The organism is Devosia honganensis (assembly GCF_042648785.1).
Classification (GTDB): domain Bacteria; phylum Pseudomonadota; class Alphaproteobacteria; order Rhizobiales; family Devosiaceae; genus Devosia; species Devosia honganensis.
Genome location: NZ_JBHRYD010000012.1, coordinates 1 through 52,618, shown reverse-complemented (window position 1 = coordinate 52,618; position 52,618 = coordinate 1). Strand labels below are relative to the sequence as shown.

The following is a 52,618-nucleotide window of genomic DNA, read 5'->3' as shown; positions in this document are numbered from 1 at the left end:
CTCAACGCAATCGCCAAAAAAGATCCAGCGTTCCAAAGCTGATCCACGGTTGCTTGACCCGAGGGCCGGCCTGGGAGCCCCGAAACCCGGGTTTCCTGCACGTGGATAGAGGCCCTCGGGTCAAGCCCGAGGGAAGCCCGGTGTGGCAGATAAATTGAGCCAAGAGCCCCTAATGACCCCTCCCCTCAAGGGAGCGGAGCAAGAAAGCGTTGACCCGCCAACCGCCCCCGCCTCCCGCTCAGCCGAAGGTCGCCAGCACCGGGAAGGTTTCGAGGAACCAGTAGGAAATCCGGGTGAAATTGCCCGTCAGGAACAGCAGGCCGGTGAACACCAGCAGGCCGCCCATGACCTTTTCCACCGTGCCCAGATGCTTCTTGAAGCCCTGGAAGAAGGTAAGGAACGGGCCGATGGCCACGCCCGCGAGGAAGAACGGGATGCCCAGCCCCAGCGAATAGAGCCCGAGCAGCGAGGCGCCTTCCCAGGCCGTGTCGCGGCTGGCGGCGACCGAGAGGATGGCGGCCAGCACCGGCCCGATGCAGGGCGTCCACCCGATGGCGAAGGCGAGACCCAGCAGGAACCCGCCCAGCGGCCCCGAGGCGACGCCGGGACCGTGATGGCGCAATTGCCGGTCGAGAAAGCCGATGCGGTAGACGCCGAGGAAATGCAGGCCCATGGCGATGATGACGATGCCCGCGATGGGCGTCAGGATCGGCAGGAGCTGCCGGAACACCTGCCCGAAAGCGGTGGCGGTGGCGCCCAGCGTCACGAACACCACCGAGAAGCCGAGGATGAAGAACAGCGAGGTGAAGGCCACCCGCAGCGTCAGCCGCCCCGCCGATCCCGAATCCGCCTCGGCGCGCAACTGGTCGTAGCTCGCCCCGCTCATATAGGTGAGATAGGGCGGCACCAGCGGCAGCACGCAGGGGCTGAGAAAGCTCAGCACACCGGCGCCGATGACCAGAGGCAGGGAAAATTCCACGTCGGATGCTCCTTGTCGGTGTCTCGTGTGTAGCGCGGCCGGCGCGGAAGGCAATGAGCCGTGCTGCCGCATCTCGCTTATGTGAGCGGCCGCAGCCACGAACTTATCCACGCTTACCTTTTCTCGGTCACAATGGCCTTGTTCCCGCACAAGCTGCGCGGTCGCGACGAACGGTCGGTGCGGGGAGCCGGATGGAGCGCGGGTCGCCTCGCTCCCGTCGGCGCAATCGGAACGTGTCCGGCGTCTCCCCGGACTCCATGTCGGGCCGCACCGGCTGCACCGGTCGGCACCTGCCACGTCGCCAGCAGGGCGAAGACGAAGCAGGCCCTCATGGGCGGAGCAAGGATGTAAATCCGCCGTGACGTTGCGTTGGACGAGCCTCCGGCACATGAGGCAAGGTCTGCTTCACTTCTTATCGCCGGACGACCGGCACCCGAGGCGAGCCTTGCCTCATGTCGCAGCTTTTGCGGCGCCGCCTGCCCCGCCCAGCCGCGCCGCCCCCGGCGCGGGGCTTCGGCACGCCCGGACCTCCCCGGCGCTTGCCCCCGGGCGCCGCCCGCCCTATAGCACCGCTATTCCTAACCTTCGCCGAGGTGCCCCATGCCCGCCCGCCCGCTCCGCATCGCGCCTTCCATCCTCTCGGCCGACTTCGCCCGGCTCGGAAACGAGATCGAAGCCATAGTCGATGCCGGCGCCGACTATATCCATGTCGACGTGATGGACGGGCATTTCGTGCCCAATATCAGCTTCGGCGCCCCGGTGATGAAATCCGTCCGCGGCCTGACCGACGCCGTCTTCGACGTGCATCTGATGATCGCGCCGGCGGACCCCTATCTGGCCGATTTCGCCGCTGGCGGCGCCGATATCATCACCGTCCACGCCGAGGCCGGCCCGCATCTGCACCGCTCCCTCCAGGCCATCCGGGCCCTGGGCAGCAAGGCTGGCGTGGCGCTCAATCCGGCGACCCCGGTTGCCGCGATCGAGCACGTCATCGATCTGTGCGACCTGGTGCTGGTGATGAGCGTCAATCCCGGCTTCGGCGGGCAGAGCTTCATTCCCCAGAGCCTTGACAAGATCCGCCAGGCAAGGGCGCTGATCGGCGGACGCGATATCGACCTCGAGGTCGATGGCGGCATCTCGGCTGAAAATGCCGGCGCGATCGTCGCCGCCGGCGCCAATGTGCTGGTCGCCGGCTCCGCCATCTATGGCGGCAACGACCCCGCCACCTATGCCGGCCGCATCAAGGCCATCCGCGACGCGGCGGAAACAAGGGTGGTCTGACAGCCGCAACCGCCTTTGCCCCGCACCTGAATCAAATCCTCACCCGACAAGGCTAAACCCATGATCCCGCGCTATTCCCGTCCCGAAATGGTGGCCAACTGGTCGGCCGAGAACCGCTTCGCCATCTGGTTCGAGATCGAGGCCCACGCCACCTCCAGGCTGGCCGAACTGGGCGTCGTGCCACAGGAGAGCGCCGACCGGATCTGGGAGGTGATGAATGCCCGCAAGGCGGAGCTGGGCCATTACGGCTTCGACGTCGAGCGCATCGACGAGATCGAGCGCACCACCAAGCACGACGTCATCGCCTTCCTGACCCACCTGTCGGAGATCGTCGGGCCCGAGGCCCGCTTCGTCCATCAGGGCATGACCTCCTCGGACATTCTGGACACGACGCTCTCGGTCCAGTTGCGCGATGCCGCCAACATCCTGCTCGCCGATATCGACGCGCTGCTCGCCGCGCTCAAGCGCCGCGCCTATGAGCACAAGCATACCATCACCATCGGCCGCAGCCACGGCATCCATGCCGAGCCCACCACGTTCGGCGTCAAGCTGGCGCAGGCCCATGCCGAATTCGCCCGCAACCGCGCCCGGCTGGTGGCGGCGCGCGACGAGATCGCCACCGCCGCCATTTCCGGCGCCATCGGCTCCTTCGCCAATATCGATCCGTCCGTGGAAACCTATGTCGCCGAAAAGCTGGGCCTTGCCATCGAGCCGGTCTCCACCCAGGTGATCCCGCGCGACCGGCATGCCATGTTCTTCGCCACGCTGGGCGTCATCGCCTCGTCCATCGAGCGACTCGCCATCGAGATCCGCCATCTCCAGCGCACCGAGGTGCTGGAGGCCGAGGAATATTTCTCGCCCGGCCAGAAGGGCTCCTCGGCCATGCCGCACAAGCGCAACCCGGTGCTGACGGAAAATCTCACCGGTCTCGCCCGGCTGGTGCGCGGCATGGTCACCCCGGCGCTGGAAAACGTGGCGCTCTGGCACGAGCGCGACATCTCCCACTCCTCGGTGGAGCGCATGATCGGCCCCGACGCCACGGTGACCCTCGATTTCGCCCTGGCGCGCCTCACCGGCGTCATCGACAAGCTGGTGGTCTATCCCGAGAACATGCGGAAAAATCTCGACCTCTTGGGCGGCCTGCACAATTCCCAGCGCGTATTGCTGGCGCTGACCCAGGCCGGCTACAGCCGCGAGGACAGTTACGCCGCCGTGCAGCGCAACGCCATGAAGGTGTGGGAGCATCGCGGCGACCGCACCGGCCTGTTTGCGCAATATCTCAAGGACGACCCGCAAGTGACTCTGGGCGACGCACAAATCGACGCCATGTTCGACGACGCCTATCATCTCAAGCATGTCGACACGATCTTCGCCCGGGTGTTTGGGGCATGAGGATTGCCGAGGCGGATATCCTGGTCCTGCCGGGGCTGGGTGGGTGCCGTCCCGGCCACTGGCAGCATCGCTGGGCCGAGAAGATGCGCACCGCCGCCATCGTCGAACAGGCCGACTGGCGGGAGCCCGACCCCGAGGACTGGGCCGACACCATCGCCAAGGCGGCGGAATTGGCACAGCGGCAGGTGGTGATCATCGCCCATTCGCTGGGCTGCATCGCCCTGGCCCACGCCGCCCCCAAGCTGCCCCGCGGCAAGGTCAGCGGCGCCTTCCTGGTCTCGCCGCCCGATCTCGACCGCGCCGGCACGCCGCGAGCGCTCGGCGACTTCGCCCCGGCCCCGCGCGACCCCCTGCCCTTCCCCTCGCTCCTCGTCGCCTCCAGCACCGATCCCTTCTGCGGGCTGGAACAGGCCGCCGACCTCGCCAGCGCCTGGGGTTCCGACTTCCACCAGGCCGGCGATGCCGGCCACATCGATACCGCCTCCGGCCACGGCCCCTGGCCCGAAGGCCTGCTGATGTTCACCCGGCTGATGCAGCGGCTCTAGCTTTCATTGCCAGGCGGATTCGGTGCTTCTGCCCCTTCCCCTTTTTGAGGCAGGGGAAGCCGGTCCCTTCGCCTCCCTCCCCCTTGCGGGTCGAGGGTGGGGCCAGCGAACCATCCCAGCCTCCAACTATCCCCCCGCTCCTGCCGTCGCCCTATCCTGCCCCGACCACCCCGGCAGCAGGAGCGCCCCGGACATGACCGCGACAGGGTTTTTACCCCTTCTTTGCGCCCGAAAAGCAAAAAGCCCCGCCGGTTTCCCGGCAGGGCTTCGAGAACATCTCTGGCCGGCGGCTCAACCCTCGGCGGCGATCTGCTCGCTGGCGACGCCGATCAGCGTCACCATCTTTTCGCGGATGGCTTCCTCGGTAATGGCGACGCCCTTGGCCGACAGATCGCCCGAAACCTTGCGGAACACGTCCTCGTCGCCCGCTTCCTGGAAGTCGGCGGCGACCACTTCGGCGGCATAGGCCTCGGCGGCTGCGGCATCGAGGCTCATCAGCTCGGCGGCCCACAGCCCCAGGAGCTTGTTGCGGCGCGCTTCCGCCCTGAACTTCTTTTCCGCGTCGAAGGCGAACTTGGCTTCCTGGCCCCTCTTGCGTTCTTCGAACCCGCTCATGGTCTCTCCCATATGGATTTGCGTGGCGTCGCCCAACCGGCTCCGGCCTTGGACATAGGCGGTCTCACCGCGCAAATCAACGGCCGGCGCGGGTCTGCGACGCCATGCCCCCGACGGCGGGCCGAGAGGAAAGCCCTTGCTTTTCGCTGCTGTTCTGGCGCATGAAGCGGGCCAATCCTTCCCACCTTATCCATGGCAGCGGATTCGATATGAGCCGTCGACGTAAAATCTATGAGGGCAAGGCCAAGGTCCTGTTCGAGGGGCCCGAGCCCGGCACTCTGGTGCAGTATTTCAAGGACGACGCCACCGCCGGCAACGGCGCCAAGCATGAGGTGATCGACGGCAAGGGCGTGCTGAACAACCGGATTTCCGAATTCGTGTTCACCAAGCTCAACGCCATGGGCATCCCCACCCATTTCCTGCGCCGCATCAATATGCGCGAGCAGTTGATCCGCGAGGTCGAGATCATCCCGCTCGAGGTGGTGGTGCGCAATTTCGCCGCCGGCTCGCTGTGCAAGCGCCTCGGTCTCGAGCAGGGCACGCAATTGCCCCGCTCCATCATCGAGTTCTACTACAAGGACGATGCGCTGGGCGATCCCATGGTCTCCGAGGAGCACATCACCGCCTTCGGCTGGGCCAATCCGGCCGAGCTCGACGACATCATGAGCCTCGCCATCCGCGTCAACGACTTCCTCACCGGCCTGTTCATGGGGGTGGGCATCCAGCTCGTCGATTTCAAGATCGAGGTCGGCCGGCTCTATGAGGGCGATCTGATGCGCATCGTTCTGGCCGACGAGATCAGCCCCGACAATTGCCGCCTGTGGGACATCAAGACCCGCAACAAGCTCGACAAGGATCGCTTCCGCGAGGGCCTTGGCGGTCTGGTGGAAAGCTATCGGGAGGTCGCCCAGCGCCTCGGCATTCTGGTCGAGAACGACAATGCGCTGACCACCGGTCCGCGCCTGGTTCAGTGAGTTCGGGAATACGGCAATGAAGGCTCGCGTCATCGTCACGCTCAAGAACGGCGTCCTCGACCCCCAGGGCCAGGCCATCGAAGGCTCGCTGGCCGGGCTGGGCTTCGGCGGCGTCTCCGGCATCCGCCAGGGCAAGGTCTTCGATTTCGAGATTGCCGGAACAGACGTGGAAGTCGCGCGTTCCCAGATCATGGCGATGTGCGAAAAGCTGCTCGCCAACACCGTGATCGAAAATTACGCGATCGAAATCTCAAATTAACGCCTTCGGGCGATAACCCTTAATCGCGTCCAGTCCGGACGCAGGACGATATGACTATGCGTAAAACCCAGATTGCCCTCTCGGTCATGTTCTTCGCCTCGATCGGGCTGCTCTTCGCGGCCTATGCCTCGGTGCCGATGTAACGACGGGCCACAGCCGGAAACCTGCCCCACCTTCCTGCGCCCCCTCCCTTGGGAGAGAGGGCCGGAGTGAGAGGCCGTCCGGCGCATCCGATACCTCGGGGAAGACGCCCACGCCTTACCGGCCGGCAGTCCTGAAGACCGGTGGCACGATGGGCTGGATGGGGCGGTCGCCCTGCATCATCGGCGGCAGGTGGCGGTCCTTGCCGATCAGTTTGGCGGGCTTGCGCGGCAGTCGAATCTTCGGTGTCATTGTCGTTCCTTCCGATGCATCCGGATGAGCTAAACGCATCCCGGCCCGCCGAGGTTGCCTTGGGCGCCGGCGGTGCTCGAAAGGCTTGCCTTTTGCGGCAAGACTCACCACAAGGGCCTCGCACACCCCTGACAGACGAGAGGACTGACCGATGAAGGCCGCCGTCATCGTATTTCCTGGCCTTAATCGCGATCGCGACATGGTTGCCGCCCTCACCCGCATCGGGGGACGGGAGCCCGCCATCGTCTGGCACCAGGACAGCGATATTCCCGAGGTTGACCTGATCGTTATCCCCGGCGGCTTCTCCTACGGCGATTATCTGCGGTGCGGCGCCATTGCTGCCCGTTCGCCGATCATGGAGAGGCTCCGCGAGCGCGTCGAGAAGGGGGTGAGGGTGCTGGGCGTTTGCAACGGTTTTCAGATTCTGGTCGAGGCGGGCCTGCTGCCCGGCGCTCTGATGCGCAATGCCTCACTGAAATTTGTTTGCCGCGAGGTGAAGCTCGAAGTGGTCAATGCCGACACCGATTTCACCCGCGGCTACACCAAGGGCCAGATCATCCGCTGCCCCGTCGCCCATCACGACGGCAATTATTTCGCCGACGCCGAGACGCTGGCGCGGCTCGAGGGCGATGGCCGCGTGGCCTTCCGCTATGCCGAGGGCACCAATCCCAACGGCTCGCTCAACGACATCGCCGGCATCTTCAACGAACGCAAGAACGTGCTCGGCCTGATGCCGCATCCCGAAAACCTGATCGAGGCCGCCCATGGCGGCGATGACGGTCGGGCGCTGTTTGCCTCGGCGCTGAAGCAGGTGGCGTAAGTCCGCTCGCCCGCCGCCAATTCCGGATTGTCTCGATGACCCTGCGCAACGATATCGCCATTACTCCCGAACTGGTAGCCGAGCACGGCCTCAAGCCGGATGAATATCAGAAGATTCTCGACCTGATCGGTCGCGAGCCGACCTATACGGAATTGGGCATCTTCTCGGCCATGTGGAACGAGCACTGTTCCTATAAGAGCTCCAAGAAATGGCTGCGCACCCTGCCCACCGAGGGGCCGCGCGTGATCCAGGGCCCGGGCGAGAATGCCGGCGTGGTCGATATCGGCGACGGCCAGGCCGTGGTCTTCAAGATGGAATCGCACAACCATCCCAGCTTCATCGAACCCTATCAGGGGGCGGCGACCGGCGTGGGCGGCATATTGCGCGACGTCTTCACCATGGGTGCCAGGCCGGTCGCGGCCATGAACGCGCTGCGTTTCGGCGCTCCAAGCCACGAAAAGACCCGCCATCTGGTGTCCGGCGTCGTCGCTGGCGTGGGCGGCTACGGCAATGCCTTCGGCGTGCCCACCGTGGGCGGCGAGGTCGAGTTCGATGCCCGCTACAACGGCAATATCCTGGTCAACGCCTTCGCCGCGGGCCTCGCCGACACCGACAAGATCTTCTATTCAAAAGCCGAGGGCGTGGGCCTGCCCGTGGTCTATCTCGGCGCCAAGACCGGGCGCGACGGCGTGGGCGGCGCCACCATGGCCTCGGCCGAATTCGGCGACGACATCGAGGAGAAGCGCCCCACCGTTCAGGTCGGGGACCCTTTCACCGAAAAGCGCCTGCTCGAGGCGTGCCTGGAATTGATGGCCACCGGCGCGGTGATCGCCATCCAGGACATGGGCGCGGCGGGTCTTACCTGCTCGGCGGTCGAAATGGGCGCCAAGGGCGATCTGGGCATCGAGCTCGATCTCGATCAGGTGCCGGTGCGCGAGGAGCGCATGACCGCCTATGAGATGATGCTCTCCGAAAGCCAGGAGCGCATGCTCATGGTGCTGCATCCGGACAAGGAAGCGGTAGCCCGCAAGGTGTTCGAGAAATGGGAGCTCGATTTCGCCACGGTCGGCCGGACCACCGACGATCTGCGCTTCCGGGTGCTCTGGCAGGGCGACGAAGTCGCCGATCTGCCGATCAAGGATCTGGGCGACGAGGCCCCCGAATACGACCGACCCTGGACCGAGCCCGTCATTCCCGCGCCGCTGGCGCATGCCGATGTACCGCAAATGGACGTGGCCGAGGCCCTTCTGGCGCTGGTCGGCGGACATCAATGTTCCTCGCGCCGCTGGGTCTATGAGCAGTATGACACGCTGATCCAGGGCAACAGCATCCAGCGCCCCGGCGGCGATGCCGGCGTGATCCGCGTCGAGGGGCATGAGCGCAAGGGCCTCGCCTTCACCTCAGACGTCACCCCGCGCTATTGCGAGGCCAATCCCTATGAGGGCGGCAAGCAGGCCGTGGCCGAATGCTGGCGCAACCTGACCGCGACCGGCGCCGAGCCGCTGGCCGCCACCGACAATCTCAATTTCGGCAATCCCGAGCGCCCCGAGATCATGGGGCAATTGGTCAAGGCCATCGAGGGGATCGGCGAGGCCTGCCGGGCGCTCGATTTCCCCATCGTTTCGGGCAATGTCTCGCTCTATAACGAGACCAACGGCCAGGGCATCCTGCCCACGCCCACCATTGGCGGGGTCGGCCTGCTGCCCGAATGGGAAAAGAGCGTGCGCATCGGCTTCGTCGCCGAGGACCAGCCGATCCTGCTCATCGGCGGCCCCGCCGCGCGCGGCACGCATCTGGGCCAGTCCGTCTATCTGCGCGATCTGTTCGACCGCCGCGACGGCGATGCGCCCCATGTCGATCTCGCCGCCGAGCGCCGGACCGGCGATTTCGTCCGCAGGCTCATCCGCTCGGGCGTCGTCACCGCCTGCCATGACCTCTCCGATGGCGGGCTGGGCGTCGCCCTCGCCGAGATGGCCATTGCCGGCGGCATCGGCGCGGAAGTGACCGATGTGGAGGGGCACGATCCGATCCTGACCTTTTTCGGCGAGGATCAGGGCCGCTATCTGGTCACGCTCGATCTCGATCCGCAGGGCGAGGAAATCGCCGCGCTCTGGGAAGAAGCCGCAAGCCTCGGCATCCAGGCGCCCTGGATCGGCAACACCGGCGGCACATCGTTGCGGCTGGGCGCCGCGCGGCCCGTTCCGGTGGCGACCCTGGCCGCTGCCCATGAGAGCTGGTTCCCCGCCTATATGAACGGCTGAGGGCGTTTTTCCCTCGCCGCCTTATGATCGCCGTTCTTTGGGACGCTTTGCTGCCGGGCAACGGCGATATCGGGAGGAGTGGATGATGAAGCACAATCGGACGCTGGCGGCGGCAACCGGCATCGCCGTGGCGCTCGCCTCCATTCCGGCCATGGCGCAGAACATCAATGTCACCCGCTCGGTGCTGGAGGGCCTGCCTTATACGCTGGCCTATCCCGAACCGATGCAGGCCAGCGGTGGCGGCGACGATCCCATCATCGTCAACCACCCCAATGCGCCGCTGCAATGCGAGATGTCGCTGGTGCCGGTCGAGGATACCGGCTGGACCGCCGAAACCGCGCTCGCTTCGCTCAACGAGGCGGAAGTGGCGGCGGCCTGGGCCGAAACGCTGCCCGGCTTCGCTGTCACCGGCAAAGGCCTCGCCGCCTATCAGGACACCACCGCCCTGCTCTATGAGGGCGACAGCACCGGCTCGCCCATCGACCTGCCGCTGACCCTGGTGCATACCGAGACCGTATCCAACGGGCGGGGCTATGTCCTCGAATGCCTCTACGCCACGGCGGAAGCGGAGCGGGCCCGGCCGGTGGTGGATTTCATCATCGCCAATTTCTCCACTCGCGCCGATGCCGATTGCTGCGTCGGCCTTGCGGTGGAAACCGACGAGCCCGCCCCATAGGGCGCAGCCGCGCTCGGGATGGCGCGCCGCCCGGCCCCGGTTGATGCGGCCCGACCCGCATGCCATATCAGGCGGAGGCCGCCGGAACGAACCGGCTGCCGGACTTCAAGAACCACTGCGCCCGACCCGCCCCGGCGGTTCGCCCGGCGCCACCTGACATACGGGGAGACTGAACATGGCCATGGACGCCAATGAGATCGAGCGCCGCATCAAGGCCGCCCTGCCCGATGCCGTAGTGGAAATCCGCGACCTCGCGGGCGACGGCGATCACTACGCCGCCACCGTCATCTCCGAGCAATTCCGCGGCAAGTCCCGCGTGCAGCAGCACCAGCTCGTCTATGAAGCCCTGCAGGGCGACATGGGCGGCGCCTTGCACGCCCTTGCCCTGCAGACCAACGTGCCCGACTGACCATGGCCTCGCTGCGCGACTCGCTCGACCTGATCCGCATGGTGCGGCCGGAGGCCGGCACCGCCGCGCTGGAGCACGAGATCGCCGCCGAGCGCGCCTCCTCGCTCGGCGCGGCCGAAGCGCGGGTGAAAAAGGCCATCGCCGGACTATCGGGCGGCGACGATCGCGAGCACTGGCTGGGCGAAGCCCGCGAAGCCGTCTGGGCCTATTTCGTGCAGCGCGAACTGCTCGGATTTCGGCGCCATGCCGAGGTCATCGCCGATCTGTCGATACCCGCAAACGTCCTTGCCGGGCTCGGCGCCGTGCGAAAATAGCCGGGACCATAAGCAGGAGAGCGCGCAAGCGCCGCACTCGACAGCGCCACGCTCCTATCTTATTTAAGGGGCGACTTCAGCCGGCCCTTGAACCCGGACTATTTGAAAGGCTCCTCCCATGACCGATATCAACGCCTTCATCGACGACAAGGTGAAGAACAACGACGTGTTCCTGTTCATGAAGGGCACGCCGGACTTCCCGCAATGCGGCTTCTCCGGTCAGGTCGTCCAGATCCTGAACTATCTCGGCGTCGATTTCGGCAGCGCCAATGTGCTGGAAAGCGACGAATTGCGCGAGGGCATCAAGGCCTATACCAACTGGCCGACCATTCCGCAGCTCTACGTGAAGGGCGAGTTCGTCGGCGGCGCCGATATCGTGCGCGAAATGTTCCAGGCCGGCGAATTGCAGAGCCAGTTCGAAAAGGCCGGCATTACGGTCAAGCAGAGCGCCTGATCGCCTGACTGCACCGTCCGGGCCCTGCCGTGCCGGCGGGGCCTGCCGCTTCTCCATGTGCCGGCACCGGCCCAACAGCCACTTTCACTTCCGCGCCGGGGTCTGACGCATGGATTGCGCGACCTCCTCCGAGGCCGCCAATGTCCACCGTCATCGCTACCGCTCCCGCCCGTCCCGCCATCCCCCTGCCCCTCGTCATCGTCGCCGGCTGCATCATCGCCGCCATCGGCTTCGGCGCTCGCGGTTCGTTCGGCCTGTTCACCCTGCCGGTGACCGAGGATCTGGGGCTGACGCGAGAGCAATGGGGCATGGCCATGGCCGTGCAGAACCTGGTCTGGGGCATCGCCCAGCCCTTCGCCGGCGGCATTGCCGACCGCTACGGCTCGGCACGGGTGCTGGCCTTCGGTGCCTTGGTCTATGCGGCGGGCCTGGTGGGCATGGCCTTCTCCCCCGATGCGCTGACCATGACCCTCACCGCCGGCGTCGTGACCGGGACCGGTATCGCCATCGCCTCCTTCGGCGTGGTCATGGCCGCCTTCGGCCGCGTCGTGCCGGCCGAAAAGCGCAGCTTCGTGTTCGGCATCGCCACCGCCGCCTCCTCGGCGGGCCAGTTTATCTTCGCTCCCCTCGGGCAGGGCTTCATCTCGGCCTTCGGCTGGCAGATGGCGCTGGTCTGGATCGCCATGATCATGCTGCTGATGGTGCCGCTCTCGCTGGCGCTCCGGGGCCGCGCCGAGCCTGGCCCGGGCCAGGCCGACCTGCCTTTCATGCAGGCCCTGTCGCATGCCTGGGGCTTTGGCTCCTACCGTCTGCTCGTCGCCGGATTTTTCGTCTGCGGCTTCCACCTCGCCTTCATCAACGTGCACATGCCGGCCTATCTGGTGCAATGCGGCCTGTCGCCGGAGGTGGGCAGTTGGACCATCGCCGTGATCGGCCTGTTCAACATATTGGGCTCGCTGCTGTCGGGCTGGCTGGGCAACCGCCTGCCCAAGCAGATGCTGCTGGCCTCGATCTATTTTCTGCGCGCCCTGGCCATCGCCGCGTTCCTGCTTATCCCCGTGAGCGAGGTTACGGCTTATATTTTCGCCGCGGCCATGGGTCTGTTGTGGCTTTCCACCGTGCCGCTCACCGCCGGCCTGGTGACGCTGTTTTTCGGGCCGCGTTATATGGGCATGCTCTACGGCATCGCCTTTCTCAGCCATCAGGTCGGCTCCTTCGCCGGCGTGTGGCTGGGCGGCGTCGTTTACGACCAGACCGGTGCCTACGATCTGGTCTGGTATCTGGGGATATTGCTCGGCCTCGCCTCGGCCGCGGTGCACATCCCCATCAACGAGCGCAGCCATTCCGGCTTCATGCTGAAGCCGGCCTGACCTTCTATCGGCATTTACCGATAGAGGCTTGCCAAAACCGGGCGGCAGGTTCATGGTCCGGCAATTCTTTCGCCGCCATCCGGCGGCTCCGACGAGTTTCAATCATGTCCGACCATTTCACGCGGGTTCTCTCGCGCCCCGAATTCATTGCCCTCATCGCCGCGCTGATGGCGCTCAACGCCCTGGCGATCGACGTCATGCTGCCCGCCCTGCCCTATATGGGGGAGGCGCTGGGCGTGGACAACGAAAACGAACGGCAGTTCGTCATCGCCGCCTATATGATCGGCATGGGTATCGCCCAACTCGCCTTCGGGCCGCTGACCGACCGCTTCGGCCGCCGCGCACCGCTGCTGGCCGGCATGGGGGTCTATGTCGTCGCCGCCATCGCCGCCGCCTTCGCCCCCAGCTTCGCCCTTTTGCTGGCGCTGCGCTTCATTCAGGGCATGGGCGCCGCCGGCGTCCGCGTCATCACCACCGCCGTGGTGCGCGATCGCTATTCGGGCCGCGAGATGGCCGAAGTCATGTCGCTGGTCTTCATGGTCTTCATGGCCATTCCCATCGTCGCGCCGGGCATCGGCCAGATTCTGCTGCTGACCGGGCCGTGGCAATATATCTTCCTGTTCATGGGGGGCCTGGCGCTGGGCTTCACGATCTGGACCTATATGCGCCTGCCCGAGACCCTGCCGCTGGACAACCGCCGGCCGCTCAGCCTGCGCAGCGTCATGGACGGCTTCCGCATCGTGTTCACCAATCGCGTCGCCATCTCCTATGGCCTGGCGGGTATGTTCCTGTTCGCGGCCCTGTTCGGCTTCATCAGCTCGTCCCAGCAGATCTATGTCGACATCTACGAGCTCGGCGTCTATTTCCCCCTCGCCTTCGCCGGCGTCGCCGGCCTCATGGCCATTTCCTCCTTCACCAATTCGCGGGTGGTGAGGCGGCTGGGCATGCGCCGCCTGTCCCATGGCGCCATGCTGACCTTCACTGGTTTCTCGGTCGCTTGGCTGGCTTTCGCCCTCTCGGGATGGCTGCCGCTATGGCTGTTCTTCGGCCTGCTCTGCGTCATCATGTTCAGCTTCGGCTGGGCCGCCTCGAACATGAACTCGCTGTCCATGGAGCCGCTCGGCGCCGTGGCGGGCACGGCCGCTTCGGTCTTCGGCTTCATCCAGACGGTCGGCGGCGCGCTGATCGGGGGCTATATCGGCCAGATGTTCGACGGCACCACCGTGCCCGCCGCCCTCGGCTATTCCCTCATGGGCATATTGGGCCTGGTCTGCATCCTGGTCGCGGAAAAAGGCCGCCTCTTCGGCGTGGGCGAACGGGCCCCGGACGACGATGCGGTCATGGAGGCCCATTGACCGCAGGGATCGTCAGACGGTGAAAACCTCCCGGCGCAGCTCGTCCCAGCTCTGCTTGTCCGGCGCCACCAGCAGCCCGCCCTCGACGTCGGCGGGGCGATAGGCCGAGCCGTCGAGCCTGGCCACATGGGCGCCGGCCTCCGCCATGATGAGCGCGCCGCCGACATGGTCCCACGGCATCAGCTTGCCATAGGCGAGGAAGTGGACATTGCCGCCCGCCGCGAACCGGTATTCGTGACCGGCGCATCGATAGCTGGCGAACATATTGACCTTGGCCAGATTGGCCAGCACGCTGCGGCGCTGCTCGGGCGGAAAATAGGCGGTCGAAGCCAGCCCGCCCATCTCCGCCAGTGGCACCGCCTCGGCGAATTTCTGCCGTACCCGCCGCCCGTCCGAAAAAATCTGCCAGGCCCCGCAGCCGCGCTCCGCCATCAGGAAGTCGTCGCCCAGTGGATCGTAGATGACGCCGGCCACCGGCTCGCCGTTCTGGACTACCGCGGCCATGACGGCGAAAAGCGGTAGGCCACCGGCAAAATTCGCTGTCCCGTCAACGGGATCGACGTAAATGACGATTCGATCCTCCAAGGCGGTGCGCAGCAGTGCCGGACTGGCCGCGACCGCTTCCTCGCCGATGACCACCGTATCGGGCCTGTGATCGAGGATGGCGGCGGTGATCGCTCGTTCCGCCGCCTCGTCCGCCTCGGTCACGAGGTCGAAGGCGCCGCTCTTGGTGTGGATCATACCGTCGTCGAGCCGCCGGAAGCGGGGCATGATCTCCTCCTGCGCGGCCTTGCGGAGAATGGCGGCCAGGCGATCGATATTCATGTGTCTCTAGTCCTTCTGTGCAATGGAAAGGCCCGCGAAATCGAACAGGCGCGGGTCGAGCATATGGCTGGCATTGATATTGCCCAGCGCCCGTATCATCACATCCTTGCGGCCGGGCATCCGCTTCTCCATGTCGGCCAGCATGGCCTTCATGGCGTTGCGCTCCAGCCCGTCCTGCGAACCGCACAGGTCGCAGGGAATGATGGGAAACGCCATGGCGTCGGAAAACCGCTGCAGATCCTCCTCGGCGCAATAGATCATCGGCCGGAGCACTTCCAAATCGCCCTCGTCATTGACCAGCTTGGGCGGCATGGCGGCGAGCTTGCCGCCGTGGAAGAGGTTCATGAAGAAGGTTTCGAGGCTGTCGTCGCGATGGTGCCCGAGAACCAGGGCGCTGCATCCCTCCTCCCGCGCGATGCGGTAGAGATTGCCGCGTCGCAGTCGCGAGCAGAGCGAGCAATAGGTCGCCCCCTGCGGCAGCTTGTCGGTGACCACCGAATAAGTGTCGCGAAATTCGATGCGGTGCGCGATGCCGAGCCCGGCCAGGAATTCAGGCAGGATATGCTTGGGGAAATTCGGCTGTCCCTGATCGAGATTGCACGCCACGAGCTCCACCGGCAGCAGGCCGCGCCATTTGAGATCGAGCAGCAGGGCGAGCAGACCATAGCTGTCCTTGCCGCCCGATAGCGCCACCAGCCACCGGTCGCCCGGCCGCACCATGGCGAATTTGTCCAGCGCCTCGCGCATATTGCGGATCAGCCGCTTGCGCAGCTTGTTGAACTCGACCGAGCGCGGGGCCTGCGCATAGATCGGATGCGCGCCGGTATCGGCGTCTTCGGCCGGCCTCGCCGGATTTTCCATCACCGCGGTCATGGCGGAACTCTCATTGGGACTTTGCCATGCTGATAGCGCCCCTCGTCCCGGAGGGAAAGGCCAACCGGCCGGAGCAACCTTACCGAAGCTTAACTTCCCTTCCTTGTTTTACCCGACTTGCCGCAGTTAGATGGCGCCTTTCTCCCGACACCCTGGAGTCTCCGGTGTTCCGTTCCTTTTTCCCCGAACCCAAGCTGTTCTTTTCCGCCGCCCTTGGCTGGACGGCGCTGTGCATCCTCGCCTGGTTCACCATTGGCCCCGCGCTGGAGAGCGTTCTCAGTCTCGCCCCCCTGCTCGCCCAGGTGCCCACCGAGGCCGATCCTGAACCGTTCCTGACGGCCGACAAGGTCTGGCTCTACCAATACGTGCTGATGTCGGGCTATCTGTTCTGCATTCCCTGGTATTGGATCGGCAACAATCGCCGCTGGTTCTGGTGGTCGGTCGTGGGCAGCGTCACCATCGTCGAGGTGGTGTTCTTCGACGTGCAGGCCAGCGCTTGGATGAATGCCTGGTACGGCGAGTTCTACAACATGTTCCAGGGCGCGTTGCAGAATCCGGGCAGCGTGTCGCTCGAAACCATCTATGGCGAGCTCGCGACGGTCCTGGTGGTCCTGCTGCCCCGCATCGCCATTCTGGTGCTCAACGCCTTCTTCATCGCCCACTACCTGTTCCGCTGGCGGCGGGCGATGACCTTCTTCTACATGACCCACTGGCCCCGCATGCGGGGCATCGAAGGCGCCTCCCAGCGTATCCAGGAAGATACCCAGCGCTTCGCCAATATCGTCGAGGGGCTGGCAGTCTCGCTGGTCAGCTCGATCATGACCCTGCTGGTCTTCCTGCCGCTGCTGTGGAACCTGTCGCAGAACATCACCGAATTGCCGCTGATCGGCCCGGTGAACGGCAGCCTTGTCTGGGTGGCGCTGATGTCGGCCATGGCCGGTACGGTGCTGCTCGGCCTCGTCGGCATCAAGCTGCCCGGGCTGGAATTCCAGAACCAGCGTGTCGAGGCCGCCTTCCGCAAGGAACTGGTCTATGGCGAGGATCACCACGACCGCGCCCGGCCCCTCAGCACCAAGGAATTCTTCCTCGGCGTGCAGCGCAATTATTTCCGCCTCTATGGGCACTATCTCTATTTCAACGTCGCCCGCTACGTCTATCTGCAGGGCGCCAATTTCGTGCCGCTGATCGCCATGTCGCCCTCGATAGCGGCGGGCGCCCTGACCTTCGGCCTGTTCCAGCAGGTCAGCAACGCCTTCGATCAAGTCGATGGCTCGTTCCGCTTCCTCGCCAATTCCTGGACCACGATCATCTCGCTGATTTCGGTCTATAAGCGCCTGCGCACCTTCGAGGCGAACATTCCGCCGGGCGCCATCTCCGGCGTCGACTATGACGATCCGCGCTATGTGGCGACCGACGCCGAATTCGAGCCATTGCCCACCGATAGCGACGATGGCAGGGAGGGCGTGCCGGCGGGGCTGTGATCGGCAAGCTGGCAAACACAAAAAAGGGCCGCTCGAAAGAGCGGCCCTTTGCAATTCGGCAGGTCGTTCGCTTAACGCGAATAGAATTCCACGACCAGGTTCGGCTCCATCTGCACCGGATAGGGCACGTCCGACAGGGCAGGAACGCGGGTATAGGTCGCGGTCTGCTTGCCGTGATCGACTTCCACATAATCCGGAACGTCGCGCTCGGCGAGCTGGTTGGCTTCCAGAACGATGGTGAGCTGCTTGGAGCGCTCGCGCACTTCGATCTTGTCGCCCACCTTGACCTGGTAGGACGGGATATTGACGCGCTTGCCGTTGACCAGCACATGGCCGTGCGACACGAACTGGCGGGCGGCGAAGACGGTGGGCACGAACTTGGCGCGATAGACGATGGCGTCCAGGCGGCTTTCGAGCAGGCCGATCAGGTTCTCGCCGGTATCGCCCTTGCGGCGGTTGGCTTCGTCATAAAGGCGGCGGAAGCTCTTTTCGGTGATCGAGCCGTAATAGCCCTTGAGCTTCTGCTTGGCACGCAGCTGCAGGCCGTAGTCGCTCAGCTTGCCCTTGCGGCGCTGGCCGTGCTGGCCGGGGCCATAGGCACGGGCATTGAGCGGGGACTTCGGACGGCCCCAGATATTTTCGCCCAGGCGGCGATCGATCTTGTACTTGGCGGTATGACGCTTCGACATCGCGTATCCTTCTGAATAAGAACCTGGCCCCGAAAAGTCTCGGACTTGTCGGATAGCCATGCACTTGTTGACATGGATCGCGCCCTCCTCTGCCCTTCTTGCGAAAGGCCGACAGACTCCCAACAGAGAATCCCGGGTGCGCCTATGGGCCGGGTAGGCCGGAATAGGTGGGCGCGTCTTAGAGGGCCGGGCGGGCCGAGTCAAGTATTCCGGAGGATTTCCGGCGTGTCAGGCCATGCGCCTGTCGATATGCCGCTGCTCGCGCAATTGCGGAAAAAGGCGACTCCACAACACCGCGATGGCCATGGCACCGAAGCCGCCGATAACCACCGCCGGCACCGGCCCGAGGAAATGCGCCACCGTGCCGGCGCGGAATTCCCCCAGTTCGTTGGAGGCGCCCACGAAAACCGAGTTGACCGCATTGACGCGGCCGCGCACCTCCTCGGGCGTCCACAACTGCATGATGGTCTCCCGGATCGTGACGCTGACCATGTCCGAGGCCCCTACCAGCACCAGCGCCGGAATGGAGAGCCAGACCGTGGTGGAAAAGCCAAAAACCACGGTGAACGCACCGAACAGCCCCACGAAGAGAAACAGCACCTTGCCCGCGTGATCCCTGATGGGGAAGCGGGTCAGGTAGAGCGCCATGAAGATCGCGCCCACGCCTGGCGCCGCGCGCAACAGGCCCAGCTCCAGGGGGCCGGCATGCAGGATGTCCTTGGTGTAGACCGGCAGCAAAGCCACCGCGCCGCCCATCAGCACCGCGAACATGTCGAGGGAGATGGCGCCCAACACCACCCTGTTGGAGAAGATGTAGCGGAAACCGCCGAAAATGGTCTCGAGGCTTCTCGCCTGATGCGATTCGCGCCGGGCCGGGCGTGGGATCAGCAGCACGGTCGCCATCGCCAGCAGCAGCAACACTCCGCTGGTGCCGAACGCGAAGCTGGGGGAGACGCCATAGAGCAGGCCGCCGGCCGCCGGACCGGTGATCGAGGCGAACTGCCAGGCCGAGGCATTGATGGTGATGGCGTTGGACAGCGCCTCGGGCGGCACCAGGTTGGGCGCCAGGGATTGCGCCGCCGGCCCCCAGAAGGCGCGCGCAATGCCCAGCCCCACCAGGATGACGAAAATGGGCCAGACCTCATGCGCCTCGACATTGACCAGCGCGAGGAAACCCAGCGCGCAGAACAATTCGATCACGAGGCAGACCGCCATGATGCCGCGACGGTTGAAGCGGTCGGCGGTGAGGCCGGTGACCAGGATGAGCAGCAGCGCCGGCAGGAACAGGCACAGCCCCACCAGCCCCAGAAGGAAGGCATTGCCGGTGACGTCGTAGATCTGCCAGGCGATGGAGACCGACATGACCTGCACCGCGAAGCTGACCAGCAGCGTCGTCAGCCAGAAGAAGCGGAAACCGACATAGGTGAAGGCTAGCTTGGAGGATTCGGCCGGCGCGTGGGTGCTCATGCGGGAGCCATGGCATTTCGCCGATGAATGGTCAGAGGCGGAAATTCTTCCTGCGGCACGGCGCGCTACTCCTTCGCCGGCTCGCTCCCGGCCGGCTTCATCCGGTTCGGATTGGGGCGCTCGTGCCGCCGGTCGATGGAGGAGATCACTCCGCGCAGGGTCCGCACCTCCTGGCTGGTGAAGCGACCGCGCGTCAGCGCCGTGCGCAGGTTGTTGACCATGCTGGGGCGCTTGTCGGGCGTGGTGAAGAAGCCGGTCTGGTCGAGCACGCCTTCGAGATGCTCGAAAAGGCCCACCAGTTCCTGGCGCGGCGCGGCCTCGTCGAGCCCGCCGCCGAAGGGCAACGCCCGGCCCGCTTCGCTCTGCCGCCGCCATTCATAGGCCATCAGCAGCACCGCCTGGGCGATGTTGAGCGAGGCGAAGGCGGGCTCCACCGGCAGCGTGACGATGGCGTCCGCCATGGCCACTTCATCGTTGAGCAGGCCCCAGCGCTCGCGGCCGAACAGCAGGCCGGCGCCCTTGCCTCCTGCGATATGGGCGGCCATGGCCGCCGATGCCTCCTCGGGGCCGAGCACTTCCTTCTGCATGTCGCGGGAGCGGGCGGTGGTGGCATAGACGAGCGCCAGGTCGGCTACGGCCTCCTCCAGGGTCTCGAAAACGCGAACCCGTTCGAGGACGTGATCGGCGCGGGAAGCGGCGGCGATCGCCTTCTCGTTGGGCCAGCCATCGCGTGGCCGCACCAGCCGCAGGTCCCAAAGGCCGAAATTGGCCATGGCGCGGGCCGCGGCGCCGATATTCTCCCCCAGTTGCGGCTCGCATAGGATGATCGCCGGCGTCGGAGCCAGGACCAGGGGGAGGGAACTATCGGTGCCTGCCATGTGCCGCCATCCTGAAAACTGGCGGCGGCATAACGCAATTCGGATCGTCGGGCAATTCAGGCGACGCGTTCCCGCCGCGGCAGGTCCAGCACGGTGCCGCTCGGCCGCCACTCCCGGTCGAGCATGGCGAAATGCAGTTCCTCGTCCCATTCGCCCTGGAACAGGGCATGTTCACGGTAATGCGCCTCGATCCGCATTCCCAGCGTCTGCATCAGCTTGGCGGAATGGCGGCTGCGTCCGTCGCATCGCACCATTAGTCGATGAATGTGATAGTGGTCGAAGGCAATGCCGAAAAGGGCCCTCAGCGCTTCCGACAGATACCCTCTGCCGCTGAAGGTCGGATCGATGACGAACCGTACCTCGCCCTGCCCTGCCGTTGCGTCCGACCATCTCAGGCTTACATGGCCGATCAGCATCCCGTCGGCCTTGCGCACCATGGCCAGCGTCAGCCTGTCGCCGGGCCGGTGCAGTTCCAGTTGCTTGCGCATCACGGCGAGGGACGACGCTACGTCCTCGACGTAACGGGCCGGCCGCTCAACATAGCGTTGAACCGAAGGCAGGGTGAGGTAGCGGGCCACGGCGTCCAGATCGCCATTTTCGAAGGGCCGCAAGCGCAGCGTGCTGGTTTCTACGGGCAGGCGCAAAGACGACATGGTTCCATTCCCTCCGCAGGCGGTGCAAGAAGCCCTGTGACGAGAACGCCCCCTGCCGGACCAAGTTCCTGCCCCGGCGAGGAAAATCTTACCTGGGCAGCGCGCTTACACGGCTCGGCCCGAGGGCGCGGGATGGGACCTGGCCGCCCACTCCCGGTTCAAAATGGCATAGTGGAACTCTTCGTCCCATTGCCCCTTGAGCAAGGCGTGCTCGCGAAAATGCGCCTCCCGCCGCATGCCCAGCCGCTCCATCAGCCGCCAGGAGGGCTCGTTGCGGACGGCACAGCGGGCAAAGACGCGATGCAGGCCCGCCTCACGGAAGGCGAGGTCGAGCATGGCCACCGCCGCCTCACAGGCATAGCCGCGGTGCTGATATTCAGGATGAAAGATCCAGCCGATCTCCCCCTGCCGCGCCTCGACCGAGCGGCAGATCAGCGACACCTCGCCCGCCAGCGCGTATCTCTCCTGCGTCTCGACCGCGAGGATGATCCGATCGTCCTCCTCGGCCAGCGACAATTGTGTCGTGCGCTGCTGGATGGCCAGGGCGCATTCCTCGCGGCTGAGCGGCGGGTCGAACAGATAGCGCGCCACGTCCTCGCGGCCCCGATAGGCGAAGACGGCATCGACATCGCCCCGCGTGAACGGGCGCAGCCGCAGGCGTTCGGTCAGCAATGGATAGTCGGGATGCAGCGCCATCGCGCGGCACTTTTGCCGCTCTGCCCGGCAAAGGCAAGCCGCCCATCCGCGCACGGTCTCGCCAGAGAAGCGCCCACCCGGAACCGGCATGGCCCCATGCCGAGCACATCTTTGCGCTTTGCGCCCGGAATGCTATAGGGGCGCCCGAAATGGCCACGGGCCGGTATCCGCTTTCAGGGAGTTTTCATATGAGCAAGATCAAGGTCGCCAATCCGGTCGTGGATCTCGACGGCGATGAGATGACCCGCATCATCTGGCAGGCGATCAAGGACAAGCTCATCCATCCCTATCTCGATCTGCCGATCGAATATTACGATCTTTCCGTGGAAAATCGCGACGCCACCGACGACCAGGTGACCGTGGATTCGGCCAATGCCATCAAGAAGCACGGCGTCGGCATCAAATGCGCCACCATCACCCCCGACGAGGCACGCGTCGAGGAATTCGGCCTCAAGAAGATGTGGAAGTCGCCCAACGGCACCATCCGCAACATCCTGGGCGGCGTGATCTTCCGCGAGCCGATCATCTGCAAGAACGTGCCGCGCCTGGTGCCCGGCTGGACCCAGCCGATCATCGTGGGCCGCCACGCCTTTGGCGACCAGTATCGCGCCACCGACTTCAAGTTCCCCGGCAAGGGCAAGCTGACGATGAAATTCGTCGGCGAAGACGGCACCGTGATCGAGCATGACGTGTTCGACGCCCCCTCCGCCGGCATCGCCATGGGCATGTACAACCTCGATGATTCCATCACCGACTTTGCCCGCGCCTCCATGAACTACGCCCTCAACCGCGGCGTGCCCTGCTATCTCTCGACCAAGAACACCATTCTCAAGGTCTATGACGGGCGCTTCAAGGACATCTTCCAGGAAATCTACGAGGCCGAGTTCAAGGAGAAGTTCGAAGCCAAGAAGATCTGGTACGAGCATCGCCTGATCGACGACATGGTGGCGTCCGCCCTGAAGTGGTCCGGCGGCTATGTCTGGGCCTGCAAGAACTATGACGGCGACGTGCAGTCCGACACCGTCGCCCAGGGCTTCGGCTCGCTGGGCCTGATGACCTCGGTGCTGATGACGCCCGATGGCAAGATCGTGGAAGCCGAGGCCGCCCACGGCACCGTGACCCGCCACTATCGTCAGCACCAGCAGGGCAAGGAAACCTCGACCAATTCCACCGCCTCGATCTTCGCCTGGACCCGTGGCCTCGCCCACCGCGCCAAGCTCGACAACAACGAGGAACTGGCGAAGTTCGCCGCCACCCTCGAAAAGGTCACGGTCGATACTATCGAGGAAGGCAAGATGACCAAGGACCTGGCGCTGCTGGTCGGTCCCGAACAGCCCTGGCTCACCACCATGGGCTTCCTCGACGCCATCGACCAGAACCTCCAGCACGCCATGGCGTAACGCCTCGGAACCCGAGCGTGACAAGGGCCGGACCAACGTCCGGCCCTTTTTCGTAATCTGGCATCGGAGGTCCCGATGAAACGTCGCTATCTGGCTGGTGCCGCCATTCTGGCGGCGGTGGCCGCAGGCTATCTCTACAATGCCGGCTGGCGCGTGGCACCGCCCGAGAACGGCGAGTTGCGCCTGATCGCCCATCGCGGCGTGCACCAGACCTTCCATCGGGACGAACTCGCCAGCGACACCTGCACCGCCGAACGGATCGATCCGCCGCGCCACGGCCTGCTGGAAAATACTATCCCCTCCATGCAGGCTGCCTTTGCCTCGGGCGCCGACATCGTGGAACTCGATGTCCACCCCACGACGGACGGGCAATTTGCGGTTATGCACGACTGGAGCGTGGATTGCCGTACCGAAGGCACGGGCGAGACGCGCGCTCATACCATGGCGCAATTGCGCGCGCTCGATATCGGCCATGGCTATACCGCCGATGGTGGCCGCACCTACCCCTTCCGGGGCACGCGCATTGGAGGCATGCCCGAACTCCGGGAGGTGCTGTCCGCCATGCCCGCTGGAAAATTCCTGATCAATTTCAAGAGCCGGGAGGCTAGAGAGGGCGATATGCTGGCCGATCTCGTCTCCGCCAATCCGCAATGGCGACCGGCCGTGTGGGGCGCCTATGGCGGCGACGAGCCGACCTTTCGTGCCGCCGCGCGGATCGATGGCCTCAATGTCTGGTCGCGGCGCGGGCTGATCGATTGCGTGGTGCAATATATGGCCCTGGGCTGGACCGGCTGGGTGCCGGACCCCTGCCGCGACACCAAGGTGATGATCCCGATCAATATCGCTCCCTGGCTCTGGGGCTGGCCGAACCTGTTGCAGGCGCGGCTGGCCGAGGCGGGCAGCCAGATCATCCTGCTCGGCCCCTATGGCGCTGGCGATCCGGGCACGGCGGGCATCGACGACCTGGGCGCTCTTGCCCGGATTCCCGAGGGTTTCGACGGATATGTCTGGACCAACCGCATCGAGGTGATCGGCCCGGCGCTGAAAGGGCTGGAGCCGCCACAAATCCCCGATGCGCCTGGATGACGGCCCGGAAATTTACTGTATGGTGATGGGGTTTCTCGAATCTCCCCGCCATTGCTTTTTCTGGGTATTACGGTGCCTGTCGGCGTCATTCTGGCCTTCCTGGCCTATGTCAGCTTTTCCATCTCGGATGCGTTGATCAAGGCCACCGGCCCGTCTATGTCGGTGTTCGAGATCGCCTTTTTCACCACCAGCTTCTCCATCATCCCGGTGATGCTGACCAAGCGGGGCGAGCGTTTCCGCGACATGTACAAGCTGCACCACCCCTGGCTGGTGCATCTGCGCTGCGCCACCTCCATCACCGGCACGGCCTGCGTGATGTACGCATTTACCCATATCGCCTTCGCCGACGTCTATGCCATCGGCTTCACCACGCCGATTTTCGTCACCCTGCTCTCGGTGCTGTTCCTCAAGGAGCACGTGACGCCGCAGCGCTGGCTGTTGCTGAGCCTGTGCTTTCTGGGGGTGGTGCTGGTGATCCGGCCGGGCCTGCGCGAAATCGAGACCGGGCATCTGGTGATGATGATCGGCGCGACCGCCGGAGCGGTCACCACCATCGTCCTGCGCCATGTGGCGCCCCGGGAAAGACGGGTGAGCCTGATCGGCATCCAGGTGATTTATTCGGCCATTATCAATGGCTTGCTGATGATTCCCGGCTTCGTCATGCCGACGCTGGAGCAGTTCGCGGTGTTCCTCGCCATCGGCCTGCTGGGCGGCTTCGGCGGGCTGCTGCTGATCGCCGCCACCAAGCGCACCCCGGCCAATCTGGTGGCGCCGGTGCAATATAGCCAACTGATCTGGGCCATCCTGTTCGGCGCCCTGTTCTTCGGCGAAATTCCCGACTGGATCGCCGTTGTCGGCATGCTGATCGTGGTGATCAGCGGGCTCCTGAACGTGCTGAGCGACCGCAAGCCGATCCGCTGGAAGCCGCGTCTGTTCTTTTTCCGCATCGGCATGTAACGCCAGCACATCGTTAGCGTTGCGCACCGCATGGCGGCGCGCCCCAGTCACGATATGCCGCTCCGATGCGGCTCCGGCCCCGATATCAGATCAGGGCGCGGATCGCCGCCAGCGCCTCTTCGGCCCGCGCCCCGTCCGGGCCGCCCGCCTGCGCCATGTCGGGACGACCGCCGCCGCCCTGCCCGCCCAGCGCCGCCGCGCCGGCCCGCACCAGATCGACGGCCGAATAGCGGCCCACCAGATCCTCGGTGACGCCGATGGCGACGCCGGCCTTGCCGTCGTCGGCCCGGCCGATGATGGCGACGATTCCCGAGCCGATCTGCTTCTTGGTCTGATCGACCAGCCCGCGCAGATCCCGGGGCTGCAGCCCCTCGACCACGCGGCCGGCGAAGGTGACGCCGTTGACGGCCTCGCTGCCATCGCCGCTTCCCGCCGCGGCGCCGCCGCCCATGGCCAGCTTCTGGCGCGCCTCGACCAGGGCCCGCTCGGCCTTCTTGAGCTGGTCCTGCAAGGCCTCGATGCGCTCGAGCACGTCATGCGGCCCGGCGCGCAACAGGCTCGCCGCGGAAGCGACGATAGCGGTGCCGGCATTGCCGCGATGGCGGGCGGCATTGCCGGTCAGCGCCTCGATGCGGCGCACGCCGGCGGCGACGGCACCTTCGGAGACGACCGAGACCAGGCCGATATCGCCGGTGCGGCGCACATGGGTGCCCCCGCACAGCTCCACCGACCAGCCCAGGCCATTGCCCGTGGGCGCGCCCATGGAGACGACGCGGACCTCGTCGCCGTATTTCTCGCCGAACAGCGCCCGCGCCCCGGCCTCCTTGGCCTCCTCGACGCCCATCAGCCGGGTCTCGACGGGAGCGTTCTGCAGCACGATGGCATTGGCGATGTCCTCGACCTCGGCCAGTTCCTGCGGGGTCATGGGCTTGGTATGGACGAAATCGAAGCGCAGGCGATCCGGCGACACCAGCGAGCCCTTCTGGGCGACGTGGTCGCCCAGGACGAGGCGCAGCGCCTCGTGCAGCAAATGGGTGGCCGAGTGATTGGCGCGAATGGCGGAGCGCCGGGCATGGTCGACCGCCAGCTCCACCGCCTGCCCGACGCGCAACGTCCCCTCGGCGACCTTGACCCGGTGGGCGAAGATGCCGTGATGCCTGCCGGTATCGAGAACTTCGGCGGCGGCGTCCTCGGCGCGGATGGCGCCGGCATCGCCCACCTGCCCGCCGCTCTCGCCATAGAACGGGGTCTGGTTGACGACGACGATGCCCTCCTCGCCGGCTTTAATCGATTGCACCTCGACGCCATCGACCAGCAGCGCGCGGATCTCGCCCTCGGCGGTCTCGGTTTCGTAGCCGAGGAACTCGGTGGGGCCGAGCCGGTCGGCCAGGCCGAACCAGACCGAATCGGTAGCCGCCTCGCCCGAGCCGGCCCAGCTCCGGCGCGCCTCGGCCTTCTGCTGGGCCATGGCGGCATCGAAGCCGGCCTGGTCGACGCCGATATTGCGCGCGCGCAGCGCATCCTGGGTCAGGTCGAGCGGGAAGCCATAGGTGTCGTAAAGCTTGAAGGCGGTGGCGCCGTCCAGCGTCGCCCCCTCGCCCAGCCCGGCCGTTTCGGCTTCGAGAATCTGCAGGCCCCGGCCCAGGGTTTTGAGGAAACGCCCCTCCTCGAGGCGCACGGTCTCGGCGATCATCGCCTCGCCCCGCACCAGCTCGGGATAGGCCTGCCCCATTTCGCGCACCAGAGCGGGCACCAGCCTGTGGATCACCGGCTCCTCGGCGCCCAGCAGGGTGGCATGGCGCATGGCGCGGCGCATGATGCGGCGCAGCACGTAGCCGCGCCCCTCATTGGAGGGCAAGACACCCTCGGCGATGAGGAAGCTCATGGACCGCAAATGGTCGGCGATGACGCGCAGGCTGCGATTGCCGGGCCCGTCCACCTCGGCATTGGTGGCATTGGCCGCCGCCGCGATCAGCGCCTTGAACAGGTCGATATCGTAATTGTCGTGCACGCCCTGCATGACGGCGGCGATGCGCTCCAGCCCCATGCCGGTATCGATGGAGGGGTGAGGCAGGCCGGAGCGGGAGCCATCGGCCTGCTGCTCGAACTGCATGAACACCAGGTTCCAGATCTCGATCCAGCGGTCGCCGTCTTCCTCGGGCGAGCCGGGAGGGCCGCCCCAGATCTTGTCGCCGTGATCGTAGAAGATTTCCGAGCACGGCCCGCATGGCCCGGTATCGCCCATCTGCCAGAAATTGGACTCGGCGCCCAGGCGCACGATGCGGTCCTCGGAAAGGCCCGCGATCTTCTTCCACAGCCCGAACGCCTCGTCGTCATCCTCATAGACGGTGACCATGAGCTTGTCGCGCGGCAGGCCCCAATCCCTGGTGAGCAGGGTCCAGGCCAATTCGATGGCACGGTCCTTGAAATAGTCGCCGAAGGAGAAATTCCCCAGCATCTCGAAGAAGGTGTGGTGGCGTGCGGTGAACCCCACATTGTCGAGGTCGTTGTGCTTGCCCCCCGCCCGCACGCATTTCTGCGCCGTGGTGGCGGTGGAATAGGGGCGCTTTTCGACGCCGGTGAAGACGTTCTTGAACTGCACCATGCCGGCATTGGTGAACATCAGCGTCGGATCGTTGCGCGGCACGAGCGGGCTGGATGCCACTTCCTCGTGGCCGTTGCGGGCGAAGTAACCGACAAAGCTCGAGCGAAGATCGTTTACGCTGGTCATTCAAAGGCTTTCATGGCGGAGCGGGCGCGGACGCGCCCCTTGACGGAAAACGGGGCTTTTTATCGTGAGGGGGTCGCGCCTGTCCAGCACCGGGTGATCCGCGGTCCATGCAATGCCGGCGGAAGGCTGGATTGCCCGGTGAACCGGGCAATGATGGGTGGAGAGATGGCGAAAGCGGGGAGATGGCGGGGCTATCAGATCGTTCCACGTCCTGCTTCAGGCTCTCTCCGCCTGCGGTGTCATTCCCGCGTCAGCGGGAATCTTCGTTTCTTTTCCGGCAGCCGAACAGGGATTCCCGCTTTCGCGGGGAATGACACTCCTGGAAAGAGGCGGGTTCTGGAAGGTAGGTGCCCCCATGAAAAACCCCCGCCGGAGCGGGGGTGGGGTGCATGGGACCGGGAGGGCGGCTTATTCCTCGGCTTCGCCCTCGCCGCCTTCGACCAGCAGCACTTCGCCCAGCAGGCCCGAGCTTTCGCGCACGCCCTGCTCGATGGTGTTGGCGATCTCGGGATTGTCCTTGAGGAACTGGCGGGCGTTCTCGCGGCCCTGGCCGAGCCGCTGGCTGTCCCAGGAGAACCAGGAGCCGGACTTCTCGACGATGCCGGACTTGACGCCCAGATCGAGCAGTTCGCCGGTCTTGGAGATGCCTTCGCCATACATGATGTCGAACTCGACCTGGCGGAAGGGCGGGGCCAGCTTGTTCTTGACCACTTTCACCCGGGTCTGGTTGCCCACGACCTCCTCGCGGTCCTTGAGGGCGCCGATGCGGCGGATGTCGAGGCGGACCGAGGCATAGAATTTGAGCGCATTGCCGCCCGTGGTGGTTTCGGGCGAGCCATACATGACGCCGATCTTCATGCGGATCTGGTTGATGAAGATGACCAGGCACTTGGACTTGGAGATGGAGGAGGTCAGCTTGCGCATGGCCTGGCTCATGAGGCGCGCCTGCTGGCCCGGCAGGCTGTCGCCCATTTCACCTTCGAGTTCGGCGCGCGGGGTGAGCGCGGCGACCGAATCGACCACCAGCACGTCGATGGCGCCGGAGCGCACCAGCGTATCGGTGATTTCCAGCGCCTGCTCGCCGGTATCGGGCTGGGAGATGAGCAGGTCGTCGACATTGACGCCCAGCTTGCGGGCATAGACCGGATCGAGCGCATGCTCGGCATCGACAAAGGCGCAGATGCCGCCCTTGCGCTGCGCCTCGGCCACCACATGCAGCGCCAGCGTGGTCTTGCCCGAGCTTTCCGGCCCGAAAATCTCGACGATGCGGCCCTTGGGCAGGCCGCCAATGCCCAGGGCGATGTCGAGCCCCAGCGAGCCTGTCGAGATCGCCTCGACCTCGATGGCCGAGTTCTCGCCCAGGCGCATGATCGAGCCCTTGCCGAAATTCCGCTCGATCTGGCTCAGCGCCGCGGCCAGAGCCTTGTCCTTATCCATCGATCCACCCTCAACGACGCGAAGCGGCGAAGCTGCCATGATGCTGGTCTCCTTATTTCACGCTCTCGGAACTCGCGCAACGAGAGGGCTGTCCTGTCCGATGTGCAATATTCGTAGTGCATTTGTTCTCATTTTGTTTCACCCACGTCAAGGGACAAAATGAGAACATCGGCAATGAGGCGGAACAGGGAGGGCAAAGAGATTCGGCCCGATGCGCTGCCGCGCCGCTTCGCTTCCCCGGCCTAAGCGTAAAAGTATGATTTTTAGCTGGACAGTTCGGGCGGAGTTCCCTTCTATGCCGCAAAATCCAAACGAGGACCGCCCCATGCACCTGATCCAGTATTTCGACGACAAGGGCAACCGCGCCGTGGGCGTGACCCGCAACGGCCAGACCCACCGGGTCGCCGGGGTCGGCACCGTCTATGAACTGGTGACGGGCGCGCTGGAAGGCATTGGCGGGCTCGCCGAGGCGGTCGCGGCACGCGGGCTGGCCGAAGCGGTGGACAAGGCGGCGCTGCTGGCCGAGGGGCGGCTGCTGGCCCCCATCGACCACCCCGATCCGGCGCATCTGCACGTGACCGGCACCGGCCTCACCCATCTGGGCTCGGCGGCGACGCGCGACGCCATGCACAAGGCCGGTGGCGAGCAGTCCGAGGGCGAGCTGACCGACAGCATGAAGATGTTCCGCATGGGCCTCGAGGGCGGCAAGCCGGCGCCCGGGGAAAAGGGCGTACAGCCGGAATGGTTCTACAAGGGCAACGGCCATATCGTGGTGGCGCCCGGCCACCCCATCCCCTCGCCCGGCTTCGCGCTCGATGCGGGCGAGGAGCCCGAGATCGCCGGCATCTACGTCATCGACCGCAACGGCCAGCCGCGCCGGCTGGGCTTCGCGCTGGGCAATGAATTTTCCGACCACGTGACCGAGCGCATCAACTATCTCTTCCTCGCCCATTCCAAGCTGCGCGCCTGCTCGTTCGGCCCGGAACTGCGGGTGGGCGACCTGCCCCGCCATATCGAGGGCACCTCACGCATCCTGCGCGACGGGCAGGTGCTGTGGGAAAAGCCGTTCCTCTCGGGCGAGGACAATATGAGCCACACCATCGCCAATCTCGAATATCATCACTTCAAATACGAGCTGTTCCGCCAGCCCGGCGACGTGCATGTGCACATGTTCGGCACGGCGACGCTGAGCTTCGCCGACGGCATCTCCACGCGGAACGACGATATCTTCGAGATCGAGGAAAGCCAGTTCGGCCTCAAGCTGCGCAACCCCGTGCGGGTCGAGGAGGAAAAGCCGGTGATCGTCAGCGGCCTTTATTGAGGCCGCTTTACTCCCGCCGGCCGGCATGCCAGTTATCCGCCGTCCCGAGGGGAGGATGGCCATGACGCAGCGCAGTTTCGAAACCCGCCGGATCGGCGAGACCAATCTGTCGGTCACCACGCTGGGCCTGGGCGGGGCGAGTCTGGCGGGCAATTTCACCCGCGTGCCCGAGGACCAGGCCCGCGCCACCGTGGCGCATGCGCTCGAGCTGGGCATCACCTATGTCGATACCGCCCCCCAATACGGGCTGGGCCGCTCGGAGCATCTGGTGGGCGAGGTGGTGCGCAATGCCAGCCCGCGCCCGGTGATCTCCACCAAGGTGGGGCGGCTGCTGCGGCCGGTGCCGCCGGAGCGGCAGGACAAGGGCAACTGGGCCGAGCCCCTGCCCTTCAACCAGCATTACGACTATTCCCATGACGGCATCATGCGCTCCTTCGAGGACAGCCTGCAGCGGCTGGGGCTCGACCGGGTCGACATGCTCTATGTGCACGATATCGGCACCGTCACCCACGGCGTCGAGGGCAACCGCCCCTATTGGGCGCAATTGTCCGGCGGCGGCTACCGGGCGCTGCGCCGGCTGCGCGACGAGGGCGTGGTGGGCGCCATCGGGCTGGGCGTCAACGAGTGGGAAGTGCTGATGGACGCCTTCGCGCTGGGCGACTGGGACGTGTTCCTGCTGGCCGGGCGCTATACGCTGCTCGAGCAGACGGCGCTGGCGCCGTTCCTCGCCACCTGCGTGGACAGAAACGCCTCGGTGGTGATCGGCGGCCCCTTCAATTCGGGCATATTGGTGGGCGGCGACACCTTCGACTATGCGCGGGCGCCCGAGGCGGTGGTGCGGCGGGTGCGCGAGATCGGGGCGGTATGCCGCGATTTCGACGTGCCGCTGCCGGCGGCGGCGCTGCAATTCCCGCTCGCCCACAAGGCGGTGTGCAACGTGTTGCCCGGGCCGCGCTCGCCCCAGGAGCTGGACGAGATCCTGGCCTGGTGGGAAACCGACATCCCCCCGGAACTCTGGACCGCCCTGGCCGAAAAGCGCCTCCTCGCCCCCGGCACCCCCATCCCCGGCGGCACGGCTTGACGCCGGCCGAGCGCCGGCCATATGGATAACTATATGGTTTTGTAACTGGAGCGTTTCGCATGACCGATGCGGCGCGGCTCGACGCGATTTTCCACGCCCTTGCCGACCCCACGCGGCGCGCCATCCTGGCGCGGCTGGCCCGGGAGGGCCCGGTGACGGTGATGGAGCTGGCGGCGCCCTTCGCCATGAGCCAGCCCGCCATCTCCAAACATCTCAAAGTGCTGGAAAAAGCCGGGCTGGTATCGCGCGGCCGCGACGCCCAGAAGCGCCCCGTGCACCTGGAGGCGCAATCCCTCGCCGAGGCCGCGCTCTGGCTGGCCGGCTATGAAAAATTCTGGCAGCTCCCCTTCGTCCTGCCGGCGGAACGGGAACTGGCGGAAGGCGATTGAGCGGCCCGGCCCTCAGCCCTCCTTGCCCAGCCTTTGCAGCACTTCCTTGACCTTGGAGTTGATCTGGTCGAGCGAATAGGGCTTGGGCAGGAAATCGACGCTCTGGTCGTCCTCGATGTCGCGGCGCACGCTTTCCTCGGCATAGCCCGAAACGAAGATGATCTTGAGATCGGGCATCTTCTCGCGCACATGCTTGAGCATGGTCGGCCCGTCCATTTCGGGCATGACCACGTCGGAGATGATGAGATCGACCGCATAGTCGAGGTCCTCGAGCACCTCCAGCGCCTCCTCGCCGCCCTCGGCCTCGAACACCTCGTAGCCGGTGGCGCGCAGCGCCCGGGCGGAAAAGGCGCGCACGCTCTCTTCGTCCTCCACCAGCAGGATGCGCTCCTGCCCGGTGAGGTCGCGCACCGGCGCGGCGGCGCCGGCGGCCTTGGCGGCGGCCTCCTCGGCGCTGGGCACGTAGCGCGGCAGGAAAATCCGGAAGGTGGTGCCCACGCCCAGCGTCGAGACCGGGTAGATGAAGCCCTCGGTCTGCTTGACGATGCCATAGACGGTGGACAGCCCCAGCCCGGTCCCCTTGCCCAGCTCCTTGGTGGTGAAGAAGGGCTCGAAAATCTTGCCCAGCACCTCCGGGCTCATGCCCGAGCCGGTATCCTCCACCTCGATCAGCACGTAATCGGCCGGCACCAGGCCCTCGAGCCGCAGCGCCGCCGCCTCGGCCTCGCTGACATTGGCGGTGCGCAGCGTGATGGCGCCGCCATCGGGCGAGGCGTCGCGCGCATTGACCACGAGGTTGATGATGACCTGCTCGAGCTGCACCACATCGGCGCGCACCGGCCAGATATTGCGCCCGTGATCGACGGTGAGCGTGTTCTTCTCGCCGATCATGCGCTTCAAAAGCACGGTGAGGTCGTCCACGATCAGCGGCAGTTCGAGCACTTGCGGCCGCAGCGTCTGGCGGCGCGAGAAGGCCAGCAACTGCCGGGTGAGCCCCGCGGCGCGATTGGCGTTCTGCTTGATCTGCATCAGCTCGTTGAAGGACGGGTCGCCCGGCTTGTGCCGCAAGAGCAGCAGGTCGGAAAAGCCGATGATGGCGGTGAGCAGATTGTTGAAGTCGTGGGCCACCCCGCCGGCGAGCTGGCCCACGGCCTGCATCTTCTGGCTCTGGGCGAACTGCGCCTCGAGCTTGCGCTGATCGGTCATGTCGAGCGCATAGACATTGACCTGCTCGGGCGAGCCGGCGCTGACCTCGGAGGCGGAGATATAGAGGCGCACGGCGTGCTCGCCCTCCCCGCTCAGCACCGCATCGACCGGCTCGACCTCGGACCGCCCGGCGGTGGCATCGGCGATGGCGCGGCCCAGCCGGTCGCGGCTGGCCTCGTCGATGAGCCCGGAAAGCGGCTGCAATTCGAGGCTGCGATCCTCGCCCGACCAGCGGAAGATACGCCCGAACGGCGCATTGGTGCGCACGATCCGCCCCGCCTCGTCCAGCGTGGCGATGGCGAAGGGCGTGTCGTTGAAGAACCGCGAAAACCGCACTTCGGCGGCGCGCAGCTCCTCCTCGGTATCGGGGGCGCTCGACATGTCGAGAACCAGGGTGCGGGTTTCGCCCAATTCGCCGTCGGCCAGCCGCGCGGCGCGGTGCAGCAGGCGCACCGGCAGCGTGGTGCCATTGCGGCGCACCAGGTCGATATCGATGATCTCGGTGCTGATCTCCCCGTCCCCCCTGCCCCGCATCAGCAGCGAGGCGCCATCGCCGCGCACGATGTCGGACAGGGCGAGCTGGCCGGCGTTGAACTCGGCCAGATCGTAGCCCAGCCAGTCGGCCAAGGTGGAGTTGAGATACTGGATATGGCCCTGCGCATCGGCGGAAAAGAAGCCGGAGGGCGAATGGTCGAGATAGTCGATGGCCCTTTGCAGGTCGCGGAAGGCGGTCTCGTTGCTCTCGCGGTCGCGGGTGATGTCCTCCACCGACCAGGCGACCAGCGGCTTGTGGGCATCCTCGGTCTCGGGCAGCGGCCGCACGGCGACGCGATACCAGAAGACGCGCCCGGCCTCGGACTGCGAGCCGCCCAGCCCCCCCGGGACGCGGATGTCCTCGATGGCGCTGCGCCCGTCCTTGGCGGCCCGCGACAGCCGGTAGATGGCTTCGCTGGCATCGGCATAGCCGGCAAAAAGGCGCGGCACCCCCACCGGCACCCCATTGGTCATGGCGCCGGGAAAGCCGCCATAATGCTGGTTGACATAGGAGATCTTGCCGTCGCGATCGGCGATCACCGCGCCGAACGGCAGGCTGTCGACCACCGCATGGCTGACGGTACGGCGCTCTTCGGCGGTGGAAAAACGGAAAAGGCCGGCGGCAAGGCCGAAGAGGAAAAACACCCCGGCGACGGTCAGCAGGCCCACAAAGCCCATCACCAGCTCGGACGGAATCCGGTCCCCGAACAGCGAAAAGACCACGGCGGCGACGACCAGCACCAGCCCCAGCAGCACCACGCGCCACAGGCCGCCCCCGCCCCGCGCCGAATCCAGAACCGGTTCAGGATAGCTGTCCCTGCCGAGCGGCGTCGTTGCCATGATGATGTGCTCCAGCGCCTGAGAGGCCGTCCCGAATCGGGACATGCGAACAGGTCTAGCAAAAGCACCGCCCGCTTGGGAGGCCGAAGCGGTTTTTCAACATGTGCGGGCCGGCGGGCGCGGCGAGGTGGATTGCCGGGACGAACCCGGCAAAGACGAAGGGTCAGATGCCGGGGCGCCAGCCGCTGCGGCCCTGTTTGAGGCGCAGGACGAAGCCGATGACTTCGGCGACGGCCTTGAAATGTTCGGCGGGGATGGTTTCGTCGACTTCGACCGAGGCGAACAGGGCCCGGGCGAGCGGAGGGTTTTCGACAATGGGGATGTCGTGCTCGCCCGCCAGCGCGCGGATGCGCAGGGCGACGGCGTCGGCGCCCTTGGCGACGCAGCGGGGCGCGGCCATGTCCTTGTCGTATTTGAGCGCCACGGCGAAGTGGGTGGGGTTGGTGATGACCACGGTGGCATCGGGCACGGCGGCCATCATGCGCTTGCGGGCCCGCTCCTGCCGCAACTGGCGGATGCGCCCCTTCACATGCGGGTCGCCTTCCATCTGCTTGTATTCCTCGCGCGTTTCCTGAACCGTCATCATCTGCCGCTTCCACCATTTCTGGCGGACGTAGAAATAATCGGCGGCGGCGACGGCGGTGACCACGGCCAGGGTGGCGAGGAAGATTTTCGTGCCGATCTCCTGGAAATCCAGCAGGATCAGCACCGGATCGGCGGTCATCATGGTATCGAGCCGGTCGCGCTCGGGCCAGCACACGACGACCACGACGATGCCCACCACCAGGATCTTGAACAGGCCCTTGCCGAAATTGACCAGCGCCTCGCCGGAAAACAGGCGCTTAGCCCCCGAGAGCGGCGAAATCTTGGAAAGTTTCGGGGTGATCGGCTCGATCGACCAGACCGGCCGGTGCTGCACCAGATTGGCAAGGATGCCGCAGACATAGAGCACCGCCAGCGGCGCCAGCATCACCCCCAGCATGGCGAGGGCGAGCCCGTTGAAGAATTGCGCGAAACCCGCCCCGGCGACGTCGAACTGGTCGGCGTTCATGATGATGAGCCCGAGCGAGGAGGATAGCTGGCCGGTGGCCCAGGGCGAAAGCATGGCGAAGATGACGGCCGAACCCAGCAACATGAACCAGGTGGTGACCTCCTGGCTCTTGGCGACGTCGCCCTTCTTGTGGGCGTCCTCGAGCTTTTTTAGGGAGGGGTCCTCTGTCTTGGAGTCCTGTTCCGGAGCTTCGCTGGACATGGGCTAGCTCCGGGAACCAGATGGGTTCATCGAGAAAATCGACGGTGCGGAACCCCCACCCCTAACCCCTCCCCTCAAGGGGGAGGGGGTTACTTCGGACACTCCTGATTTGATCGCTGTTGCCCACACCAACGCCGGGCTGCCCTCGGGCTTGACCCGAGGGCCGGCCTGGGAGCCCCGAAACCCGGGTTTCCTGCACGTGGACACTGGCCCTCGGGTCAAGCCCGAGGGCAGCAAAGTGCTTGAGTGGACAACAATGATCAAACCAGGAGCGTCCAAATTAGCCCCTCCACGTCGCCAGATGGTTTTCGAAGGAGGCGATATACCAGCCCATCATCAGCGCCAGCAGGATGGCAAAGAGCAGCAGGCCGACGATGATATTGGCCGGCATGAGGATGAAATAGACCTGCAATTGCGGCATGAGGCGCGCCAGGATGCCGGCGCCCAGGTTGAACACGAGGCCGAAGACGATGAAGGGGCCGGCCATCTGCACGCCCACCGAAAAGGCCCCCGAGACCGTGCGCACCGCCACCTGCATGGCATCCTCGAACATCAGCGGGTCGGTGGGCGAGAACACCATGTAGCTGTCGTAGATCGCCGCCAGCGCCATGTGGTGCAGATCGGTGGCGAAGATCAGCGTGACACCCAGAAACGACAGGAAGCTGGAAAAGACCGCGCCCTGCACCCCCGCCTGCGTCGGATCGGCGGCCAGCGCGCCGGAGAGCCCGGTCTGGAAGGCCACGGTGGCGCCGGCGACCTGGGTGGCCATGACCACGATGCGTACGATGGCGCCGATGATGAGGCCGACGGCAAGCTCGTGCACCAGCAGCCCCACCATGCCGCCCAGATCGGCCGGCATGGGCGGGATGATCTCGCCGAGCAGCGGGAACACCACCAGGGTGAAGGCCAGCGCGAAGCCCAGCCGCATGCGCACCGGGATCATCTGCTCGCCCAGCGCCGGCATCAGCATCATCATGGCGCCGATGCGCGCGAACAGCACGATATAGGTGAAGGCGGTGGACGGCAGCCAGTCGAGGCCGACCGTCACGGTCAGCCGCCCATGATGATCATGTCGACCACCCGGTCCATATAGCCGGCCATGGTCGCCCCCATGAAGGGCAGCACGATCAGCATGGTGACGAAGATGGCGATGATCTTGGGCACGAACACCAGGGTCATTTCCTGGATCTGCGTCAGCGCCTGGAACAGGGCGATGACGACGCCGACCACCAGCCCCACCAGCATCATGGGCAGGGCGACGATGATCAGCGTCCAGATACCCTGGGTGGCGATGTCGAGCACTTCGGCGCCGGTCATGAGGCTGATCCCGTCGATTCGGCCATTAGTCTAGCAGAGCGCCGCAGGAAAAATGCCTCAGATCGGCATGCGCATGATTTCCTCATAGGCGGAGATGACGCGGTCGCGGATGGTGACCATGCTTTCGATGGCCATTTCGGTTTCCGAGAGCGCCGTGACCATATCCACCACATTGGCCTTGCCGCTGACCATGTCGAGCGCCATCCGGTCGGCCACCTTTCCCTGATCGACCACGCCCTGCACGTTCTGCGCCAGCATGTCGGCGAAGCTGCCGCCGGCATCAGTCTTGGCGGTGAGGTCGGTCTCGGGCCGGGCGGCCTGGGAGATCAGCCGGCTGGCGGTGTTGTAGGCATTGGTGGCGGCGTTGAACGGGGTGTTGACGGCCATGGCATGAGCCTTTCGGAATTATCAGCCGCGCAGGATGTCGAGCGTGCGCCCGAGCATCTGGCGGGTCACGGTGACCACGTTGAGATTGGCCTCGTAGCTGCGCTGGGCCTCGCGCATGTCCACCGTCTCGATCAGCGTGTTGACGTTGGGATATTGCACATAGCCGCTGGCGTCGGCGGCCGGATGGCCCGGCTCGAAGCGCGAGGTGAAATCGCTCATGTCATAGGCGAGGCGCCCCACCTGCACCACGCGCCCGCCCACATCGGCGTCGTATTCGACCTGGAAGGTGGGGATGCGCCGGCGATAGGGCTCCTCGCCCGGCGCCTTGCCGGCCGAATCGGCATTGGCGATGTTCTCGGCGATGACGCGCATGCGGGCGGTCTGGGCATGCATGCCGGTGGCGGCGATGCGCAGCGAGGAATTGAAGTCCATGGCTCAGCTCCTTCAGGCGTTCTTGCCCAGCGCGGTGCGCAGGATGCGGACGGATTTCTGGTAGATCGAGGTCGCCGCCTGGTAGTCCATCATATTGGTGGTGACCTTCATCATCTCGTCCTCGAGCGAGATGCCGTTGCCCTCGGGCGTGACCTCGAAATTGGCCATGCGCTGGGCGGCGAAGGCGCCCTCCCCCGAGGAGACGGAAAAATGCATTGGCTGGGTCGCCATGGTGGAGAGCGCGGCGACGCTGGTGGCGGCGCGCCGCTCGGCGAAATCATATTGCCTGAGATCGCGGCCCCGATAGCCCGGCGTCTCGGCATTGGCGACGTTCTCGGCCAGGAGGCCCTGCCGCGTCTGGTGCCAGCGCATCTTGTCGGTGAGGGCCGAGAACACCGGCATGTCCATGAGGCCCATGGGCCGATCTCCTGTGCAAAGATAGGCAAATCTTGCCGGGAGAATGGTTAATCAAGCGTTAATCACGCCGGGTTGCGACGTCATGGGTCTCGCAATCCGCACCGCGGACCGGCTAACTAGGCAAGAAATGCCGTCCGGATTCGGGCGGCGGGCGGCCATGGCCGCATCGATCCTGAAACGGCGCGCCCCGCGGGGCGCAAGTGGAGTGCAGGCCCGTGCAATTCATTACCGGCCTTTTCGGCGGCAGCGACAACGCCGTCCTCACCATGATCCTGGCGCTGGCCATCGTGCTGGTGCTCATCGTTCTGGGCGTGTGGCTGCTCAAGCTGGTGTTCAACGCCTCCGGCACGGCGGTGCGCGGGCGCAACCGGCGCCTGACGGTGACCGACATGCTGGCGCTCGACCAGAAGCGGCAATTGCTGATCGTGCGGCGCGACGATGTCGAGCACCTGATCCTCATCGGCGGCCCGCAGGACCTGGTGGTGGAAACCGGCATCAAGGCGCCGGAAACCCCGATGCGCAAGCCTGCCGGACCGCTGCGGCGGCCCGCCGATCCGGCGGTGACGGCCTCGCTCACCCCCATCGAGCCTTCCCGCCCCCGCACGCGGTCGCTGCGCCATACCGGGCTGCTGCGCCCCGCCGCGACGCCGGAAACGGCCGAAACCGGGCAAAACCCCGACATTTCGTCCGAGCCGCCCGCCGACTCGGCTAAAGAGGGCGAGGACCAGGGCACACGCGAGGGCGCGGGGCTTGCACACGATACCGGCACCCAGACCGACCGGAGCTGAGCGGACGCTGCGGCGCGCCCTGCCCTTCCTGGCCGCCGGCGCGCTGCTGCTGGCCTTTTCGGCGCAGGCCGGCGCGCAGGACCTCACCATCGATTTCGGCGACGACACCACGCTGACCGAGCGCGCGATCCAGCTCATCGGGCTGATCACCCTGCTCTCGCTGGCGCCCTCGATCCTGGTCATGGTGACCAGCTTCACCCGCATCGTGGTGGTGCTGTCGCTGCTGCGCACCGCCATCGGCCTGCAGACCGCCCCGCCCAATTCGGTCATGGTCTCGCTGGCGCTGTTCCTGACCCTGTTCATCATGCAGCCCACCTTGCAGCAGAGCTACGAGCAGGGCATCGCCCCGCTGATGGCCGGACAGATCGAGTTCACCGAAGCCTTCACCGCCGGCGCGGCGCCGATCCACGAATTCATGCGCGCCAATGTGCGCGACAAGGACCTGGAGCTGTTCTACGACCTGACCGAGGCCGAGCCGCCCGCCGAGCCCGAAGCCATCGCGCTGCAATTGCTGATCCCCGCCTTCATGATCTCGGAACTGCGCCGCGCCTTCGAAATCGGCTTCCTGCTGTTCCTGCCCTTCGTGGTCATCGACATGGTGGTCGCCTCGGTGCTGATGAGCATGGGCATGATGATGCTGCCGCCGGTGGTCATCTCCCTGCCCTTCAAGCTGATCTTCTTCGTGCTGGTGGACGGCTGGTATCTGGTCGCCGGCTCGCTGGTGCGCAGTTTCACGGGGTAGCGGGCGAAAAGGTGGATTGCCGGGACGGGATAGAAGAAGGACGCTCGACTTAAAGCGAGGCCATCGCCGCGTTGGGCGGGCTGGCCCGGCCCGGGGTGAGGGCACCCTCGCCGGCATAGGTTTCGCGGTAGGAGGCGAGGAAGGCCGAGAGGCTGTCGAGGGCGGCGACTTCGGCGGCGACTTTCTTGAATTCGAGGCTGGTGGCCTGGATGGGCCCGGTGACGAAATCGAAGATCGGCCATTCGGGCGTGATGACCATGCGCTCGCCGAACTTGGCCCGCAGCCGCGACAGGCCGAAATCGTCCCCGGCCAGCACATAGCCGACCGCCGCCTTGACCAGGTTCATGCGCGCGGCGCGGTCGAAGGCGGCGCCCTCGGGCGCGCGCCCGTAAATGGCTTCGAGCATTTCCCCGGCCTGGCTGTAGCGGCGCGCCTTCCAATGCGCGTCGATCCGCAGCAGGTCGACGTCCTTGCCGTCCATGGCGCTGACCAGGTCGAGCGCCAGCCGGTCGCGCCCGCCATCGATCATCGCCCTCGCCTCCAGCAGCCGCCGCTGGCGCGCCAGCGAATCGGGCAGGCCCGGCAGGCGGGTGTCGTTGAGCACCCTCAGGGCCTCGTTGGGGCGGCGGTCGGCCAGATAGATGACCGCCAGATCGGCGGCGATCTGGGTGCGCGCGACGCCCCGCAAACGGTTGTCGAGCTGGTATTGCAAAAGCTCGGCCGCCTGCGCCAGCAGGTCCACCCGCACCAGGCGCCGCGCCAGATTGCGGATCATCTCGTCGCCGCGCGCGCCGGGCGGCGTCAGATGGCGGAAATCGTAATAGATGCCCAGCGCCTCGACCGCGCCGATGGAATCGGCGACGCCGTTGAGAAAGAGGTCGGCGAACATGGACTGCGCCTGATCGCGCAGCGCGTTGACCTGCGGGCTCTCGGGATAGCTGGCGACGGCCGCCTTCACGGTCTCGAAGCCGAGCCGGTAATTGGCGTTGCGGAAATAGAGCCGGGCCAGCAGCGTCTGCATGTCCGCCTCCAGCGCATCGCCGCGCCACAGCAGGGTTTCGGCGGCCAGCGTGCGGATGGCCCTGGGCAGATCGAGCCGGCCTTCGGCCTCGAGCAGCGACAGCGTGCGATAGACCGCCTCGGCCCGGGTGGGGCGGACCTCGGAGGCGATGACCTGCCCATAGGTGTCGAGCGCTTCCTGATGGCGCCCCATGGCCTCGTCGATCCGGCCCGAGAGCAGATAATGGAGCGAGGCGTCCTCCGCGCCGAGGCCGGCGAACTCGATCTCCTCGAGCATGCGCTCGGCCAGGCTCGTATCGCCGGTCTCGACGCCGGCGCGGGCGGCGGCGAGGCGGAAGGCGTTGCGCGCCCATTCGGGATAGGCCCCGGCGACGGCGCGCGCCTCCATGGCGTCGAGCCGGGCCCCCTTGTAGTCGCTGGCGGCGGCACGGGCGATGGTGCGCCAGAACAACGCATCGCTGTCCTGATCGAGCGAGGCGGCGTTGAGAACCTGCAAGGCGTCGCGCGGGCGGCCGGCCAGGATATTGGCGACGGCCTGGCTGGTGCGAATGCGGCGGGTGAGATCCTCCGCCTCGAGATCCCGCTCCAGCACCTGCAGGATGCCCAGCGCCTCGAAGCCGAAGCGGTTGGCCAGGTAATACTGGGCGAGATCGAGCCGCGCCAGGTCGCGCTCGCGCCCCTCCCCGGAGGCGGCGGCGAGGTTCAGCGCATCGCGCCGCACGAGGAAGGCCGCCGGGTCGCGTTCCTCCAGCGCCTCCAGATCGATATAGCCGGCCCGCGCCTCGCGCGGCGCCGCGAGACCGATATTGCGCAGCGAATCCAGCGCCGAGACGGTCAGCCCGCCGGCGGAGGAGATGACGGCCAGCGAATTCTCCACCGCGACCTCCAGCCCGGCCGATTTGGGCATCAGCACGAGGCCATGGACGCTGCGCAGCGCGGTGAAATCGACATAGTCCAGCGAGCGGGTCACGCCGCGCGCCGGCGGATAGGCGGTGACCACCTTGAGCACGTCGCCCACCAGCGGATCGCGGAAATCGTGGATGCGGCCCGGCCGCACCACATCGGCGGTCATCTCGAAAGAGCCCTCGATGTCGCGGCGGCGATTGAGCGTCATGGGCTCGGTGGGGCTGAGCATCATGTCGCCCAGCGACAGCACCCAGGCCATGCCTTCCGAGCCGATGGTCGCCAGCCGGTCCTGCGCCAGATCGAGCCGGACGATCTGGGTGTCGCCCGAGGGCAGGACGGTGAAATCGGCGGCCACCGCCTCGAGCGCATCCAGGGATTGCGGCGGCCGGATGCCGCTGACCGTATCGAAGATCATCCACAAGGTGTCGCCGCGCCGGAAGACGGCCGCGGGCGTATCCTGCGCGAAGGGAAAGACCACCCGGACCGTATTGCCCAGCACGCTGACAAAGGGGGTGACGGTTTCCGCGGTGGCCGCCTGCAAGGCGGCGATGCGGGGCTGCTGCGGCGCCGGCTCGGCGATTTCCTCCGCCGCCTCCCCGAGCGCGTCGGCGAGGTCGGCCGGCGTCAATTCCGGCAGGCCGGTGCCGGCGATATCGACGTCGAGCACATATTGGCTGGGCGATACCTGGTAAAAGCGCGGCTCCACCCCTTCCGAGAAGATGAAGGAGGCCACCGCCCCGTCGGCGGACGAGCCGGCCTGGACCGAGACCACTTCCTCGGGCAGGTCCGCCACCAGCCCGCCCATGTCCATGCTCACCGGCCATTCGAAGCTGACGGCGCCGACATTGCCCTTCTGATGGAACTGCCCCTGGGTGGGCATCGTCCAGTCGAACTGCACGCGCAGGAAGGTGGCGTTGCGGCCCACGCGCACGTCGACGCGGGGATCGCGCTCCTCGACCATGCGCGCCTTGCGCTCGCGCTCCGCCCTGACGGCGGCCACCCGCGCCCGCTCGGCCAGATCGTCGATGACGTCCTGCGGCAGGGGCGGCGGCATGCCCTGCCAGCCTTGCGGCAACAGGTCGATGAACAGTTTCTCGCCCGCCTCGATGCGGTTGAAATTGAACCCGGACCGCAGCCCGATGCGCAGCCCGCGCCCGTCCGGGTCGAGCCGCGCCACCGAAAGATAGCCGGGCATGGCACTGCCGACATCGGGCAGGAGGACCTCGACGGCGCTGTCGAATTCGATGGACAGCACGCCGTTCTCGATGCGCATCCGATAGGGGGGAAGCTCGTCGCGCGAGGGGAAGCTGAGGACCAGCCTGCCATAGCCCTCTTCCTCGGTGACGAAGAGCTGGCCCTGGTCCTGGGCGAGAACGGGCGGCATCGCGGCCAGCACACTGGCCACAATCGTCGCGGCGAGGACAATCCTTGTCCGCCGCCAGCCTGCCTTGATCGCGGTCTTCACCGGCCTTCTGCCCGCCCGACGCATATATGGCGCGCTCTGTGGACGGGAAATTACTGCCCCGAAAGCCTCAAAACGCGAGGGTTACATCATTCTCGTGGCGTGAGGCTAACCGCGACCAGCTTAACACGCCCCTAAAGGCGGGGATGCAATTGCGGGGGTGTTCGGCGAATGGGAGTGTTCGGAGAATATAGAGTGCGCGGAGAGCAAACCTCACCCTCGCAAGAGAAGAGGGGTAAAAGGCTCCTTCGCCTCCCTCCCCCTTGAGGGGAAGTGTTCATTTCGGACTGCTGGCACAATTTATCCCCCACACGGGGCTGCCCTCGGGCGTGACCCGAGGGCCTCTGTCCACGTGCAAGAAACTCGGGTTTCGGGGCGCCCAGGCCGGCCCTCGGGTCACGCCCGAGGGCAGCACAGCGTTGATGTGGGCAATAACGATCAAACCAGAAGTGTCCAAAGTAAACACTCCCCCCTTGAGGGGAGGGAATGAGGGTGGGGGTTCGGGATTATCCGGGAGGCCAATCAACTCATCGAGAAAATCGACGGCGCGGAACCCCCACCCCTAACCCCTCCCCTCAAGGGGGAGGGGAACATGCAATTCCCCTGCCACAAGGGGGAGGGAGGCGAAGGGCCGTGAGCGCGGGCTCGTGAAGAGAACCCCTCAAAGGGTGAGGAAGTGGACTCAGCGCCCGACGATCTGCGGCAGGGCGGCCAGGTCTTCCGGGTCCATGCGCTCGAGCGGATCGGCTTCGGCGGAGGCGAGGCGCACGGTCAGTTCCTGGGCTCTTTTGGTGTCCATCTCCGCCAGCACCGGCGCCATCTTGCGCGGGCTCATCATGCGGGTGACGCGCAGCAGCACTTCCATGTCCAGCGCGTTGAAGATGCTGGCGGCATCGCGCGGCTTCATGGTCTCGTACATGGCGACGATGGCGGCGAACTGGCCCTCCTCCATCTGCTTGCGCTGCTCGACCAGCGAGGCGATCTGATCCTCGATGGCCTGCAGCGTCGCCTGGCGCTCCTCGATGCGCCTTTCGGCCGCCTCGACCAGCGAGGCGCGCATGGCCAGTTCCTGCTCATAGCCCTCGAGCTCGGTGCGGCGCGCCGCCAGGCGCTCCAGCACGGCCCGCTCGGTCACCGTGGCCTCGCCCGCATTGAGCGGCACCGCGCCATCCGGCGTCACCAGCAGCGGCTGCGCATCGGCGGGAGGCGGGCAATCGGCCGGCAGCAACAGCAGGCCCTCCGCATCCGTCCCCTCGGCCGGGCGCGGGGCGCAGGCATTGTTCACCGCCACCGGATTGAAACCGCCCTCGCCGCCCGAAGGCGCGAAGGTTTCCTCCAGCACCTCGTCCAGCCGGCCGGCATCCTGCTCCAGCTCCAGCGTCGGCGTCTCGTCCGCAAGCGTGGGGCTGGCATCCTCGATGGTGGGCTCGGCGGGCAGCGAGACCGTTTCGGGCTGCGCCGTCGCCGCCAGCGCCACGCCCGGGCCCTGGAGCACGTAGCCGCCATTGGTCGCCAGCCCCACCGTCTTGAGGACCAGCAGCGCCGCGGCAGCCAGGATGACGACGGGCAGCAGGCGGATATTGGTCACGCGGCGGCCCCGCGATTGCGCACCCGCGTCGACAATTGCTCGAGCGCCGACTGCACCTTGTTGGGCTCCTCCACCGGCTCGATGGCCTGGCTGTGGCGGGCCACGCTGGTGATGCGGGCGATCCGCTCCATCAGCACCGTGCCGGCATGGACGTGATTGGCCAGCTCGACGCCGAAGCGCCCGGCCTCCTCCAGCCGCGAGCTGAGGCTGAGATCGGCCTCGACGGCCGTGGACTTCAGCTCCTTGATCGCCTGATTGGCGAGGTTGGTGGCGCCGACCAGATCGGCCACCATCTGCCGCAGCGCGTCGCGGTCCTGGTGCAGGCGCTTGAGGCGCTGGTTGAGCAGGACGCAATAGCCGATTGTCAGCGCGAGCAGAATCGCCACGGCGCCTTCAACCAATATTCCAAGCGGGAGCCCGAACATCATCGTCCTTCCATCGTCTCGTCGATTGCCTCGAAGGCCGCCATGGTGACCTTGGGCGGGTTGAGCGGGCTGGTGACCCGCACGGAAACATGATTGCCGATATGGCCCATAATGGCCTCGGTCAGCTCGACATCGCCGCAGCGCAGCCGGATCGGATCGGTGGGCGCGCGCTCGAACATCAGGGTCTGGCCCGGCTGCAGGCCGATGAGTTTGGAGAGCGGCAGGTCCTGCTCGTGCAGCACCGCCTCGATCTCGACATCGGCCTGGTAGATCTCGGTGGCCAGGTGCCCCTCCCAGATGGGGTCGCGGCCGAACTTCTCGCCCATGAACATCTGCAGGAGCTGTTCGCGGATCGGCTCGATGGTGGCATAGGGCAGCAGGATCTCGATCTTGCCGCCGCGATCGTCCATCTCGATGCGCAACTCGATCAGGATGGCGGCATTGCCCGGCCGGGAAATGGCGGCGAAGCGCGGATTGGTCTCCATGCGCTCGAGCTTGAAATTGATCTGCGTCACCGGCTCGAAGGCGCGATGGGTGTCCTCGAGGATCACCTCGATCAGCCGCCGGGCCAGCGCCATCTCGATGGTGGTGTAGGGCCGGCCCTCGACGCGGATATTGCCCCCGACGCGGCGCCCGCCCAGCAGCACATCGATCATCGAATAGATAAGGTTGGAATCGACGGTGAGCAGGCCGTAATTCTCCCATTCCTCGGCCTTGATCACCGACAGGATGGCCGGCAGCGGAATGGAGTTGAGATAGTCGCCGAAGCGCACCGAGGAAATGGAATCCATGGTCACCTCGACATTGTCGGAGGTGAAATTGCGCAGCGAGGTCGTCGCCAGCCGCACCAGCCGGTCGAAGACGATCTCCAGCATCGGCAGGCGCTCATAGGAGACCAGCGCCGAATTGATCAGCGCCTGCACCCCGGTGAGCTCGACATCGCTGGCGGCGCTGGCATCGAAGCCGAACAGACTGTCGATATCGTCCTGGTTGAGGACGCGGGCGGCGCCCCCCTCCCCCTCGCCCTCGCCCCCTTCGAGCATGGCGGTCCATTCGGCGGCGGCAGCGGCGGCGCGCTCCTCCTCGCTCAGGCCGGCGGCGTCGGGCGCCGGGGCGGAGGCGGCGACGTCGTCGAGGCCCCAGTCTTCGCTCAGCTTGTCCTGATCGCTCGGTCCGGCCATCACTGCACCAGGATTTCCTTGAACAGCACGCTCTCCACCTGGGCCGGATAGATCGACAGGTTGACCCGGCGCAGCAATTCTTCCTTGAGCCTGTAGATGCCGGCGGAGCCTTCGAGATCGCTCTTGCGCAGCTCGCGCATATAGACCTGGAAGGCATCGATGACCTTGGGCAGGCGCGGCTGGATCTCGGTCATCATCTTCTCGTCCGCCACCTCCAGCGCGATGGTCAGCTTCATATAGGCCTGGCCGTCGCCGTCGCTGTTGAGGTTCACCATCATGGTGGGCAGGTTGAAGATGAAGGTGTCGCGCCCGACGGCCTCGGCGGACCCGCCATCGGCGTCGCTCGAGGACGAGAGGAAGAAGAACAGCCCCGCCCCCGCGACCAGCAGGATAGCGGCCGCCGCGCCGATGATGAGCAGCAGGCGGGACGGTCCCTTCCTGCCCGGCGTTTCCGTTCCGACTTCCGCTTCCGCAGCCATTGAATGGTCCTGTAAAACCCCGGGGCTCCGGACGATTCCGGCTTGCTGCCCAGCTAAGGCCCACTTGGTTAACGAAAGGTTACGAACCGGCCCGGCCCGGCAGTTTTTGCCGGGCAGCTTTTGCCGCCCGCCCGGAAGCTGCCTGCCCGAAGCCCTTCCCCGCAAAATGCCAAGCCATTGATTTCAAATGAAATCCCGCTCTGGCATGGTTTCTGCAAGGTAAATGGCGAAGCGGCCGGCTTGGGGAAGCGGGGCGTTTCGGGGACCGACAACGGGGATTGTCATGATCGAGAACGCGCAGCTCATCGGCCTCAGCCGGCAGATCGCGCTCCAGCGGCAACTGGACGTGGTGGCGAACAACGTCGCCAATATCAACACCACCGGCTTCAAGGCCGAGCAAGTGCTGTTCGAGGAATATGTGATGCCGGTGGCGCGGCACCGGGACTTCCCGACGCTCGACCAGCCCCTGTCCTATGTGCAGGACTGGGCCACCATCCACGACCTGTCCGCCGGCACCATCGTGCAGACCGGCAACGAATTCGACGTCGCGCTCGACGGCGAGGGTTTTTTCGCCGTCGAGACGCCGGCCGGCGAGCGCTGGACCCGCGCCGGGGCCTTCCAGATCAATAATGACGGCACGCTGGTCGATCCGGCCGGCAATCCGGTGCTGGGCCTCGGGGGCCCGATCCGCTTCGGGCCGGAGGAGACCGGCATCACCATCGCCGCCGACGGCACCGTCTCCTCGAGCGCCGGCGCCAGGGGGCAGCTACGCATCGTCGAATTCGCCAATGCCCAGGAACTGGTGCGCGAGGGCGCGAACCTGTTCTCGGGCGGCACGCCCGGCCTCAATGCCGGCACCCGCGTCATGCAGGGCCATATCGAGCGCTCCAACGTCTCGGGCGTCTCCGAGATGGCCGAGATGATCCGCGTCACCCGCGCCTATGAATCCATCGCCTCGCTGGCCCAGAAGCAGGATGAAATGCGCCGCACGGCCATCCAGCGCCTGGGCGAAGCCAACGCCTGAACCCGAGGACGACCGCCATGAAAGCTCTCTATATCGCATCGACCGGCATGGGCGCCCAGGAACGCAATGTCGAGGTCATCTCCAACAATATCGCCAATATGCGCACCACCGGCTTCAAGCGGCAGCGCGCGGAATTCCAGGACCTGCTCTACCAGCACATCACGCGGGCCGGTTCGCAGACCTCGGACCAGGGCACCATGGTGCCGGCAGGCCTCGAGATCGGTTCGGGCGTGCGCACCGTGTCCACCCCCCGGGTGATGAGCCAGGGCTCGGTCAACATGACCGAGCGCGAGCTGGACGTGGCCATTCGCGGCGAAGGCTTCTTCATGATCGAACTGCCCGACGGGCGCACCGCCTATACCCGCGACGGCTCCTTCGAGCGCGACGCGGAAGGCACGCTGGTCAATTCCTCGGGCTATCCGGTGGAGCCGGGCATCGTCATCCCGGGCGATGCGCGCGGCGTCTCCATCGCGCCGGACGGGACGGTGGAGGCCTTTCTCGGCACCGACACCATGCCCACCCAGCTCGGCCAACTGCAACTGGCCCGCTTCGTCAACAAGTCCGGCCTCGAATCCATGGGCGACAACCTGTTCCTCGAAACCGCCGCCAGCGGACCGGCCCAGGTGGGCGTACCCAATATCGACGGCACCGGCGACCTGCTGCAGAACTATCTGGAAATGGCCAATGTCAATTCGGTGACCGAGATCGCCGACCTGATCGCCGCCCAGCGCGCCTATGAGATGAACGCCCGCGTCATCTCCGGCGCCGACCAGATGATGCAGGCCACGAGCCAGCTACGCTGACCGGGAGGATGATGATGAAAGCCCTCCGTTCCATCACCGCGGCCCTGGCCCTCGCGCTGTCGGCGGGCTGTGCCCTCGCCGCGCCGGTGCTGCGCGCCGACATCACCGTCATCGCGCCGGTGGTGACCGTCGGCGACATGTTCGAGGGCGCCGGCCCGCTGGCCGAGCAGCCGCTGTTCCGGGCCCCCCTGCCCGGCACCACCGGCGATGTGCGGCTCTCGGCGGTGCGCAGCGCCACTGCCCGCATCGGGCTGACCCGGTTCGACGCCAACGGGCTGACCGCCATCCGCGTCACCCGCGCCGCCACCCCGGTCGACCACGCCATGCTCTCGGCGCTCATTGCCGACAATCTGCGCAGCCGCGGCATTCTCGGCGCCGGCATGAGCGCGGAGGCGATGTTCTCCCTGCCCGCCGATCCCATCAACGCGGCGGTGGGCGACACGCCCGCCCGGCTCGAAAACCTGCGCTACCAGCCGGGCAGCGGCACCTTCTCGGCCCGTTTCCAGATCGCCGGCTCCGACCGCCCGCTCGATATCGGCGGCACCATCGAGATGAGCATCGAGGCGCCGCATCTGGTCGCCTCCCTGCCCGCCGGCACAGTGCTGCGGCCCGACCATATCGTCATGCGGGCGCTACCGCTGCGCCAGGCCGATGCCCAGGGCATTCCGGCGCTCGACCAGATCCTGGGCATGGCGCTCAACCGCCAGAGCCGCGAGGGCATGCTGCTGCGCGCCAGCGATGTCAGCACGCCCCTCGCCGTAGCCAAGAACGACCTCGTCACCATCTATTACCGCCAGGGACGGATGACCCTGACGGTGCGCGGACAGGCCGTGACCGGCGCCGCCGAAGGCGCGCCACTGCAGGTGCTCAACCTGGTTTCCCGGCGCGTCATCAGCGCCACCGCCATCGCTCCGGGCGCCGTGGAAGTCTCCACCGCCCCAGTCGCCCTTGCCGGCCTTTGAACTCGGGACAGATGCAAATGAACGTCGCCAAAATCGCCACCGTCCTCGTCCTGACCGCCACGCTCGGCGCCTGCAGCACCATGGACCGTCTCGCAAATGTCGGGCAGGCCCCGGCCCTCACCGCCATCGCCGATCCCACCACCACGGCGGGCTACCAGCCGGTGCGCATGCCCATGCCCGAGCCCATCGCCGACACCTACCAGCCCAATTCGCTCTACCGCACCTCGGCCAAGGGGTTCTTCAAGGATGAGCGGGCCCACCGCATCGGCGATATCCTCACCGTGATGGTGACCATCGACGACAACGCCCAGATCAACAACAACACCCAGCGCGCGCGCAATTCCACCAACAGCGCCGGCATGGGGGGCCTGTTCGGCGCCGCCTTCTCCAGCGCCACCAAGAACAGCGATTTCGCCGTCGATCCGCAGGCCGCCATCGACTTCAGCTCGGGCATCCGCGATGCCGGCAGCGGCTCGGTGAACCGCAAGGAAACACTGGAAACCTCGGTCGCGGCGGTGGTCACCCAGGTGCTGCCCAACGGCAATCTGGTGATCGAGGGAAGGCAGGAAGTGCGGGTGAACTTCGAAGTCCGCGACCTGATCGTGGCCGGCATCGTGCGTCCCTCCGACATCCAGGCCAACAACACCATTCCCTCCACCAAGATCGCCGAGGCCCGCATCTCCTATGGCGGCCGCGGCCAGATCACCGACGTGCAACAGCCCCGCTACGGCCAGCAGGTCATGGACGCCATCCTGCCCTTCTGAGGGCCATCCCCTTCGGCGGCGCGATCCATCTCCCCATGGGCGCCGCCGTTTCCCCGGCCGGACCAGAACGGTCCGGTCCCGGTCCGGATGGCAGAAGCGCCGGACCCCTCCAGGCCCCTTCGCCTTCCCTCGCGAAGGGACGTTCCCGACGAGGCGCAGCTTCCCCGGCTGCGCCTCTCCCCGTTCCGGCGGCCCGGCTTGATCCCTTCCGCCGCCTATGGGACAGATCGGACACCGCATCCGGAGACCGCAATGTCCTTCAAGAAACTCGACGATCTCGGCCGCAGGCTCGAATCCCTCGAACACGCCCTGTCCATCCTCGGCGCCGACGAGGCGACGCATATGGCCGTGGGCGGCGGGGAAAAGCGGGCCGAGGCCATGGCCAGCCTCGCCGGCATGTATCATGCCCAGGCCACGGCGCCCGAAATCGCCGACTGGATCGAGGCGGCCAAGGCCGAGGACCTCGACACGGACCGGAAACTGGCCGTCGCCGAATTCGAGCGCAACTATATCAACGCCACCTGCCTGCCCACCGAATTCGTCGAGCGCCGCACTGCCGCCACCATGCGCTCCGAGCAGTTGTGGCGCGAGCTGCGCCCGAGGGGCGACTGGGATGCCTTCCTGCCGGCGCTGGAAGGCGTGGTGGCGCTGGTGCGCGAGGAGGCGGCACTGCGCGCTGCAGCCACCGGGCTCGCCCCCTATGACGCGCTGATGGACCAGTACGACCCCGGCAACCGCACCGCCGAGATCGACGCCGTCTTTGCCGACCTCAAGAGCTTCCTCAAGGATTTCGTGCCCGAGGCGCTCGCGGTGCAGGAGGAGCGGCTGGCCCGCCGCCCGCGCAAGACGCTCAACGCCCCCTACCCCATCGAAAGGCAGCGGGAGCTGGGCCTGGCCGCCATGCGTGCCACCGGCTTCGATTTCACCCATGGCTCGCTCGCCGTCTCCCACCATCCCTTCTGCGGCGGCGTGCCCACCGATGTGCGCATGACCACGCGCTACCGCACCGACGAATTCCTCTCCTCGCTGATGGGCGTGCTGCACGAGACCGGCCATGCGCTCTATGAGCAGGGCCTGCCCCGGGACTGGTCGCACTGGCCGCTGGGCAAGGCGCGCGGCATGGGCATGCACGAAAGCCAGAGCCTGTTCGTGGAAATGCAGCTCGCCCGCAGCCCGCAGTTCTGGGAATTCATGCTGCCGCTGGTGCACCAGCATCTGGGCGAGGATGCCGTTCCCGGCTGGGAGATCGAGGATATCCTCAACGAGGTCAATCACGTCGAGCGCGGCTATATCCGCGTCGATGCCGACGAGGTGACCTATCCGCTGCACGTCATCCTGCGCTACGAACTGGAACAGGACCTGGTCGCCGGCACGCTGGAAGCCAGCCAGATTCCCGAGGCCTGGGACACCAAGATGATCGAATATCTGGGCATTTCGACCATCAACGACCCCAAGGACGGCCCGATGCAGGACGTGCACTGGCCCGGCGGCGCCTTCGGCTATTTCCCCTCCTATACGCTGGGCGCCATGATCGCGGCGCAACTGGGCACCGCCATGGCCCGCGACCTGCCCGATATGGGCGAGCAGATGCGCCGGGGCGATTTCGCCGCCATCAATCGCTGGCGGGCGGAGCGGATCTGGACCGAAGCCTCCCGCCACTCGACGCCCGACCTCATCGCCCGCGCCACCGGCGAAAAGCTCGATGCCGACCACTTCAAGGCGCATCTGCGCCGGCGCTACGGGCGGTGATCGGGGCTGGGGGTCCGCACCGTCGATTTTATTGATGCATCAACCGGATTTCTGGATAATTCCGAACCCCCACCCTCATTCCCTCCCCTCAAGGGGGGAGTGTTCATTTCGGGCTCTTGGCTCAATTCAACTCCCACACCGGGCTTCCCTCGGGCTTGACCCGAGGGCCTCTATCCACGTGCAGGAAACCTGGGTTTCGGGGCGCCCAGGCCGGCCCTCGGGTCAAGCAACCGTGGATCAGCTTTGGAACGCTGGATCTTTTTTGGCGATTGCGTTGAG

51 protein-coding genes are annotated in these 52,618 nt (G+C 66.1%); 27 read left to right on the top strand and 24 right to left on the bottom strand.

Translation table 11 applies throughout. The features are described from left to right. Nucleotides 1-238: 238 nt before the first annotated feature. Nucleotides 239-979: a cytochrome c biogenesis CcdA family protein gene (locus ACFOOL_RS13245; RefSeq protein ID WP_380097631.1), complete on the bottom strand. Its 741-nt coding sequence runs from the start codon at nt 977-979 to the stop codon at nt 239-241. Nucleotides 980-1,579: 600 nt separating this feature from the next. Between ACFOOL_RS13245 and rpe the strand changes: the two genes are divergently transcribed. From rpe to ACFOOL_RS13230, 3 genes are read left to right on the top strand one after another with little or no spacing between them, the layout of a single operon-like run. Then, complete coding sequence (gene rpe / locus ACFOOL_RS13240; protein ID WP_380097629.1) at nt 1,580-2,260, top strand: ribulose-phosphate 3-epimerase; 681 nt, start codon at nt 1,580-1,582, stop codon at nt 2,258-2,260. A 60-nt stretch (nt 2,261-2,320) separates the two neighbouring features. After that, nucleotides 2,321-3,652, top strand: coding sequence for an adenylosuccinate lyase (purB, locus tag ACFOOL_RS13235; RefSeq protein ID WP_380097627.1), 1,332 nt, complete (start codon nt 2,321-2,323; stop codon nt 3,650-3,652). Then, nucleotides 3,649-4,197, top strand: a complete 549-nt coding sequence (locus ACFOOL_RS13230; RefSeq protein WP_380097626.1) for an RBBP9/YdeN family alpha/beta hydrolase — start codon at nt 3,649-3,651, stop codon at nt 4,195-4,197. The genes purB and ACFOOL_RS13230 overlap by 4 nt, the downstream gene beginning before the upstream one ends. Nucleotides 4,198-4,488: 291 nt before the next feature. Here ACFOOL_RS13230 and ACFOOL_RS13225 read toward each other — a convergent pair whose 3' ends face one another. Next, on the bottom strand, nt 4,489-4,812 hold the full coding sequence (locus tag ACFOOL_RS13225; RefSeq protein WP_380097625.1) for a DUF1476 domain-containing protein: 324 nt from the start codon (nt 4,810-4,812) through the stop codon (nt 4,489-4,491). A gap of 209 nt (nt 4,813-5,021) precedes the next feature. Here ACFOOL_RS13225 and purC point away from each other — a divergent pair, with 209 nt between their 5' ends. Together purC and purS are read left to right on the top strand one after the other, a co-directional pair. After that, a complete protein-coding gene (gene purC / locus ACFOOL_RS13220) occupies nt 5,022-5,786 on the top strand; it encodes a phosphoribosylaminoimidazolesuccinocarboxamide synthase (RefSeq protein ID WP_380097624.1) in 765 nt (254 codons plus the stop codon). A gap of 16 nt (nt 5,787-5,802) precedes the next feature. Further along, nucleotides 5,803-6,045: a phosphoribosylformylglycinamidine synthase subunit PurS gene (gene purS / locus ACFOOL_RS13215; RefSeq protein WP_380097623.1), complete on the top strand. Its 243-nt coding sequence runs from the start codon at nt 5,803-5,805 to the stop codon at nt 6,043-6,045. 258 nt (nt 6,046-6,303) lie between these two features. Here the strand turns inward: purS and ACFOOL_RS13210 are convergent, their stop codons facing one another. Next, entirely contained in the window at nt 6,304-6,438 is a 135-nt protein-coding gene (locus ACFOOL_RS13210; RefSeq protein WP_380097622.1) for a hypothetical protein, read from the bottom strand. Between the two features lie 151 nt (nt 6,439-6,589). Between ACFOOL_RS13210 and purQ the strand changes: the two genes are divergently transcribed. From purQ to ACFOOL_RS13170, 8 genes are all read left to right on the top strand, one after another. Beyond that, entirely contained in the window at nt 6,590-7,258 is a 669-nt protein-coding gene (gene purQ, locus ACFOOL_RS13205; RefSeq protein WP_380097621.1) for a phosphoribosylformylglycinamidine synthase subunit PurQ, read from the top strand. Between the two features lie 35 nt (nt 7,259-7,293). Then, the gene (gene purL, locus ACFOOL_RS13200) at nt 7,294-9,519 is read left to right on the top strand and encodes a phosphoribosylformylglycinamidine synthase subunit PurL (RefSeq protein WP_380097620.1); all 2,226 of its coding nucleotides are present in this window, start codon (nt 7,294-7,296) and stop codon (nt 9,517-9,519) included. An 85-nt stretch (nt 9,520-9,604) separates the two neighbouring features. Then, a complete protein-coding gene (locus ACFOOL_RS13195) occupies nt 9,605-10,195 on the top strand; it encodes a hypothetical protein (protein WP_380097619.1) in 591 nt (196 codons plus the stop codon). A 175-nt stretch (nt 10,196-10,370) separates the two neighbouring features. Then, entirely contained in the window at nt 10,371-10,604 is a 234-nt protein-coding gene (locus ACFOOL_RS13190; RefSeq protein ID WP_380097618.1) for a BolA family protein, read from the top strand. A gap of 2 nt (nt 10,605-10,606) precedes the next feature. Beyond that, nucleotides 10,607-10,918 carry a DUF6665 family protein gene (locus ACFOOL_RS13185; RefSeq protein WP_380097617.1) on the top strand — a complete coding sequence of 104 codons (312 nt, stop codon included), beginning with the start codon at nt 10,607-10,609 and terminating at the stop codon, nt 10,916-10,918. A gap of 118 nt (nt 10,919-11,036) precedes the next feature. Next, a complete protein-coding gene (grxD, locus tag ACFOOL_RS13180; protein WP_380097616.1) occupies nt 11,037-11,372 on the top strand; it encodes a Grx4 family monothiol glutaredoxin in 336 nt (111 codons plus the stop codon). 140 nt (nt 11,373-11,512) lie between these two features. Beyond that, the gene (locus ACFOOL_RS13175) at nt 11,513-12,742 is read left to right on the top strand and encodes an MFS transporter (protein ID WP_380097614.1); all 1,230 of its coding nucleotides are present in this window, start codon (nt 11,513-11,515) and stop codon (nt 12,740-12,742) included. Nucleotides 12,743-12,846: 104 nt separating this feature from the next. Next, the gene (locus ACFOOL_RS13170; RefSeq protein ID WP_380097613.1) at nt 12,847-14,097 is read left to right on the top strand and encodes a multidrug effflux MFS transporter; all 1,251 of its coding nucleotides are present in this window, start codon (nt 12,847-12,849) and stop codon (nt 14,095-14,097) included. Between the two features lie 12 nt (nt 14,098-14,109). Here the strand turns inward: ACFOOL_RS13170 and ACFOOL_RS13165 are convergent, their stop codons facing one another. Both ACFOOL_RS13165 and ttcA read right to left on the bottom strand, forming a co-directional pair. Further along, nucleotides 14,110-14,922 (bottom strand): inositol monophosphatase family protein, encoded by an 813-nt coding sequence (locus ACFOOL_RS13165; protein WP_380097612.1) that lies wholly within the window; start codon nt 14,920-14,922, stop codon nt 14,110-14,112. Nucleotides 14,923-14,928: 6 nt separating this feature from the next. Further along, the gene (gene ttcA / locus ACFOOL_RS13160; protein ID WP_380097637.1) at nt 14,929-15,783 is read right to left on the bottom strand and encodes a tRNA 2-thiocytidine(32) synthetase TtcA; all 855 of its coding nucleotides are present in this window, start codon (nt 15,781-15,783) and stop codon (nt 14,929-14,931) included. 176 nt (nt 15,784-15,959) lie between these two features. Here ttcA and sbmA point away from each other — a divergent pair, with 176 nt between their 5' ends. Beyond that, nucleotides 15,960-17,276 (top strand): peptide antibiotic transporter SbmA, encoded by a 1,317-nt coding sequence (sbmA, locus tag ACFOOL_RS13155; RefSeq protein WP_380097611.1) that lies wholly within the window; start codon nt 15,960-15,962, stop codon nt 17,274-17,276. A gap of 71 nt (nt 17,277-17,347) precedes the next feature. On the opposite strand, the gene rpsD is transcribed toward sbmA, so the two are convergent. The 5 genes from rpsD to ACFOOL_RS13130 all read right to left on the bottom strand — a co-directional run bounded on the left by rpsD (nt 17,348) and on the right by ACFOOL_RS13130 (nt 21,659). Then, complete coding sequence (gene rpsD / locus ACFOOL_RS13150; protein WP_380097610.1) at nt 17,348-17,965, bottom strand: 30S ribosomal protein S4; 618 nt, start codon at nt 17,963-17,965, stop codon at nt 17,348-17,350. 228 nt (nt 17,966-18,193) lie between these two features. Next, entirely contained in the window at nt 18,194-19,432 is a 1,239-nt protein-coding gene (locus ACFOOL_RS13145; protein ID WP_380097608.1) for an MFS transporter, read from the bottom strand. Nucleotides 19,433-19,497: 65 nt separating this feature from the next. Beyond that, complete coding sequence (locus ACFOOL_RS13140; RefSeq protein ID WP_380097606.1) at nt 19,498-20,310, bottom strand: RNA methyltransferase; 813 nt, start codon at nt 20,308-20,310, stop codon at nt 19,498-19,500. A 56-nt stretch (nt 20,311-20,366) separates the two neighbouring features. Beyond that, on the bottom strand, nt 20,367-20,963 hold the full coding sequence (locus ACFOOL_RS13135; protein ID WP_380097605.1) for a GNAT family N-acetyltransferase: 597 nt from the start codon (nt 20,961-20,963) through the stop codon (nt 20,367-20,369). A 105-nt stretch (nt 20,964-21,068) separates the two neighbouring features. Further along, nucleotides 21,069-21,659 carry a GNAT family N-acetyltransferase gene (locus ACFOOL_RS13130; RefSeq protein ID WP_380097604.1) on the bottom strand — a complete coding sequence of 197 codons (591 nt, stop codon included), beginning with the start codon at nt 21,657-21,659 and terminating at the stop codon, nt 21,069-21,071. 188 nt (nt 21,660-21,847) lie between these two features. On the opposite strand from ACFOOL_RS13130, the gene ACFOOL_RS13125 reads away from it, so the two are divergent. The 3 genes from ACFOOL_RS13125 to ACFOOL_RS13115 all read left to right on the top strand — a co-directional run bounded on the left by ACFOOL_RS13125 (nt 21,848) and on the right by ACFOOL_RS13115 (nt 25,102). Further along, nucleotides 21,848-23,059, top strand: coding sequence for an NADP-dependent isocitrate dehydrogenase (locus tag ACFOOL_RS13125; protein WP_380097602.1), 1,212 nt, complete (start codon nt 21,848-21,850; stop codon nt 23,057-23,059). Between the two features lie 75 nt (nt 23,060-23,134). Continuing rightward, a complete protein-coding gene (locus ACFOOL_RS13120) occupies nt 23,135-24,145 on the top strand; it encodes a glycerophosphodiester phosphodiesterase family protein (RefSeq protein ID WP_380097601.1) in 1,011 nt (336 codons plus the stop codon). Between the two features lie 72 nt (nt 24,146-24,217). Further along, complete coding sequence (locus ACFOOL_RS13115; RefSeq protein ID WP_380097599.1) at nt 24,218-25,102, top strand: DMT family transporter; 885 nt, start codon at nt 24,218-24,220, stop codon at nt 25,100-25,102. A gap of 85 nt (nt 25,103-25,187) precedes the next feature. Here ACFOOL_RS13115 and alaS read toward each other — a convergent pair whose 3' ends face one another. Both alaS and recA read right to left on the bottom strand, forming a co-directional pair. Next, nucleotides 25,188-27,833, bottom strand: a complete 2,646-nt coding sequence (gene alaS / locus ACFOOL_RS13110) for an alanine--tRNA ligase (RefSeq protein WP_380097598.1) — start codon at nt 27,831-27,833, stop codon at nt 25,188-25,190. Between the two features lie 408 nt (nt 27,834-28,241). After that, a complete protein-coding gene (recA, locus tag ACFOOL_RS13105) occupies nt 28,242-29,309 on the bottom strand; it encodes a recombinase RecA (RefSeq protein WP_380097597.1) in 1,068 nt (355 codons plus the stop codon). Nucleotides 29,310-29,595: 286 nt separating this feature from the next. Between recA and araD1 the strand changes: the two genes are divergently transcribed. The 3 genes from araD1 to ACFOOL_RS13090 all read left to right on the top strand — a co-directional run bounded on the left by araD1 (nt 29,596) and on the right by ACFOOL_RS13090 (nt 32,061). Next, nucleotides 29,596-30,591 (top strand): AraD1 family protein, encoded by a 996-nt coding sequence (gene araD1, locus ACFOOL_RS13100; RefSeq protein ID WP_380097636.1) that lies wholly within the window; start codon nt 29,596-29,598, stop codon nt 30,589-30,591. A gap of 61 nt (nt 30,592-30,652) precedes the next feature. After that, nucleotides 30,653-31,672: an aldo/keto reductase gene (locus tag ACFOOL_RS13095; protein ID WP_380097594.1), complete on the top strand. Its 1,020-nt coding sequence runs from the start codon at nt 30,653-30,655 to the stop codon at nt 31,670-31,672. A 59-nt stretch (nt 31,673-31,731) separates the two neighbouring features. Then, a complete protein-coding gene (locus tag ACFOOL_RS13090) occupies nt 31,732-32,061 on the top strand; it encodes an ArsR/SmtB family transcription factor (RefSeq protein WP_380097593.1) in 330 nt (109 codons plus the stop codon). A 12-nt stretch (nt 32,062-32,073) separates the two neighbouring features. Here ACFOOL_RS13090 and cckA read toward each other — a convergent pair whose 3' ends face one another. The 7 genes from cckA to flgB form a co-directional block, all read right to left on the bottom strand. Continuing rightward, on the bottom strand, nt 32,074-34,641 hold the full coding sequence (cckA, locus tag ACFOOL_RS13085; RefSeq protein ID WP_380097591.1) for a cell cycle histidine kinase CckA: 2,568 nt from the start codon (nt 34,639-34,641) through the stop codon (nt 32,074-32,076). 163 nt (nt 34,642-34,804) lie between these two features. Beyond that, complete coding sequence (flhB, locus tag ACFOOL_RS13080) at nt 34,805-35,893, bottom strand: flagellar biosynthesis protein FlhB (protein ID WP_380097589.1); 1,089 nt, start codon at nt 35,891-35,893, stop codon at nt 34,805-34,807. Nucleotides 35,894-36,173: 280 nt separating this feature from the next. Then, a complete protein-coding gene (gene fliR, locus ACFOOL_RS13075; protein WP_380097588.1) occupies nt 36,174-36,941 on the bottom strand; it encodes a flagellar biosynthetic protein FliR in 768 nt (255 codons plus the stop codon). Between the two features lie 2 nt (nt 36,942-36,943). Beyond that, complete coding sequence (gene fliQ / locus ACFOOL_RS13070; RefSeq protein WP_380097587.1) at nt 36,944-37,210, bottom strand: flagellar biosynthesis protein FliQ; 267 nt, start codon at nt 37,208-37,210, stop codon at nt 36,944-36,946. 57 nt (nt 37,211-37,267) lie between these two features. Then, nucleotides 37,268-37,597, bottom strand: a complete 330-nt coding sequence (fliE, locus tag ACFOOL_RS13065) for a flagellar hook-basal body complex protein FliE (protein ID WP_380097585.1) — start codon at nt 37,595-37,597, stop codon at nt 37,268-37,270. A gap of 21 nt (nt 37,598-37,618) precedes the next feature. Beyond that, the gene (gene flgC, locus ACFOOL_RS13060; RefSeq protein ID WP_380097584.1) at nt 37,619-38,029 is read right to left on the bottom strand and encodes a flagellar basal body rod protein FlgC; all 411 of its coding nucleotides are present in this window, start codon (nt 38,027-38,029) and stop codon (nt 37,619-37,621) included. 12 nt (nt 38,030-38,041) lie between these two features. Next, nucleotides 38,042-38,446, bottom strand: a complete 405-nt coding sequence (flgB, locus tag ACFOOL_RS13055) for a flagellar basal body rod protein FlgB (protein ID WP_380097583.1) — start codon at nt 38,444-38,446, stop codon at nt 38,042-38,044. 215 nt (nt 38,447-38,661) lie between these two features. On the opposite strand from flgB, the gene ACFOOL_RS13050 reads away from it, so the two are divergent. Together ACFOOL_RS13050 and fliP are read left to right on the top strand one after the other, a co-directional pair. After that, on the top strand, nt 38,662-39,234 hold the full coding sequence (locus tag ACFOOL_RS13050) for a hypothetical protein (RefSeq protein WP_380097582.1): 573 nt from the start codon (nt 38,662-38,664) through the stop codon (nt 39,232-39,234). Continuing rightward, the gene (gene fliP / locus ACFOOL_RS13045; RefSeq protein WP_380097635.1) at nt 39,206-39,976 is read left to right on the top strand and encodes a flagellar type III secretion system pore protein FliP; all 771 of its coding nucleotides are present in this window, start codon (nt 39,206-39,208) and stop codon (nt 39,974-39,976) included. Before ACFOOL_RS13050 ends, fliP begins: the two co-directional genes overlap by 29 nt. Before the next feature lie 49 nt (nt 39,977-40,025). On the opposite strand, the gene ACFOOL_RS13040 is transcribed toward fliP, so the two are convergent. The 5 genes from ACFOOL_RS13040 to ACFOOL_RS13020 form a co-directional block, all read right to left on the bottom strand. Further along, nucleotides 40,026-43,367 carry a tetratricopeptide repeat protein gene (locus ACFOOL_RS13040; RefSeq protein ID WP_380097581.1) on the bottom strand — a complete coding sequence of 1,114 codons (3,342 nt, stop codon included), beginning with the start codon at nt 43,365-43,367 and terminating at the stop codon, nt 40,026-40,028. 679 nt (nt 43,368-44,046) lie between these two features. Next, complete coding sequence (locus ACFOOL_RS13035) at nt 44,047-44,952, bottom strand: MotE family protein (RefSeq protein WP_380097579.1); 906 nt, start codon at nt 44,950-44,952, stop codon at nt 44,047-44,049. Further along, nucleotides 44,949-45,338, bottom strand: a complete 390-nt coding sequence (locus ACFOOL_RS13030) for a DUF6468 domain-containing protein (protein WP_380097578.1) — start codon at nt 45,336-45,338, stop codon at nt 44,949-44,951. Before ACFOOL_RS13030 ends, ACFOOL_RS13035 begins: the two co-directional genes overlap by 4 nt. A gap of 38 nt (nt 45,339-45,376) precedes the next feature. Continuing rightward, nucleotides 45,377-46,558: a flagellar motor switch protein FliM gene (gene fliM / locus ACFOOL_RS13025; protein ID WP_380097577.1), complete on the bottom strand. Its 1,182-nt coding sequence runs from the start codon at nt 46,556-46,558 to the stop codon at nt 45,377-45,379. Then, the gene (locus ACFOOL_RS13020) at nt 46,558-47,037 is read right to left on the bottom strand and encodes a flagellar basal body-associated FliL family protein (RefSeq protein WP_380097576.1); all 480 of its coding nucleotides are present in this window, start codon (nt 47,035-47,037) and stop codon (nt 46,558-46,560) included. The genes fliM and ACFOOL_RS13020 overlap by 1 nt, the downstream gene beginning before the upstream one ends. A 286-nt stretch (nt 47,038-47,323) precedes the next feature. On the opposite strand from ACFOOL_RS13020, the gene flgF reads away from it, so the two are divergent. The 5 genes from flgF to ACFOOL_RS12995 all read left to right on the top strand — a co-directional run bounded on the left by flgF (nt 47,324) and on the right by ACFOOL_RS12995 (nt 52,339). Further along, nucleotides 47,324-48,061, top strand: a complete 738-nt coding sequence (gene flgF, locus ACFOOL_RS13015) for a flagellar basal-body rod protein FlgF (protein WP_380097633.1) — start codon at nt 47,324-47,326, stop codon at nt 48,059-48,061. Nucleotides 48,062-48,078: 17 nt separating this feature from the next. Beyond that, complete coding sequence (flgG, locus tag ACFOOL_RS13010; RefSeq protein ID WP_380097574.1) at nt 48,079-48,864, top strand: flagellar basal-body rod protein FlgG; 786 nt, start codon at nt 48,079-48,081, stop codon at nt 48,862-48,864. 14 nt (nt 48,865-48,878) lie between these two features. Then, nucleotides 48,879-49,826: a flagellar basal body P-ring formation chaperone FlgA gene (gene flgA / locus ACFOOL_RS13005; protein ID WP_380097573.1), complete on the top strand. Its 948-nt coding sequence runs from the start codon at nt 48,879-48,881 to the stop codon at nt 49,824-49,826. A gap of 17 nt (nt 49,827-49,843) precedes the next feature. After that, on the top strand, nt 49,844-50,590 hold the full coding sequence (gene flgH, locus ACFOOL_RS13000; protein WP_380097571.1) for a flagellar basal body L-ring protein FlgH: 747 nt from the start codon (nt 49,844-49,846) through the stop codon (nt 50,588-50,590). A 252-nt stretch (nt 50,591-50,842) separates the two neighbouring features. Further along, nucleotides 50,843-52,339 carry a carboxypeptidase M32 gene (locus tag ACFOOL_RS12995; RefSeq protein ID WP_380097570.1) on the top strand — a complete coding sequence of 499 codons (1,497 nt, stop codon included), beginning with the start codon at nt 50,843-50,845 and terminating at the stop codon, nt 52,337-52,339. Nucleotides 52,340-52,618 lie beyond the last annotated feature (279 nt).

Excerpts from the sequence above, each read along its gene's own strand:
- rpe (WP_380097629.1), top strand. The coding sequence starts at position 1,580 with ATGCCCGCCCGCCCGCTCCGCATCGCGCCTTCCATCCTCTCGGCCGAC.
- purB (WP_380097627.1), top strand. The coding sequence starts at position 2,321 with ATGATCCCGCGCTATTCCCGTCCCGAAATGGTGGCCAACTGGTCGGCC.
- ACFOOL_RS13230 (WP_380097626.1), top strand. The coding sequence starts at position 3,649 with ATGAGGATTGCCGAGGCGGATATCCTGGTCCTGCCGGGGCTGGGTGGG.
- ACFOOL_RS13225 (WP_380097625.1), bottom strand. The coding sequence starts at position 4,812 with ATGAGCGGGTTCGAAGAACGCAAGAGGGGCCAGGAAGCCAAGTTCGCC.
- purC (WP_380097624.1), top strand. The coding sequence starts at position 5,022 with ATGAGCCGTCGACGTAAAATCTATGAGGGCAAGGCCAAGGTCCTGTTC.
- purS (WP_380097623.1), top strand. The coding sequence starts at position 5,803 with ATGAAGGCTCGCGTCATCGTCACGCTCAAGAACGGCGTCCTCGACCCC.
- ACFOOL_RS13210 (WP_380097622.1), bottom strand. The coding sequence starts at position 6,438 with ATGACACCGAAGATTCGACTGCCGCGCAAGCCCGCCAAACTGATCGGC.
- purQ (WP_380097621.1), top strand. The coding sequence starts at position 6,590 with ATGAAGGCCGCCGTCATCGTATTTCCTGGCCTTAATCGCGATCGCGAC.
- purL (WP_380097620.1), top strand. The coding sequence starts at position 7,294 with ATGACCCTGCGCAACGATATCGCCATTACTCCCGAACTGGTAGCCGAG.
- ACFOOL_RS13195 (WP_380097619.1), top strand. The coding sequence starts at position 9,605 with ATGAAGCACAATCGGACGCTGGCGGCGGCAACCGGCATCGCCGTGGCG.
- ACFOOL_RS13190 (WP_380097618.1), top strand. The coding sequence starts at position 10,371 with ATGGCCATGGACGCCAATGAGATCGAGCGCCGCATCAAGGCCGCCCTG.
- ACFOOL_RS13185 (WP_380097617.1), top strand. The coding sequence starts at position 10,607 with ATGGCCTCGCTGCGCGACTCGCTCGACCTGATCCGCATGGTGCGGCCG.
- grxD (WP_380097616.1), top strand. The coding sequence starts at position 11,037 with ATGACCGATATCAACGCCTTCATCGACGACAAGGTGAAGAACAACGAC.
- ACFOOL_RS13175 (WP_380097614.1), top strand. The coding sequence starts at position 11,513 with ATGTCCACCGTCATCGCTACCGCTCCCGCCCGTCCCGCCATCCCCCTG.
- ACFOOL_RS13170 (WP_380097613.1), top strand. The coding sequence starts at position 12,847 with ATGTCCGACCATTTCACGCGGGTTCTCTCGCGCCCCGAATTCATTGCC.
- ACFOOL_RS13165 (WP_380097612.1), bottom strand. The coding sequence starts at position 14,922 with ATGAATATCGATCGCCTGGCCGCCATTCTCCGCAAGGCCGCGCAGGAG.
- ttcA (WP_380097637.1), bottom strand. The coding sequence starts at position 15,783 with ATGGAAAATCCGGCGAGGCCGGCCGAAGACGCCGATACCGGCGCGCAT.
- rpsD (WP_380097610.1), bottom strand. The coding sequence starts at position 17,965 with ATGTCGAAGCGTCATACCGCCAAGTACAAGATCGATCGCCGCCTGGGC.
- ACFOOL_RS13145 (WP_380097608.1), bottom strand. The coding sequence starts at position 19,432 with ATGAGCACCCACGCGCCGGCCGAATCCTCCAAGCTAGCCTTCACCTAT.
- ACFOOL_RS13140 (WP_380097606.1), bottom strand. The coding sequence starts at position 20,310 with ATGGCAGGCACCGATAGTTCCCTCCCCCTGGTCCTGGCTCCGACGCCG.
- ACFOOL_RS13135 (WP_380097605.1), bottom strand. The coding sequence starts at position 20,963 with ATGTCGTCTTTGCGCCTGCCCGTAGAAACCAGCACGCTGCGCTTGCGG.
- ACFOOL_RS13130 (WP_380097604.1), bottom strand. The coding sequence starts at position 21,659 with ATGGCGCTGCATCCCGACTATCCATTGCTGACCGAACGCCTGCGGCTG.
- ACFOOL_RS13125 (WP_380097602.1), top strand. The coding sequence starts at position 21,848 with ATGAGCAAGATCAAGGTCGCCAATCCGGTCGTGGATCTCGACGGCGAT.
- ACFOOL_RS13120 (WP_380097601.1), top strand. The coding sequence starts at position 23,135 with ATGAAACGTCGCTATCTGGCTGGTGCCGCCATTCTGGCGGCGGTGGCC.
- alaS (WP_380097598.1), bottom strand. The coding sequence starts at position 27,833 with ATGACCAGCGTAAACGATCTTCGCTCGAGCTTTGTCGGTTACTTCGCC.
- recA (WP_380097597.1), bottom strand. The coding sequence starts at position 29,309 with ATGGCAGCTTCGCCGCTTCGCGTCGTTGAGGGTGGATCGATGGATAAG.
- araD1 (WP_380097636.1), top strand. The coding sequence starts at position 29,596 with ATGCACCTGATCCAGTATTTCGACGACAAGGGCAACCGCGCCGTGGGC.
- ACFOOL_RS13095 (WP_380097594.1), top strand. The coding sequence starts at position 30,653 with ATGACGCAGCGCAGTTTCGAAACCCGCCGGATCGGCGAGACCAATCTG.
- ACFOOL_RS13090 (WP_380097593.1), top strand. The coding sequence starts at position 31,732 with ATGACCGATGCGGCGCGGCTCGACGCGATTTTCCACGCCCTTGCCGAC.
- cckA (WP_380097591.1), bottom strand. The coding sequence starts at position 34,641 with ATGGCAACGACGCCGCTCGGCAGGGACAGCTATCCTGAACCGGTTCTG.
- flhB (WP_380097589.1), bottom strand. The coding sequence starts at position 35,893 with ATGTCCAGCGAAGCTCCGGAACAGGACTCCAAGACAGAGGACCCCTCC.
- fliQ (WP_380097587.1), bottom strand. The coding sequence starts at position 37,210 with ATGACCGGCGCCGAAGTGCTCGACATCGCCACCCAGGGTATCTGGACG.
- fliE (WP_380097585.1), bottom strand. The coding sequence starts at position 37,597 with ATGGCCGTCAACACCCCGTTCAACGCCGCCACCAATGCCTACAACACC.
- flgC (WP_380097584.1), bottom strand. The coding sequence starts at position 38,029 with ATGGACTTCAATTCCTCGCTGCGCATCGCCGCCACCGGCATGCATGCC.
- flgB (WP_380097583.1), bottom strand. The coding sequence starts at position 38,446 with ATGGGCCTCATGGACATGCCGGTGTTCTCGGCCCTCACCGACAAGATG.
- fliM (WP_380097577.1), bottom strand. The coding sequence starts at position 46,558 with ATGGCCGGACCGAGCGATCAGGACAAGCTGAGCGAAGACTGGGGCCTC.
- ACFOOL_RS13020 (WP_380097576.1), bottom strand. The coding sequence starts at position 47,037 with ATGGCTGCGGAAGCGGAAGTCGGAACGGAAACGCCGGGCAGGAAGGGA.
- flgG (WP_380097574.1), top strand. The coding sequence starts at position 48,079 with ATGAAAGCTCTCTATATCGCATCGACCGGCATGGGCGCCCAGGAACGC.
- flgA (WP_380097573.1), top strand. The coding sequence starts at position 48,879 with ATGAAAGCCCTCCGTTCCATCACCGCGGCCCTGGCCCTCGCGCTGTCG.
- flgH (WP_380097571.1), top strand. The coding sequence starts at position 49,844 with ATGAACGTCGCCAAAATCGCCACCGTCCTCGTCCTGACCGCCACGCTC.
- ACFOOL_RS12995 (WP_380097570.1), top strand. The coding sequence starts at position 50,843 with ATGTCCTTCAAGAAACTCGACGATCTCGGCCGCAGGCTCGAATCCCTC.